Consider the following 55,489-nt stretch of genomic DNA (forward strand, 5'->3'; position numbering starts at 1 on the left):
GCGACCGACTGCTCGGCGGACGCGGTTTGTCCGTCGGTGTCCGGCTGTTTTGGGCCGCGCCATCATCGCGCGAGGGATGACTGAGCGACCGGAGGGAGCGAAGGAATCGGCTGGGGAGGCGTGTGGCCCGCGGTCGCGGTGCGGTCTCCTAGGTACCGGGAGTAGCTAGCCGCTCGCGTCGGGTCACCTCTGTCGCTCGCGTCGGGTCACCTCTGTCGCTCGCGTCCGGTCACCTCTCGCCCAGTTCCACCGACTCCGGAAACGCAGGACTCGATTTCACCACCGACCGAGTACAGACCCGACTGCACAACCGAACCCGATTTAACTTCGCAGGAGAACACCACGTACATGAGCAGGTTCGGCGAGGTAGACGACCAGTACGACCCCGACGCGGTCGAGGAGCGCGTCTTCTCGTACTGGGACGACGTGAACGCCTACGAGAAGGCGAAGGAGCATCGAGCCGACGGCGAGGACTTCTTCTTCGTGGACGGGCCGCCGTACACCTCCGGGGCGGCCCACATGGGGACGACGTGGAACAAGACGCTCAAGGACGCCTACATCCGCTATCTGCGGATGTCCGGCTACGACGTGACCGACCGGCCGGGCTACGACATGCACGGCCTGCCCATCGAGACCCGGGTCGAGGAGAAACTCGGTTTCGAGAACAAGAAGGACATCGAGGAGTTCGGCGAGGAGAACTTCATCGACGAGTGCAAGGCCTACGCCGAGGAGCAACTGGAGGGCCTCCAGTCGGACTTCCAGTCGTTCGGCGTCTGGATGGACTGGGAGAACCCCTACAAGACGCTCAATCCCGAGTACATGGAGGCGGCGTGGTGGGGCTTCGAGCAGGCCCACGAGAAGGGGCTGGTCGAGCAGGGCCAGCGCTCCATCTCCCAGTGCCCGCGGTGTGAGACCGCCATCGCCAACAACGAGGTCGAGTACGAGGACGTCGAGGACCCCTCCATCTACGTGAAGTTCCCCCTGCGCGACCGCGAGGGCTACCTCGTCATCTGGACCACGACGCCGTGGACCATCCCCGCGAACACCTTCGTCGCGGTCGACGAGGACCTCACGTATCAGGCCGTCCGCGCCGAGAATGACGGCGACGAGGAGGTCCTCTACGTCGCCGAGGAGTGCGTCGAGGGCGTCCTGAAGGCGGGCCGGTACGACGACTACGAGGTCGAAGACGAACTGACGGGCGAGGAGATGGTCGGCTGGGAGTACGACCACCCCCTCGCCGAGGAGGTGCCCGACCACCCCAGCGGCGAGGGCGCGTTGCAGGTCTACGACGCCGACTACGTCGAAGCCGACCGCACCGGCCTCGTCCACTCCGCGCCCGGCCACGGCGAGGAGGACTTCGAGCGCGGGACCGAACTCGGTCTCGACGTGTTCTGTCCCGTGGGCGGCGACGGCGTCTATGGCGACTCGGCCGGGAAGTACGCCGGGCAGTTCGTCAAGGACGCCGACGACGAGATAATCGCCGACCTCGAATCGAAGGGGCTGATGCTCCGGTCGGACACCGTCACACACAGCTACGGCCACTGCTGGCGGTGTGACACCGGCATCCTCCAGATCGTCACCGACCAGTGGTTCATCACGGTCACCGACGTCAAAGACGAACTGCTCGACAACATCGAGGACAGCGAGTGGCACCCCCAGTGGGCCCGCGACAACCGCTTCCGGGACTTCGTCGAGGACGCGCCCGACTGGAACGTCTCGCGCCAGCGCTACTGGGGCATCCCCATCCCCATCTGGACGCCCGATAGCGAGGCGACAGCATCGAACGGAGGCGGCGAAGCCGCCGAAGACTGGTCCGGCGAGATGGACGACGTAATCGTCGTCGGCACTCGCGAGGAGCTCGCCGAGCGGGTCGACCAGGAGGTCGACCCCGAGGCGGTCGACCTCCACAAGGGGACGGTCGACGAGCTGACCATCACGGAAGACGGCACGACCTACACCCGCGTCCCGGACGTGTTCGACGTGTGGCTCGACTCGTCGGTCGCGTCGTGGGGCACGCTGGACTACCCCGAGGAGGAGGCGGCCTTCGAGGAGCTGTGGCCCGCCGACCTCATCATGGAGGCCCACGACCAGACCCGCGGGTGGTTCTGGTCCCAGCTCGGGATGGCGACCGCCGCGATGGGCGAGATTCCCTACGAGGAGGTGCTGATGCACGGCTACGCCAACATGCCCGACGGCCGCGGCATGTCCAAGTCCAAGGGCATCCTCGTCGACCCCCACGAGGTCATCGAGGAGTACGGCACCGACCCGATGCGGATGTTCCTGCTCTCGACGAATCCGCAGGGCGAGGACATGCGGTTCTCGTACGACGAGACCGAGGAGATGCAGCGGGACCTCAACATCCTCTGGAACGTGTTCCGGTTCCCGCTACCGTACATGCGACTCGACGACTTCGAGCCCGGCGTTCGGCCGGAGGCGGAACGAGACGGAGGCGGCGAAGCCGCCGGAGTGACCCTCGACGACGTAGACGAGGACCTCGAACTCGTCGACGAGTGGGTTCTCGCGCGCCTCCAGACGGTCGTCGCCGAGATGACCGACCACTGGGAGGAGTTCCGCCAGGACAGGGCGCTCCACGCGTTGCTGAACTTCGTGGTCGAGGACGTCTCGCGGTTCTACATTCAGGTCGTCCGCGAGCGCATGTGGGACGAGGCAGACAGCGCCTCCAAGCGGGCGGCCTACGCCACGTTCTACGAGGTGCTGACGACGGTCGTCGCCCTGCTCGCGCCCTACGCGCCGTTCGTCGCCGAGGAGATATACGGCACGCTCACGGGCGACGAGGGGTACGACACCGTCCACATGTGCGACTGGCCCGAGGTCGACGAGTACTGGCGCGACGAGCAGCTGGAGACCGACGTGGCGCTGCTCCGCGAGATCGAGGAGGCCGGGTCGAACGCCCGCCAGCAGGCCGAGCGCAAGCTCCGGTGGCCCGTCACGCGGGTCGTCGTGAATGCGGACGACGAGCGCGTGGTCGAGGCGGTCGAGCGCCACCGCGACCTGCTGGCCGACCGGCTCAACGCCCGCGAAATCCAGCTCGTCGCGCCCGGCGACGACTGGGGCGAACTCGCCTACAGCGCCGAGGCCGACATGAGCGTCCTCGGGCCCGCGTTCGGCGACGACTCGGGCAGGGTCATGCAGGCGCTCAACGACGCCCGCGTCGAGGAACCGAGCCTCGACGCGCTCGAAGCCGCGGTCGGCGAGGCGACCGGAATCGACGCCGACCTCACCGACGAGATGGTCGAGTTCGTCACCCAGACGCCCGATGGCGTCACCGGCGTCGGCTTCGACACCGACGGCGACCGCAGAGGCGTCGTCTACGTCGACACCGAACTCACCGACGACATCGAGAGCGAGGGCTACGCCCGCGAGGTCATCCGCCGGGTCCAGGAGATGCGCAAGGAGATGGACCTCGACATCGAACAGCGCGTGCGCCTCGAACTCGACGTGGCCGACGAGCGCGTGGCAGACCTCGTCGACGAGCGCATGGACCTCGTGACGGCGGAGGTCCGCGCCGACGAGGTCGGCGACGTGGAGGACGGCCACCGAAAGACGTGGGATGTCGAGGGCGTCGAGATGGAGATAGCTGTGGTTCCGCTGGCGGAAGCCGAGGCGTAGGCAACGAGTATCACTCGGTTCCCGACTCGGATTTTTCTCTACCTCGACTCTATAGGTATTTATACTGTGACGTAACGAAATATGGGTGAATGGTCGGACGAATCAGTCTCAGTGTCGTCGCTCTCATTTTCCTCTTGATACCCGGTCTCTTCGGGATGAAGGCGTTCCTTCGAGCGTACATCAAGTTGGACGACCTCTCTCGATTCGACAAGCTAGCGGTGATTATGACTATCGGCATCTTCGCGCTTGCAATCCCGCCACTCGCCCTGAACTGGGACTGCTGGACGGGTCATCTGACGTCGTTTCTTTTCCAATGGCAGGTTCCTGGCCCGACCGAATTGACAGACTCGGCGACGTGGTGTTCTGATACCGTGATAACGTTCGGAAATATGATGATGACCGAACAACTATCTGACGTTCCACTGGTCATCATCATCTCCTTCCTCGGAGTTCAGACGGCGTTCGTCACCAGTCTCTCCTACGTAATCGGCCGAATCCTCAACAGATGGGGAGACGGTCCGCCGCGAGAACCGAAGTTCATAGAGCAACCGTGGGAGTACGCGTCGAAGAAGACCGCACGCGAGTCGGATAACGCTACGGTCATCACGACACAAGGCAAGGAGATTCGCGGAACTGTGCATCGAATTGGGTCCCCGTCGGAGGATTACGACATACTGCTCAAAGACCCCGAGAAGATCGTTCGAGACGACCGTACTGACGTGGAAGTCGACACGCGTGACCTCGGAGCGTATACCTATCACCATTACCGGGACATCTCCCGGATTCGGTTCCCGAATCTCGATACGTACGAGGAATACGAAATCGACCTCGCAGACGCGAGTAGACGTTTCGAGGAGGAAGTCGGTTCACGAGCGGACCAAGTCCCAGGAGAAGACGAGTCGTCCGACGTTGGACTCCCGCCGAGAACTGGATAAGCCGCGCGCCGAACTCAACTGAGTACGCTGTTTTCCGCGTAGTCGGGGTACTCGTTGTACACGTAATCGAGTAGCTTCGAGATACTCATTTTGTTGAAGCCGCCGATGACTTCACTCGATGTCGCTCGAATCTGCTCGATCTCCTCGGCGTCCGGACTCTCTCGCAGGTTTCTCTCGAAGTTTTGCTTTCCCTCCCCCGTCAACTGATAGATGTACTTCTCTGACCCGTCCCACGTTCGCTCGATCCGACGGTCGATGAGTCCCTCCTCGTCGTACTCTTCGAGGGCGTCAAGCAGATCCTTGGAAAACGGACCGTAATCGTAGGCGATGTACCGATACGGCCGAAGCCCCTCATCGTTTAGCCGCTTCTGTGCGAGGAAGACGAGCTTTTGCATTCTGGTTCGACCCTGCACCTGATGGTTGTCGGCTTCGTAGAGCAGGGACAGTGGCAACAGCCGTTTGACGTTCATGATTGGGCTCGGTCTATCGTGACGGATACCGTTATCTGGTCCGCCCTCGCGTTTCACCCGAATATTCGGGCTCCGCATTTATCACGGTTTTCATTATGCCCATATTATTATAAAAATCATTGCCTGAATTTAGCGCGCTTCCGGAGTCGCGTCTCGGTTTCCGTTTGTTATCGTAGCGCACCCGAAATCTCGGGCGCGACGGAAACCTTACTAACGGCCCGCTCTATCGTGTCGGTCCCGTAAATCGCCTCGACGCCAGCCCGCGAGAGCTTCGTCACCGCGTTCGACGCCAGCATCGGATGGACGCACGTCACGAACACCCCGCTCGCGCCCTTCTCGCCCAGTATCTCGACCGCGCCCGCCATCGTCGACCCGGTGGCGATGATGTCGTCGGTGACGACCACGTCCCGGCCCGCCACGTCGGTGTCGCTGGGGGTCAACTCGACCTCGGTGCCCGAGTGTCGGACCTTCTCGAAGTAGTCGACCTCGCCCGCGCCGTAGGCGTCACGCGCCGATTCGGCGATGTCGAGCGCGCCGTCGTCGGGCGAGAGGAACACGGGGTCGTTCAGGTTCGCGGGCAGGGGGTCGGCGAGTCGCCCCGCGGCGTCGACCGACTCGGCGGGCACGTCGAAGAAGTCGCAGACCGCCTCCTCGTGGGGGTTGACAGTCAGCACGCGGTCGGTCCCCGACGAGACGGCGCGGGCGACCGCCCGGGCCGAGACGGGATGGCCCGCCTCGAAGGCCTTGTCCTGCCGGGAATATCCCATGTACGGAACCACGGTCACGACCTCCTCGGCACCCCACTCGCGGGCGGCGTCCTGCAACTGAAGGAGTTCGAGGTGGGCGTCCGACGAGACCGTCGACGCGACGACGACGGCTCGGTCGGCGTCTGCCTCGGCGACGCCCGGCGCGCTCGCCAGCACTTCGCCGTCCGGGAATCGCTCGTACTCGACGCTCGCGAGCGGTTCGTCCAACTCGGCCGCGAGTTCGGCCGCCAGCACCTGCGAGGCGGACCCGCTGACAATCATGTGCGAGGGGTGGATGCGGGCGGATAAATCGGTTTTCACTCGCTTCGAAGATGGTACGAAGTCGTCGATAGGAGATTCCCTGTCGGTGAGCCGTCCTACTGAATCGAGAACAGCCAGAAAGCCCCCGCCCGCTCGCTATGAACCGTCAGTTCCGGAATCGAGAACAGCCAGAAAGCCCCCGCCCGCTCGCTATGAACCGTCAGTTCCGGAATCGAGAACAGCCAGAAAGCCCCCGCCCGCTCGCTATGAACCGTCAGTTCCGGAATCGAGAACAGCCAGAAAGCCCCCGCCCGCTCGCTATGAACCGTCAGTTCCGGAATCGAGAACAGCCAGAAAGCCCCCGCCCGCTCGCTATGAACCGTCAGTTCCGGAATCGAGAACAGCCAGAAAGCCCCCGCCCGCTCGCTATGAACCGTCAGTTCCGGAATCGAGAACAGCCAGAAAGCCCCGCCCGCTCGCGTCGTCTCGGCGACATATCGGCGCGCTCTCAACACCGCCCGCGCGCCGATAGTGGTCGCCGAGACGACCACAGGCCTGCGGCCCGCGAGCGGGCGGCCCCTTTCAGTCCACCCCTCACCACCGGACCGCGGCCGCAGGCCACGCCCTCCCCAACCGACTGCGGTCCTCACGCCTCACTTCGTTCGGCGTTGCGGTCCTCATCCCTCGCGCGAACGATGGTCCGGCGCAAACCGCGCGCCGGACCAGCGCGCGCCGGACGAGAAAATCGAGAGAGTCGAAACTATCCGAAAACTCGATTACGGCGCGGCGACAGCGCGAACTCCGCGAAGCCCGAGGACCTGCGAGCGCCAGCCGTCGCCGACCGACAGCAGGAAGGTGCCGTCCTCGGTGACCGCGTAGACGCCCTCACCGTGGTCGAGCGCGACGACCGCTTCGTCGGTGGGCACCTCGGCTTCGCGCCACGCGCCGTCTTCGCGGGTGAACAGCCCCGACTCGCCAGCGGCGTGCGCCCAGTTCGACCCTCCCGCGCTGACCGCGCGGAACTCCCCGTCGAGTTCCCTCATCCAGCCGTTTCCGAGTTTGTAGAGCCCGTCGGCCGTCGCGGCCAGCGGGACGCCTTCGGCGGCCACGTCCCGCGCGTCGTCCAGTCCCGCGTGTTCGAGGCCGTCGGTCGCCCGGTAGACGCCCGACTCGGCGGCAACGAACTCGCCGTCGATGGCGCGCACGCCGTCGAGTTCGCCGAGTTCGGTCCAGTCGTCGCCGTCGCCGCGCAAAATCGCGCCGTCCTCGCGGGCGACCAGCAGGTCGCGGTCGGCGAACCCGACCGCGGTCGCGGGCCCCGAACCGAGCGCGTCGAACGCCTCGCCGTCGCCGACCAGCACGTCCTCGTCGGTGGCGACCGCGAGTCGGCCGTCTGCGCCCGCAGCGTCGCGGGCGGTGCATCGGCGTTCGAGACCGAACTCGCCCACGAGGTCGTCGGAGGTCCGCACGACCGCGACCCCGAACTCACCGACGACGTACACCGGGACGTCCTCGCCGTCCCCGTCGTACACCCGCTTCTCGTCGATGCTGATGTCCATGCGCGAACGTCGAACTTCCGGGGGATTAGGCGTTCGGGTTCGGCGGGCGCGGGTCTGACGCCGAGCCGACACGACCCGCGCGTCTCCGGAATGCCTTTTGCGCCCCGGTCCACACCCTCGGACATGAAGGTATTCGGGTCCAGCGGAACCCGAGGGGTCGCGAACGAGACGCTGACCCCCCAGTTCGTACTGAAGGTCGCCAAGGCCGCGGGGACCGTCTGGCGGTCCGACCGGGTGGCGGTCGCCCGCGACACGCGGGCGACCGGCCGGATGCTCGCCGACGCCGCCGCGAGCGGACTCGCGAGCGTCGGGGCCGATATCGACCGACTCGGCGTCGTCCCCACGCCCGGCGCGCAGGCGTACGCCGAGCGCGAGTCGGTGCCGGTCGTGATGATAACCGCCTCGCACAACCCCCCGGAGTACAACGGCGTGAAGCTCGTGGGCGACGACGGCGTCGAACTCGCGGTCGAGGACTTAGAACGCATCGAGCAGAAGTTCCTCACCGAGCAGTTCGACTCGGTCCGGTGGAGCGAGACGGGCGTCAGCCGGTCAATCGAGGGGGCTCGCCGGGAGTACGTCGAGGGCCTGCTCGCGGCGGTCGACCGCGAGACGATAGCCGACGCCGACCTCACGGTCGCGCTCGACCCCGGCCACGGCGCGGGGTCGCTCACCAGCCCCGAGTTCTTCCGGAAACTGGGCTGTCGGGTCGTCACCGCCAACAGCCAGCCCGACGGCCACTTCCCCGGCCGGGACCCCGAACCGGTCCCCGAGAACCTCGGGGACCTCGGTCGCCTCGTCGAGGCGACCGACGCCGACGTGGGCATCGCCCACGACGGCGACGCCGACCGGGCCATCTTCTACGACGAGAACGGCGAGTACGTCGAGGGCGACGCCACGCTCGCGGCGCTCGCGGCCGCCGAACTCGACCCCGGCGACTCGGTCGTCTCGGCGGTCAACGTCTCCCAGCGCCTCGTCGACGTTGCCGACGACCGGGAGGCCTACCTCGAACTCACGCCCATCGGCTCGACCAACCTCATCACCCGCATCGAGGAGCTCCAGACGCAGGGCAAGTCGGTCCCGGTCGCCGGGGAGGGCAACGGCGGCATCTTCTTCCCCGACTACCTCCTCGCGCGCGACGGGGCCTACACCGCCGCGAAGTTCCTCGAACTCCTGACCGACCGGCCGGTCAGCGAGGTGGTCGCGCCCTACGACGGTTATCACAACGTCCGAATCAACATCGGATACGACGACGACCCCGAGCGCGAGGCACTGCTCGAAGCCGCCGAGCGCGAGGCCCACGACGCCGACGCCGAGGTCACGACCCTCGACGGCTACCGCCTCGACTACGGCGACGCGTGGGTGCTGGCCCGACCCAGCGGCACCGAGCCGATGGTCCGGATCTACGCCGAGGCCCGCGACATCGAGCGGGCCGAGGAACTCGCCGAGGCGATGGAGTCGGCCCTGCTGGACGCGAAGGCCGAGGTCTAACGCTCCGGATACTCCGCCAGCGCCGCGTCCAGTTTCTCCTTCCGCTCGCGCAACTCCGCCAGCTCCTCCTCGACAGCGCCGCTCTCGACCTTCCGGCGCTCGGCGTCCGACAACTGCTCGTCGGCCTCTGCGGCGGTCCGCAGGCGCTCGAAGCGCTCCTCGTCGCGGACGACCGACTGCACGTCCCGGAGGTCGGCGACGACCTCCTCGGGCGCGAACCGGGCGACGACCGACACCAGTTCCTTGACGCGCCACCGGAGGTCGGCCGCGGGTCGGGGCGGCCACTCGATACGCAGGGGGTCGGCGTCGAGGCGTTCGAGGTACGTCTCGTTGGTCGCGACCGCGCGCTTGAGCGCCGCGGGGTCGTCGACGTAGTGGTCGAGCTTCGAGTTCGAGTACCGGGCGTACTTCAGCAGGTCGGGTATCGGCTCGGTCCCGGCCTCGCGGTCGCCGACGTACCGCCGGAGGTTCTCGGGCGGGCGCTCGAACGCCACGAGCGGGTAGTCGTGGGTCGTCTCCACGAAGTCGAGGAGGTCGCGGGCGCTCGCCTCCCGGCGGAAGTCGTCGAACGCGTCGCTCACGGCGTCGTTGTACGACTCGATGGGGTCCCGGACCTCCTCGACCGGCGCGTCGAGGTCGGCGTCGCCGAGTTCGAGCAGGCGCTCGCGGTCGGCGATCTCGTTCTCGACCGCCGAGACCGCCCGCTCGACGTCGCGCCGGAGACCCCGATACTGCGAGAGCGCCTCCCGGCGGTCCTCTAGCAGGCCCGCGACCTCGGCGGCGGGTTCGAGGTCCTCGCGGGCCCCCTCGAAGTCGCGCTCGTTGAGCCGGTTCTTGTCGAACCGGTCGCCCGCCGCGTCGAAGGCGTCGTACGCGGGGAGGTCCTCGGGGAGGTCCTCGACTAACGAGGCGAACTTGCCCTTGAACTCCACGAACTTCCGGAAGTTCTCCCGGCCGGTACCGGTCGCGCGCTCCTCGTAGCGCGCCATCAGATCGGTCGCGCGGCCGTGGGCGTCGGCGACCTCCTCGACGGTCTCCTCGCCGTACTCCCCGATTCGCTCGTCTATCTCGCGGTACTCGGCGTCGGCGTCGGCGAGGTCGGCGATTACGTCGGGGGTCGACCGGGTGGCTTGCTCGCTCATCTCACTCGTACACGTCGTCGGGGTCGAACGCGCGGTCGGCGACCTCCTCGCCGTCGAGGGTCCGGTAGAAGCAGGTCTCGTAGCCGGTGTGACACGCCCCGCCCTCCTGATCGACGAGGTAGAGCAGGGAGTCGCCGTCGCAGTCGACCCGTACCTCCCGGACGCGCTGGACGTGGCCGCTCGTCGCGCCCTTCTGCCAGAGTTCCTGCCTGCTCCGGGAGTAGTAGTGGGCGAGCCCGGTCTCTCTGGTCTGCTCGACGGCTTCGGGCGTGACGTAGGCCAGCATCAGCACTTCGCCGGTGTCGGCGTCCTGTGCGACTGCGGGGATGCGGCCGGACTCGCCGAAGTCGAGGTCGACCGCGATGTCGGTGGCGTCGGCGGTCGCACCCGCCTCGGCGCTGGGGGCGTCGCTCATGGAACGTGGGTTCGGCTTTCCCGGCGATATGTCTTGTGTGTGCGAGCGTCCGGCAGGCGGGTCGCGTCGGTCCCCCGCGTTCACTCGCCGATTTCGGCCCGCACGTTCACTCGCCGATTTCGGCCCGCCCGCTGGTCGCGCTCCGGACGCGGTCGCGGAGGCCCTCGGCCTCCGCGACCGGAACCCGGACCTCGAAGGCGACGCGCTCGGCGTAGTCGGCGTCGAACTCGACCTCGGCGCTCTCCAGAATCCCACGGACCGTCCCCGAGTCGTCGTACTCGACCGCGATTCGGATGCGCTCGTGGGGTCGCTCCTCGACGAGTCCGGCGTCCTCGACCGCCTCCTTGACGGCCCGCGAGTACGAGCGCGCCAGTCCCCCCACGCCGAGGTTGGTCCCGCCGTAGTACCGGGTCACGACCGCGACGACGTTCTCGACGCCCTCCTGCTGGAGGACGTTGAGCGCGGGCTTGCCCGCCGACCCGGAGGGCTCGCCGTCGTCGTCGCCGTACTCCCGGAGGAAGTCCCCGCCCTCCGCGCGGACCCGGTAGGCGGGGACGTTGTGGGTCGCGTCGGCGTACTCCTCGCGGACCTCCGCGACGAACGCCTCGGCCGCCTCGCGGCCGTCTGCGGGACCGGCGTGGCCGATGAACTCCGACCCCCGGACCTCGAAGGCCGCCCGTCCCCGTCCGGCGACCGTCAGGTAGGGCTCCGTGTCGTCGGTCATTGCCGGGGATTCGCGGGCGACCCACGAGAGCGTTGCGTCTCCGGCGCAGCGATGCTCGGGGTTCCGGCGGCGAATCGCGGTCCTTTTTCCGCGCTCGCCCCACGATTCGCTCGAATGCCTGACCTCCGCCTGCGGCGGTACGAACCCCGCGACGGCGACCGCGTGCTGGAACTGGAGCGCGAGGCGCTGGAGTCGGTCGACGCCCGCCCGGACGACGACGATTGGACCGACGACCTCCGGGCGATTCGGGAGACGTACCTCGATTCGGCCGGGGAGTTCCTGGTTGGCGAGGTCGGCGTGGGAGACGCCGAGACCGAGGCCGAACTCGTCGCGATGGGCGGGCTCAAGCGCGTGGACGCCTCGACCGCCGAGGTGACTCGGATGCGGGTCGACCCCGGCCACCACCGCCGGGGGTTCGGCGAGGCGGTCCTGCTGGAACTGGAGGAGCGGGCCACGGACCTCGGATACGAGGTGCTCGAACTGGAGACGACCGCGCGCCAGCGCGCGGCCCAGTCCCTCTACGAGAAGCACGGCTACGAGCGAGTCGGTCGGCGGTCTCAGGGCCGGTTCGAGGTGCTGGCCTACCGCAAGCGACTCGGATAGCTACTTCAGCTCTATCTTCCGGACGAAGTCGAGGTTCTTGAGGTCGTTCAGCACGTCGCCCGGCACGTCGGCGTCGGTCACGAGGTAGAGGCGCGGTTCGTCGGTGAACTCGGGGTCCTCGCTTATCGTCTGGCGGATGGAGATGTCGTTGTCGGCGAGCAGGCCGGTCACGGTCGCGACGATGCCGGGTTCGTCGGCGTCGTTGACCTCGACGGTGAGGACGGTCAAATCGAGGACGGGCGCGAGGTCCATCAGGCTCGGGATCGACGAGATGTTCTGGAAGATTCGCCGGAGCTCCTCGTCTGCGAGGATGGCGTCGGTCGTGGAATCGACGACCCGGCGGTCCACGTCTATCTCGCGGGCGATCTGGGTGTTCGGAATCTCGATTGACCCCGAGACCACCCGCCCCCCGTCGTTGACCGAGAAGCCGCGTTCGAGGAGGAGCCGGATGACCGCCTGCTGGGAGGGGCTCCCCTCGAACTTCCGCATTATCTCGTCGAACATCTCTTGGGTGGTATTGTGCGAGGTGGGGCTTAGTGGTGTTGTTGTGGCGCTCGGAGCTCGATTCGATAGCCGTCCTCCCACAGACGAACGTTTAAAACGTAGAACGAAGGAGCGACGACCACGAGGTGTAATCGAATGAACGGGTACCTACTGAGTTCGAGTTCGGATTACGACCGTCGAAAAGCTTCACGATTTCAGATATGACCGAAAATCGGGCGAACGACTCCCCACGAGACAACTCGGCTTGGAACCGAGACCGATTTTCGGCGTGGGATTCCGACGAACGTGCGCTTCGTGCGGCCCGAACCGAAGCCCGGGAATCACTGGAGGAGACCATCGATTCCATCCATCGAATCGACGAATCCGCGATGACGGCTCTTCGAATCGACTTGTTGATTGCCGGTCTCTCTTTGACCGCCGCTTCCTCGTTCCAATATACGTGGCAGCTCATCAACGAACTCACCGTGCTCGGTTTCGTCGGAGTGTCCCTCTCTGCGGTGGTTGCCGTCGTGACGACTCTCGGGTCCAAGTACCCGACGGGTGTGAGCGCGGAATACATCGACGAGTTTCAACGTTCCTCGTGGTCGGAACGCGAGTGGAACGAGTGGATGGTACGCGAATATTGCCTCTGGCTATCGGAAGCGAACGAGATGGTCGAAGGTGAGGCGCGAGGGCTATTCTACACCCAGACCTTGCTCGGGGCTGGGCTACTGCTGTTGATCGGAGGAATCGTCTTTGGGACCGCGGGCGTCGTCGAACCGATACCGATGCTCGAACCCATCCCGGATACGTAGCTTTCCCGGACTGGTTTTAAATACGAAGCCGAACATACGGTACCTATGGGGAAATCACCGAAGACCGGTCGAGAGGTGGAACCACAGCGTGCCCGTAAGGGACCGAAGATTTTCGCTCGCATCGTCCGGTCGTTCGCGAAAGACGACGATTGACCGTCGGTGCCGCCACTACGCCGTCCGTTCGCCTCGTATCTGGGCTGTTTCCCCCGTTCCGCGAGCAATCCCGTTCGGAATCCGGCGACTCCGCTCGCGGTTCTAGAGTTGACCCTTCGTGCTCGCCACGTCGCTCCGACGCTCGTCGATCCGAGTAGCGTCGTCGAGCGCCCGCGCGACCCCCTTGAACAGCGCCTCTATCTCGTGGTGGGCGTTCTCGCCCTCGACCGCGAGGTGGAGGGTCAGGCCCGCGTTCGTCGCCAGCGACCGGAAGAAGTGCTTCGCCATGTGGCTGGTCATCTCCCCGACTGAATCCTGCGAGAACTCCCCCTCGAACGCGAAGAGGGGGCGGCCGCTCACGTCGACGACGACGCTCGCGACCGCCTCGTCGAGCGGCACTCGCCGGTCGGCGAAGCGCTCGATACCCCGCTTTTCGCCCAGCGCGTCCTCGAACGCCCGGCCGAGCGCGATGGCGACGTCCTCGACGGTGTGGTGGTCGTCGATCTCGAGGTCGCCGTCACACCGCACCGTGAGGTCGAACAGCCCGTGCTTGGCGAAGCTTTCGAGCATGTGGTCGAAGAAGCCCACGCCCGTCTCGACGGTCGAATCGCCGTCGCCGTCCACGTCGAGGGTCACCTCGATGTCGGTTTCGGCCGTCTCGCGGGTCACCGCGGCGGTTCGGTCGCTCATGTCCGAGAGTTCGTCCGGAGGTACAAGGTCGTTGTCCTCCGCCCCGACGTTGATGACGAGCGTCTGACACAGGTTTTTGTATCCCCCGTTCGTAGCTTCTAGCGAGAGCATGAGAAAGAGTGATGTGCTGGGTGCGTCCGCGGTGCTGACGGGAGGACTGCTCGCGCTACCGGGAGAGAGCGTCGTCGCCGCGCCGCTGGTGGCGGCCGCGGCCGTCTGGATGCGGCCGGAGACGCGACCGGACCGCGAGACCGTGACCGAGCGGTTCGGCGCGCTCCGGCGTCTCCGGGCGCGCGGTCGGTGAACCGCCTCAGATCGACTTCGCTTCTTCGAGCGTGAACTCTCCCTCGTAGAGCGCGGTCCCGACGACGACCGCGGCCGCGCCCGCCTCGCGGAGCGCGCGCACGTCGTCCAGCGTCGCGACCCCGCCCGAGGCGACGACCGGGATGTCGACCGCCTCGACCACCGCGCTGACGCGGTCGGTCTGGACGCCAGCGAGTCGACCCTCCACGTCCACGTCGGTGAACAGTATCGCGCCCGCGCCCAACTCCTCGTAGCGCGCCGCGGCCTCGGCGGGGTCGAGGCCGGTCCCCTCGGTCCACCCAGAGACGACGACCTCGCCGCCCTTGGCGTCGAGGCTGACCGTCACCGACCCCGGATACTCCGCGCTGATTTCGGCCACGATGTCGGGGTTCTCGACCGCGGCGGTCCCGAGGATGACGCGGTCGACCCCGCGCGAGAGGAGGCCGACGGCGTCGTCGGCGGTCCGGATGCCCCCGCCCAACTGCACGTCCACGTCGACCGCCGTCAGAATCGCTTCGACTGCGTCGGCGTTCGCGCGCTCGCCCTCGAACGCGCCGTCTAAGTCCACGAGGTGGAGCGTCTCCGCACCCGCCTCGACCCACTCCTCGGCGGCTGAGACGGGGTCGCCGTAGGTCTTCTCGGTGCCGCGCTCGCCCTGGACGAGCTGGACGACCTCGCCGTCCTGCATGTCGACCGCGGGAATCACCTCGAACTCGGGGAAGGGTGCCATGGGAGTCGGTAGGTGGAGTGGCGGTCTAAATCCCTCGGGTTCGCGGTCGCGTTCGTCGGACTCGTTTCGTTCGCTTTCGAGGGCGACGAGCGTCTACTCGTCGGAGTACCGGTCGGGAAGACTCGCACGAATCGACTCGAAGAGCGCCGTCTCTAATCCGGTGTCGCGGTAACCCGCCGCGAGATTGACGTCTACCGCCCAGAACCGGTCCTCGTGGTCTCTGATGAAGTCGACCCCAACGCCCCGGAGGTCGAGCCGTTCGACGAGGCGGCGCAGACGGGACGCAAGCGCCGGTCTGGTCCGCGCCCGGCCGAGGAAGCGTTTGGGTCCGTAGAGTTTCGAAGTGACGCGCCTGCCCGCCGTCCACGTCCGTTCGCCGTCGCTGACGGCGTAGTACTTGTAATCGACTGGCTCCGTCGGAATCAGCTCCTGGTAGAAGTCCCCCTCACCGTTCAGTTCGGGCGCTCCGTCCCAGACGTGCCAATCCTTCGCCACGTACTCGCCGTCGGGCTTCTCGAAGGTCACCGGGGGAGTGCGAAATCCCACCGCTTCGAGCGCGTTCAGTCCGACCAGCCGCGAACTCAGTGCGACCGTCGCGGTGACGTTGTTCCACACGGCGGTTTCCGTTCGCCGAGCGTATCTGAGGGCGGGGAGCGTGACCGGGAACACTTGCTTGTTGACGATCAGCGAGAGGTCGTCGACGCGGCTCGACGGGAGTTCGGATCGAGGATCGAGGAACCGAACCCTATTGCCCGCGTTCCGAAGGCGCTCGGCGACGGTCGAGAATACCGGCTGCTCGTCATCGACGAGGATACCGATGCAGTCGTACCCGTTCGTACTCATCTGATGCGTACTAGTCAGGAAGGCGCGGGATAAGCGCTTGGCCGCCTGCATCGAAGGACTCGACGGAGTTCACGGTCACTCGTCACGTTCGACTCCGAGGCCGTCCCGGGCACGTTGGGCCATCGTTCAGCTACGTCGGTGTCGAGTCGCTCACGTTCGCCCAATCTGCGCCTTCCGGTCGTTTCAAGCCCCCGGCCCTCGAATCTCCGGCCATGACGCTGGTCGCGTTCGACTTCGACGGCACGCTCTCGGACTCGGAGATGACGGTCCTGCTCGGCGAGCGGATGGGGGTCGCCGACGAGATGGCCGACATAACGGCGCGAGCGATGAACGACGAGATCAGCTACGCGCGGAGCCTCCGCGACCGCGCTGGCCTGCTGGAGGGCCTCCCGGTCGAAGACGCCGAGGCCGCCTTCGACGAGGTGGTCCTCCGACCCGACGCGGCGACGGTCATCCGGGAGCTGAACGAGGCGGGCGTGACCACCGCGATTCTGACCGGCGGGTTCGAGCGCGGGGTCGAGCGCGCGCTGGAGAAGGAGGGCGTCTCGGTCGACGCGGTCGTCGCCAACCGCCTCCCGGTCGCCGACGGCGAACTGACCGGCGAGGTCGAGGGGCCGCTAATCGAGGGGACCAAGGACGATGCGCTCGAACGCCTCGCGGCCGAGTACGAGATACCCATCAGTCGGACCGTCGCGGTCGGCGACGGCGCGAACGACCTCCCGATGCTCGAAGTCGCGGGTCTCTCGGTCGGGTTCGTCCCCAAGCCCGCGGTCCGCCCGGCCTGCGACGTGGTGGTCGCCACGATGGAGCGCCTCCGCGAGGTGCTCGACGACGAGGGGCTGTTCGACTGACCCGGAGTCCGGACGCCGCGACCGGGTGCGAGGACCGACCGTCGGCTCGCCGACGGTCGGTCCTCGATAGTGTTGCGACACTCGCCACGAGAGTTCAGACGCAGGTACTCCCCCGTTTCGGGTCGAACGCCGGTCGATTCGGGGAGTCGCCCCGTCAGTCCCCGAACAGGCTGGCGTGGACCGGCGCGAACTCCCGGTCCTCGTCGGAGTCGCTCACCGCCCGGCCCTCGACGCCCGCCGCGAGGAAGTCCCGGACGGGCGGCCCCACCTTCTCGGGTTCGACGAGGAAGGCGTCGTGGCCGTGGTCGCTCTCGACGACGTGGTTCGCCACGTCGGCGCCCGCGGCCTCGAACGCGGCCGCAAGGCGGTCGGCCTGCTCGACCGTGAAGTGCCAGTCGCCGGTGAAGCTGACCACGAGCGCCTCGCCCGAAAAGCCAGCGAGCGCGTCGGCGTCCGAGTCGTAGCCCGACGCGAGGTCGTAGTCGTCCATCGCCCGACTCAGGTAGAGGTAGCTGTTGGCGTCGAAGCGCTCGACGAAGCGCTCGGCCTGATAGTCGAGGTACGACTCGACCTCCCGGTAGGGGAAGTACTCGCCTGCGGGGTCGGCGGGAGCGAAGCCCTCCGAGGCGACCCGGCCCGCCGACCGCCTGCCGAACTTCCGGCCCATCGAGTCCTTCGAGAGGTACGAGACGTGGCCGAGCTGTCGGGCGATTGCGAGCCCCTGCTCGGGGTCGGGGCCCTCCCCGTAGTAGTCCCCTCCGTTCCAATTCGGGTCGCTCGTGATGGCCCGGCGCGCGACCGCCCGCATCGCGAGCATCTGGGGGTCGAGGCGGGCCGCGGTCGCGACCGCCAGCACCCGAGCGACGCGCTCGGGGTAGCGCTTGGCCCAGTCGAGGGCGTTCATCCCGCCGACGCTCCCGCCCACGACGGCCCGGAGCGGGCCGACTCCGAGGTGGTCGAGCAGGCGGGCCTGTGCCCGGGTCCAGTCGGCCACGGTCACGGGCGGGAAGTCCGGGCCGTAGGGGTCGCCGGTCTCCGGATTCTCGCTCGCCGGGCCGGTCGTGCCGTAGCACGACCCCGGAACGTTCGCGCAGACCACGAAGTACTCGCGGGTGTCGATGGCCTTGCCCGGGCCGACCACGTCGCTCCACCACGCCGCCGACTGGCCGTCGGTTCCGGCCGCGTCCTCGCTGCCGGTGTCGCTCGCGCTCCGCCCGGTTCCGGCGACGTGCTGACTGCCGGTGAGCGCGTGACACACCAGCACCGCGTTGTCCCCGCGGTACTCGCCGTAGGTCTCGTAGGCGACGTCGAGGGGGACGGTCCGCCCGCACTCGAACTCGAAGTCACCGAGGTCGGCGGTGTCGCGGGTGCGGTTCATGGCTCGTTCCCCGCCGCCTCGATGGCGCGCTCGAAGTCGGCGAGCAGGTCGGCCGGGTCCTCGATTCCCACCGAGAGGCGCACGAGGTCGGGCGAGACGCCCGCGGCGCGCTGTTCGTCGGGCGACAGTTGGGCGTGGGTCGTGCTCGCGGGGTGGATGACGAGGGTCTTCGCGTCGCCGATGTTGGCGAGGAAACTGGCGAGTTCGACGCGCTCGCAGAACCGCTTGCCCGCCTCGAATCCTCCTTCCAGTCCGAAGGCGACCATCCCGCCGTACCCGCCCGCCAGATACTCGCTGGCGTTCTCGTGGGTCCGGTGGCTCTCCAGTCCGGGGTAGGCGACCCACGCCACGTCGTCGCGGTCGGCGAGGTACTCCGCGACGATGGCGGCGTTCTCGCAGTGGCGCTCCATCCGGAGGGGGAACGACTCCAGACCCTGCAGGGTCTGCCACGCGTCGAAGGGCGACTGCTGATTGCCGAGGCTCCGGAGCGCGCGGAACCGGGCCGCGGTCGCGAGGGGGGCGTCGGGGAAGTCCCGCGAGAAGTCGGTGTCGTGGTAGGCGGGGTTGTCGCCCGCGAGTTCGGGGTAGTCGTCCTCGCGGGCCTCCCAGTCGAAGCTCCCGCCGTCGACGAGGACGCCCCCGACCGTGGTGCCGCTCCCGTGGAGCCACTTGGTCGTGGAGTGCCAGACCGCGTCGGCACCGTGGTCGAGGGGAGTACAGAGGTACGGCGTCGCGAAGGTGTTGTCGACCACGAGGGGCGCGCCCGCGTCGTGGGCGATTCCCGCGACGCGCTCGAAGTCGGGCGTGACGAGCGAGGGGTTCCCGACGGTCTCGACGTGGACGTAGGCGGTGTCCGAATCGACGGCCTCCTCGTAGGCGTCGTAGTCGAGCGTCTCCACGAACCGGGCCTCGATTCCGCGCTTGCTGGCGGTGTGGCGGAGGTACGCCGTCGTCCCGCCGTAGGTGTCGGTCGAGCAGACCACGTTGTCGCCCGACTCGGCGAGCACGAGCGTCAGCGAGTCGAGCGCGGCCATCCCGCTCGCGGTGGCAACCGCGCCCGTCCCGCCTTCGAGGCTGGCGAGTCGGTCTTCGAGCGCGCGGGTCGTCGGGTTCGAGATGCGCGAGTAGACGTCGCCCTCGGCGTCGAGCGCGTAGAGGTCGGCGGCGCGGTCGGCGTCCTCGAACTCGTAGGAGGTGGTCTGGTAGATGGGCGGCGCGCGCGCCCCCGTCGCCGGGTCGGCCCCGTGGCCCGCGTGGAGGCTCCGGGTGTCGAACTCGCGCTCGGCGTCGCGAGAACGCGACGCCGAGCGCGGCTGGTCGTCCTCTGCGGTCATGTGCTATACGCATATTCTCGAAGGAAGTTATAACCGGGAGTTACGGCAAGGGTTGCTGAGCGTGCGAGTTTGTCACACGCTATCGCCGAGCAGGAGACCGACGACCGACCGGCCCCAGAGGAGCCAGAATCCAGCGATAGCGACGATGAGAAGCCCGAGTCCGAACGCCGAGAAACTCACGTCGAACAGCTCCAGCAGTTCGACGCCGAGGAGGGCGGCCAGCAGGATGGTGATGCGGTCGAGGCGGGCGAGGAGGTCGGGGTCGGCCATGCGCGAGACGTTCGAAGCCGGGAGCTTTCAGTCCTTGCGATTTTCCGACACACCACCGAAACCCATACGGAGGCCGACACGCAACTCCGACCATGAGCGAGTTCGTCGTCCCGCCCGCGCTCGACCCCGGCGACAGGGTCGCCGTGGTCGCGCCCGGTTCGAACCGAGCGACCCAGTATCCCCACGTCTACGAACTCGGCCTCGAACGCCTCCGGGAGGTGTTCGACCTCGAACCGGTCGAGTACCCGACCGCGACGAGGGACAGCGAGTACCTCTACGACCACCCCGCCGAGCGCGCACGGGACGTGATGGACGCGTTCGCCGACCCCGAGATTCGGGGCGTCGTCGCGGTCATCGGCGGGTTCGACCAGATTCGCATCCTCCGACACCTCGACCCCGAGGTGCTGGCCGAGAACCCCACCCGGTTCTACGGCATCAGCGACAACACCAACCTCGCGCTGTACCTCTGGAACCTCGGCGTCGTCTCGTTCTACGGCGGGACCCTGCTGACTGACCTCGCGATGCAGGGCGAGATGCACGACTACACCGTCGAGTCGCTCGAAACCGCGTTCTTCGCCGACGACCTCGACGCCTTCGGCGAACTCCGGCCCGCCGAGCGGTTCACCGACCACGACCTCGACTGGGCCGACCCCGACAATCTGGACGAGTACCGCGAGATGGAACCGAACCCGGGCCGGACGTGGCGCGGGGCCGACCGCCGCGTCTCGGGCCGGACGTGGGGCGGGTGTCTCTCCATCGTGGACCAGCAGCTCCGGACCGACCGCTACCTCCCCGCGCCCGAGGATTTGGACGGTCGCATCCTCCTGCTCGAAACCAGCGAGGAGCTCCCCGACGCGAGCTACGTCCGCCAGTTCCTCATCGGGATGGGCGAGCGCGGCCTGCTCGAACGCTTCGACGGCGTCCTCGTGGGTCGCGCGAAGGCGCGCAACCTCTTCGAGGACCCCGGCCCGGAGGCCCGCGCGGAGTTCCGCGAGCGCCAGCGCGAGGCCGTCGCGGAGGTCCTCGCGGAGTACAACCCCGACGCGCCGGTCGTCTTCGATCTGGAGTTCGGCCACACCGCGCCCGCCGCCGCGATTCCGGTCGGCGGCCGGGTCGAACTCGACCCCGCGAGCGAGACCGTGGCGTTCGGACGATAGGACGCCCTCGGATTCAGTAGTCGAGGTAGTCGTTCAGTTCGGCGAACTCCTCGGGTGAGAGGACGACCTCGGTCGAAACCCCGTCGATGCGTCGGAAGTCGTCGTCGAGAGTGAGTATCGTCTCGACGCCCTCCTCGACCGCGACCCGAGCGTAGTAGCCGTCCCACCCCTCGACGTTCTCCCTCCCGGCACACTCGAACCCCGCGCGAACGGTGGACTCGTCGATCTCGTCGTACCAGTGGACTCGGTTCGCGTCCATGAACCGCCGCATGAGTCCCGACGCCTCCGCGTTCGAGAAGCCGTAGACACCGGTGAGGACGTGATGTGCGCCGACGAGAGAGGCGTACGGGACCACGGCGTCGATTTCGCCGGAAATCGCGCGTCTGACGTACGAGAGGGGGGTGTCGCTCACGGGCGTCCCGGCGTGTGCCAGCGCAGTGACCCCGACGTCGAAGAGATAGGGTCCGTCACTCATCGGTGGCGTCGCCGCGGTCGTTGCGCGCGTCGCTTGCCCCGCGCCGGATGGTCTCGACGTGATTGCGCGCGTCGGGGTCGAGTTCGTCGCCGGGCGTCGGCTCTCGCTCCGCCGTCGCGTCCTCGATTCGCCGTTCGAGGTCCTCGATGATGTCCTCGGGACGTTCCTCGGGTTCGACGACCGCGCGACCGTCCTCCTCGCGAACGTCTACCGCCGTTCCGGCGTCGAGACCGAGCCGTTCTCGAACGTCCTGTGGCAGGACGATACGTCCCTTCGAATCCACCACGACCATATTCCCACTACCGGTGGGAATCATTTAAGTGTTTCGCGGGCACTGCCTCCGCGAGCGAGACCGTGGCGTTCCGGTAGGACCGGGGATTCGACCGCCAGCGTCGACCGGAGGGGTCAAGTGCGAGCGATTCGACCCTCGAAACCACGCGAGGTCCGAACCAACATGCCCGAGACCAGCGGTTCCGAACCGGCGGCGTCGGACACCGACGCCGCCGGAGAGTTCTCGATGACCGAGGGATTTCACCCCTTCCGCGGTCGGAGTCGACGCTCGCAGGCCGCGGTCCTCCTCGGCGGATTCCTCGTCTGGTTCGTCGCGTACGCGGCGTCGGTGACGACCCTCGGCGGGGCGGCCGCCGCGACCGCGGCGGCCGCCGACGCCGTGGTCGCCCGGCGGAACGCGGCGGCGCTCGCGAGCGCCGCGACCGGCCTGTACTTCGGCGCGCTCTGGACGCGGGCGCACGGCGGCCCCCTGCTCAACGTCGTCTACGTCCTCGGCGTGCAGGTGTTCGTCCCGGGCCGGGCGTACGCCCTCGGCGGGACGCCGCCCGAACACGTCCTCTCGGCGGCCGACTCGTCGTTCGTCCTGCTCCTCGCCGACCCGGCGTGGATTCTGCATCGCGCGGTGACGATACTCCCCGGATTCGCGGTCTTCGCCCTCGTGCTGGCGGTCTGGGGGGCGACGCTGAGCCCGGACGAGCAGGACGCCTTCGTGGAGTCCCACCTCCCGGAGGCGTGGCTCGACCTCCGGGAGACCGAGTAGTCCGACGCCGAGGCGGGCGCGACCGTCGACTCCGAAACAGGACCTATAACATCGAGCGGGCCCAACCGCCGCATCCGTGAGTCCCACTCGACGCGACCGGTCGGTGCTCGCCAGCGTGGTGTTCGCCGTCCTGCTCGCGCAGGTCCTGCTGTACCCCGGCGTCCCGGACCTCGTCGCGGCGGTCGGCGCGACCACGGCGCTCGACGCGAGCATGTGGTTCCTCGTCGCGGAGTTCGCGGCGTTCGTGGTCTGCGCGGGCCTCTGGGGCGCGGCCAGCGACACCGCCGGGCGGCGCGTTCCCTTCATCGTCGCGGGCGCGCTCGGCGGTGCCGTCGGCTACTTCGCGCTGGCGGTCCTCCCCGCCGCGCTGTCGCTGTCGTTCGCCGAGGTCCTCGTGGTCCGGGCCCTCCAAGGCGCGACCACCATCGGCGCGTTCTCGCTCGCGATGACGATGCTGATGGACCTCGGCGGCGGCCACGGCAGGAACATGGGCGCGGCGGGCATCGCCATCGGTCTCGGCACCGCCATCGGCGCGCCGTTGGGCGGCCAGCTCTACGGGTTCGGCCCGTTCGTCCCCCTCTACGCGGCGGGCGTCCTGCTGGTCTGTGCCGGAGGACTCGCGCTGTTCATCCCCGACCGCGCGCCCGGAGAGCGACGGAGCGGTCGCCTCTCGCGGGCGCTCGCGACCCTCTCCGAGCGCCCCTCGCTCGGACTCCCCTACGTCTTCGGGTTCATCGACCGACTCACCGCGGGCTTCTTCGCTCTCGTCGGCACCGTCTACTTCCGGGAGGCGTTCGGCCTCGACGCCGCGGCGACCGGCGTGATGCTCGGCCTGTTCTTCGCGCCGTTCGCGCTCCTCCAGTACCCCTTCGGGGTCCTGTCGGACCGCGTCGGGCGCGCGGTCCCCATCGCGGTCGGGTCGGCGCTCTACGGCCTCGCGGTGGTCGGCGTCGGCCTCTCGCCCACCGTCGAAATCGCGGGCGTCGCGATGGTCGCCGTGGGCGTCATCGGCGCGCTGATGGCCCCCGCGACGATGGCGCTGGTCTCGGACCTCGCCGACGATTCGGCCCGCGGGACCGCGATGGCGGGGTTCAACGTCTTCGGGAGTCTGGGCTTCCTCGTCGGGATGCTCGTCGGCGGGACGGTCGCCGACGAATTCGGCTTCCTCGCGGCGTTCGTCGTCGCGGGTGCGCTGGAGACGGGACTGGCGCTGGTCTCGCTCCCGCTGTTCTTCCGGTTCGACTTCGAGGACAGGCGGGCGGTGTTCGGGCGGTAGGCGTTCGAAGGAGGCCGTGACAGCCGATTGTGAGATAAACCGTCACGGCTATTTATGTCTCGGAACACCGAGGTGTATGGCTATCGAGGCGTTCCGATACTACACCGACTGGCACGATTGGATGAACCGGAACCGATATGCCGAGCCCGCCGACCCCTGGAACCTGATTCACGTCGACCCCGATGCTCTCACCGAATACATGACCGTCTCGCTCAAGTGGGGTCTCGGGAGGGTCCGTGGCGGTCGCTGGGACCGGACTGGACGCGAGGTGCTCGCAGAGACGAAGTTGTATTCGGGTCTCGAAGATCGCTACGCCGACGGCGAGCCGTGGGAAGAGACGGCGTACTACGAGTGGGGACAGGAGAAACTCGACGGCGCGGAGTCGTTCCGCGGCTGTGCGGACATCGAGGAGTTCGTGGACCGACGCTGTGCCGCCCTCGACGAACTGGTGGCGGACCTGAGGACGGAGGGCTACCGCTCGAATTATGGACGCCTCTACGACTCGCCCTCCGAACTCGACTATATCACGCAGATGGAACCAATCGCGCTCGTCGACCGCAACGGCGACTTGTTACTCACGGAGGGGTATCACCGCGTCATCCTCGGCCAGTTGCTCGGCGTCGAGTCGATTCCCGTCCACGTCCTCCGCCGACACGAGCAGTGGCAGCGGGTCAGAGATGCAGTCCACGACGACGGCGTTGTCACGACCGACGGCGTGACTCGCTCCCATCCGGACCTGCAGGATGTCCATCCGTCGGCCGACGGAACGCCTCCGACACGGATCGACGCCTGAATCCTGTGCCGACACGCTCCCCACACGCCATCGATAGCTCACGGGAGTACTCACTTTCGGTTCGCACTACGTACGTCCCGAATCCGTCTTCGACGTAGCGATGGTTACCGCAGTTCCTCGCGGGCCGCCTCGATACCCGCCTCGCGGTCCACGTCGGCGCCGACCTCCTCGAAGGCCTCGCCGACCGTGCGAACGCCCCGGAGAATCTGCTCGGCCGAGAGGCCGCCCATGTTGCTGACCCGGAATATCTCGCCGCCGAGGTGGGCCTGCCCGCCCGAAATTGAGACGCCCCGGTCCTCGACCGCGTCGAAGAAGGCGTCGGACTCGCCGCGCACGTCGGTGGGGAGCGCCACCGCGGTCAAGGTGTTCGAGTACTCGGAGGCGTCGTTGCGCTCGGCGAACAGGTCGAGGCCCATCGCGGAAAAGCCCTCGCGGAACGCCCGCGACTGGCGGCGGTGGCGCTCGATGCGGGTGGGCATGCCCTCCTCGTGGATATCCTCGACTGCGACCGCGAGGCCCCGGAAGAGGGGGACCGCGCTCGTGAAGGGGGTCTGGTGGGACTCGGCCTTCCGGAGGTGCCAGTCCAAGTCCTCGTAGAAGGGCGCGGCGTCGCCGTCGAACTGCTCCTGAGCGCGCTCGGTGGCGTACATCGCGGAGGTGCCCGGCGGCGCGGCCAGACACTTCTGGGCGTCGGTGACCGCCACGTCGACGTTCCAGTCGTCGATGCGGAACTCGTCGCCGCCGATGGAGGTCACGCCGTCCACGACGAACGTGGCGTCGTGCTCTTCGGCTATCTCGCCGACTTCCTCGACCGGGTTCAGCAGGCCCGTGGAGGTCTCGTTGTGGACCATCGTCACCACGTCGGTGTCGTCGTCGACGGCCTCGGCGACCGCGTCGAGGTCGAGCGACTGGCCCCACTTGGCCTCTACGGCGTCGACCGAGGCGTAGCGGTCGGCGATTCGCTTGAATCGCCGACCGAACTTCCCGTTGACGAGCGCGACGACGTTCCCGCCGTCGCCCCGACCGCCGAGACACCCCACCAGGTTGGCGACCGCGGCCTCCATCGCCATCGTCGCGGTCCCGTTGAAGACGAGGCTGGTGCCGTCGCTTGCGGTCGAGGAGCCGTCGAGCGTGGATTGGGTGAACACGTAGTCGAGCGCGGTCTGGGCCCGCTCGTAGACCGATTCGAACTCCGCGGAGCGGTGCGAGACCATGGGTTCGCTCATCGCCTCGCGCACCTCTCGGGTCACGGGAACCGGGCCGGGGTTCAGGAGGAGGAAGTCCTCGCGCATGACTCTCACGACGACGGCCGTCGGCTTAAAGTCGGGGTTGGTCGCAAATGCCGCCTCCGCCGTCGAGACGTACTCGCGAACTGATAAACGGCCACAGCAGTCTTGGGCGTGACCGGCGTACGTCCAGTGCGATGACAGCCAACTTCACAGAGAACGACGAGGGCAAACCCGTCGTGATGGGGGACGAGAAAGTCGGCATGATCAAGCGCGTCGAACACGGCACCGCGCACGTCGACCCCGACCCGGGAATCACGGACAAGATCAAGTCCACGCTCGACTGGGGCGACCACGACGAGGACACCTACCCACTGGAGGAAGGGCGGGTCGAGACCATCACCGACGACGAGGTCCGACTGCAGAGTCGGATGTAGCAGTCTGGACACGGACGCCGGGATTGCCGGTATTTAAATCTTTTTAACGGAGCGGCATATCGCCGCCGTGCGGCGGCGAAACCCGATGATAATGCCGTTTTCATATTTGATATTTTCACTGATAAGTAAGAAAGCTATATGTCTCATCGATGAGGGAACGGTGACATGGTGCAGTTCGAAACGTTCGACGATGGCGTCGAGGCCAAGGGCCAGACGATCAAATCGATGTTGGCGGGTGCCGGTGACCTCTCTAGCGTCTTCGAGAAGCGGATGAACGAGATGCTCGCCGAGAACGGTATCGAGGACCTGCAGGCCGACGAGTGGTACTCGAATCAGGCGTATCTCGACTCGTTCGAAGCGGTCGCCGACTCGATTGGCGAACAGACGGTGGCGAACATCGGGAAGAAGATTCCCGAGAACGCCGAGTGGCCGCCGGGAATCGACTCGGTGAGCGCGGGCCTCGAATCCATCGACGACGCCTACCAGATGAACCACCGCGGCGGCGAAATCGGTTACTACGACTTCGAACTGACCGGCGACTCCGAGGGCGAGATCGCGTGCAAGAACCCGTATCCCTGTGCGATGGACGAGGGACTCGTCACCGCGGTCGCCGAGAAGTTCAGCGCCGAGGGCGCGCTGGTGGAGGTCGAGGAAGTTGGCGACTCCTGTCGGGCGTCGGGCGGCGAAGAGTGCGTCTACCGAGTCTCGTGGTAATGTCCGGTCACTCGGAACCACACGACGAGGCCGAGTTCGCTGGCGAGTTCGTCTCTGCCGAAGTCGAACCGCCCTCGACGCTCCTGTCGGTCTCTGACCGCGACGCCGACCGACTCCGAGGCGTGGACTTCGCGAGCGCCAGCGACGACGCGGTCGAAGCCCTGTACGAGGACATCGACGGCCCCGAAGTCGCCCCCGACGACTCGTACACGGTCGAAGAACTCAAGCGCGCACAGAAGGCGCAGTTGGCGTCTCTCGGGCGAGACGACGGCGACGAGGAGGCGGTGCTCCGCGACCGGATTCGTGGCGGTCAGCTCCACGCGATGGCCGACGTGCCGCTGGCCGACCACGTCGGCCTGTACGCGAAGCTTCACGACGCCATCGTCCCCGAACTCGTCTCACAGGTGGTCGGCGAGTACGACGATGAGAACGTCGCGAGCGCGGTCGAGGAGGTCGCAGACCTCATCGGGGCCGTGACTCGGGCGAGCATCCGCGACGTGCAACTCGCGGTCGACGCCTACGAGGCGACCGACGACGGGGGCGAGAGCGACGAAATCGCGGTCGAGGCGGCGTCGCTCCGCGAGACGCTCGAATCGGATGTCAGGCCCGCGGTCGAGGAACTCGGGATGGCGACCGGCGATATCGCGGAGAACGCCGACGAGATAAACGCGCTGACGGCCTCCCAGTCGCGGAAGATTCGCAAACTTAGCAACGAGACCGCCGACCTGAGCGCGACGACCGAGGAGATCGCGGCCAGCACCGAGCAGGTCAACACGGTCAGCGACCGCGCGGAGGCCCTCGCCGAAGACGGACTCGACCACTCCCGCGAGGCTATCGAGGAGATGCACCGGGTCGAGGACGCGCGGACGAGCGTCGAGTCGGACTTCGACGCCCTCCGCGAGAACGTCGAGCGGATCGACGACGTGGTCGCGGTCATCAACGACATCGCCGACCAGACCAACGTGCTGGCGCTCAACGCATCCATCGAGGCGGCCCGCGCTGGCGAGGCCGGGTCGGGGTTCGCCGTGGTCGCCGAGGAGGTCAAGGAACTCGCCGAGGAGACCCAGAGCCACGCCGACGACATCGAGACGATGATCGCCGAGGTCCAGCAGTACACCGACGACACGATGGAGAGCCTCGACGAGACCGGCGAGCGCGTCGAGCGCGGGGCCGAACGGGTCGAGAGCGCGATGGAGACGCTTCAGGAGGTCGGAGAGTCCATCGCGGAGGTGTCCCACGGCATCGACGAGGTCGCCGACGCGACCGACCAGCAGGCCGCGAGCGCCGAGGAGGTCGCAACGATGATAGACGAGGCCGCCTCGGAGATGTCGGACGTGTCGAGCGGCATGGAGACCATCACCGCCTCGAACGAGGAACTGTCGGCGCTGGTCAACGGGGTTCAGGTGGCGGTCGATTCGGAACTCGACGAGTAGTCTCCGCTTCGGCGTTCGATTCGCTTCGCTTCAGCGCTCGATTCGCTCGGCGACGGCGTCGAGGTGGTCGAGTCCGACGATAGCGACCGCGTCGCCCGCCGCGCGTAGCGACCGCAGGTTCTCGGCCATGCACTCCTCGCGGGTCTCGTCGCGGAGCCGGACGGAGGTCGGCGGGTCGAACGCCCGCGCGAACGACCGCGAGCGTTCGGCCTGCTCGCGCTCGTCGCGGGCCTGCTCGTTCGGCGGGTCGGCGCGCGTGCAGTCGTGCTCGACGGGCGCGTCGACCTCGACGCGGAGCGAGGTCCGGGCCGCAACCGTGGCCGCGATTCGACAGATCGCGGCGTGGCGGGTCACCGAGGCGAGTCCCGACGCCAGTCGCCGGACGGTCTCTACGTCGGCGCGTTCGTCCCAGCAGTTCCGGGCGAGTCGGGCGCAGAACTCGGGGGTCGGGGCGTCGATACCGACGAGGTCGGCGTCGCGCTCGCGCGCCGCGAGCGCGGCGGCGCTCATCTCGCCGCCGAACGACGGGGGAGAGCGAGCGCCTCGGGCGTACTCCCGGTAGAGCGCGAGCGCCAGCGGCGGCACTTCGAGCGCGACCGTCTCGGGGTCGCGCTCGCGCACGACGGCCCGCGCGCGGTACGCGCTCGCGGGGTGGTCGTGGACCACCCCGACGAGCGTCACGTCGCCCTCGGGGTGAGAGACCGTCCGGATGTACTCGCCGTTCATCCGGGGGTCGTCGGGAGCGTCGGACGGTTCGGAAGGGGTGTCTTCGAGGGCGTCGGTCGGTTCGGAGAGGTCGGGCGATGCGGTCGATTCGAGAGACGACGATTCGGGGGAGTCGGAGGGCGCAGACATCGACGTGAGCGCTGGTATCACGCACCCCTCATAGGCCTTCGGATTCGGGTGCGGCGAGTCGTTGATAACGGGTGTCGTACCGAGGCGATGTTCTCTGCTATCAGAACGAAGAACGCCGCGAAAGCCCCCGCTCGCTCGCGGTCGCTCAGCGGCATATCCGGCGCTCTCCGCACCGCCCGCGCCGAATATGTCGCTTAGACGACTGAAGTGAACGCGAGCGAGCGACCCCTTTCAGTCCCACCCCGAGGTCTCCGTCACCGAGCTACGCCCCTAAAAGCCGAGTTCGTCGTGACTGGGTTTTTACCGCGGAACGGACAAGACCCACCCAATGCCAGCGGCGACCCCGGACGAGAATCCCTACGTCGAGGACCCGCCGACGGAGTTCGAACCAATAGAGCGACTGTCGGAGGCCGAGGCCGACGAACAGGCCGAACTGCTCCGTGAGGCCATCCGGTACCACGACCACCGCTACTACGTCGAGAGCGACCCGGTAATCGCCGACCGGACCTACGACGCCCTCTTTACCCGGCTGCGGGACCTCGAAGACGCCTTCGACGTGGAGACGCCCGACAGTCCGACGCGACGGGTCGGCGGCGAACCCCTCGACGAACTCGGGACGGTCGAACACGTCGCGCCGATGCTCTCCATCGATTCGAGCGGCGACGCCGACGACGCCCGGGAGTTCGCCCGGCGGATGGAGCGAGAAGTGGGTGAGCACGTCGAGTACGTCTGCGAACCCAAGTTCGACGGCCTCTCGGTCGAAGTGGTCTACGAGGACGGCGAGTACGTCCGGGCCGCCACGCGCGGGGACGGCCACACGGGCGAGGACGTGACCGAGAACGTCCGGACCATCGGGAGCGTCCCCCACCGACTCCGGGGCGAGTACCCCGACTTCCTCGCGGTCCGGGGCGAGGTGTACATGCCCGAGGAGGCCTTCCGCGAGCACAACAGCGAGCGCGTCGAGCGCGGCGAGGACCCCTTCGCGAATCCCCGGAACGCGGCCGCGGGGAGCCTCCGCCAACTGGACCCCGGCGTGACCGCCGAGCGGCCGCTCGACGTGTTCTTCTTCGACGTGCTCGAAGTCCGTCGAACCGCAGGCGAGTCGTCGGACGAGTCCGACGACTCGCTCGCCCCAGCGCGGGAGTTCGACACCCACTGGGAGCAACACGAGACTCTGCCCGAGTGGGGCCTGAAGGTCAACGACCGGTCGGAGCGCACCGACGACATCGAGGACGCCATCGCGTACCGGGACCGCCTGATGGACGAGCGGGCCGACCTCGACTACGAGATAGACGGCGTCGTCATCAAGGTGAACGACCTCGACGCCTGCGAGCGACTCGGGACCACAGAGCGCGCCTACCGGTGGGCGTTCGCCTACAAATTCCCCGCTCGCGCCGAGGTCACGACCATCACGGACATCGTGGTGCAGGTGGGCCGGACCGGCCGCCTGACGCCGGTCGCCCTGCTCGAACCCGTGGACGTGGGCGGGGTCACCGTCTCGCGCGCCAGCCTCCACAACCCCGAGGAGATCGCCGAGATGGACGTGAACGTCGGCGACGAGGTCCGGGTCGAGCGCGCGGGCGATGTCATCCCCTACGTCGCGGAGGTCGTCGAGAAGCACGCCGAGGGCCACTACGAGTTCCCCGACCGGTGTCCGGTCTGTGACAGTCCGGTCGAGTTCGACGGCCCCATCGCCTACTGCACCGGGGGGCTGGCCTGCGACGCCCAGCTCCGGCGCGCCGTCGAGTACTACGCCAGCGACGACGGCCTCGACATCGAGGGCCTGGGCGGCGAGCGCGTCGACCAGCTTATCGAGGCCGGACTCGTCACCGACAGCCTCGCCGACCTCTACGACCTCCCGGGGAGGGAAGACGAACTCGCCGACCTCGACGGGTGGGGCGAGACCAGTGCGCAGAACCTCCTCAACGAACTGGAGGCGTCCAAGCGCCCCCGGCTCCGGGAGTTCCTCTCGGCCATCGGCATCCCGAAGGTCGGCCCCGCCACCGCCGCCGACCTCGCTCGCGAGTTCGGGAGCGTCGATGCGATTCGGACCGCCGACCGCGAGCAACTGGAGGCCGTCGAGGGCGTCGGCCCGAAAGTCGCCGCCCAGATCGCGGAGTTCTTCGACTCCGAGCAGAACGAGCAGGTCATCGACGACCTGCTCGACGCGGTCGGGCCCCTCGAAACCCCCGAGGAGGACGAGACGGGCGACGAACTGGCGGGGCTGACCTTCGTGTTCACCGGCGCACTCGACGGCTACACCCGCGACGAGGCCCAAGAGCTGGTCGAGCGCCACGGGGGCAACGCCACGAGTAGCGTCTCGGGCAACACCGACTACCTCGTGGTCGGCGAGGGCGCGGGGCAGACGAAGTTGGACGACGCCGAGGAACACGGCGTCGAGACGCTGGACGAGAAGGCGTTCGAGGCGCTTCTGGCCGAGTGAGGCATTCGCTGACGGCCGCCGCGCCGTCGCGGCGCGGCGGCCGTCGGCGGTCGGCGAAACCGGGAACCCGCGACTTCAGAGGTCGGCGAAATCGGGGAGCCGCGACTTCAGAGGTCGGCGTTCTCGAAGACCCAGTAGCCGACCGCGACCGGGACCAGTAGCCAGAGCAGGAGGTACGAGACGACGAACCCGTTCGATAGGTACACCGGGAGCGAGTCGCCGAACGCCTGAGCCGCGGCCTGCTGGCGCATGAAGCCGAACGTCATGACCCGCGACTGGACCGCAGATTCCAGCAGGAACGAGTCGATGAGCGTCTTGTACGCCTGCGTCGGATTCAGTAGCTTGAGCAACAGCACCAGTTCCATCTGGGTCTGTCCCGCCAGGTCCAGATACCTGTTGAGCAGGTTCACGGTCTGGTTCGCGAAGGAGTTCCAGAGGATGACGAACCAGAAGAAGAAGCCGATGACCGCGACCATCGCGCGCCGACCGGTGCTCGCGGCCGCCGAGATGCCGACCGACAGGCCGACGAACACGACGCCGAGAAGCACCGTCAGCACCGCGAACAGCGCGAAGTTAGCGAACTGGAAATCGAGCGACGTGAGCAGGATGACCACCGCCGCGACCGCGAAGCCGATGGCGATGGGCAGCGACAGCACGCCCGCCCGTCCGAGCACCTTGCCGAACACCACGTCCTCGCGGGAGTGGGGAAGCGAGAGCAGGAGCTTCAGCGACCCGGACTCGCGTTCCTGCGTGATGGAGGCGTAGGCGACCACGATGGCGATGAGCGGGATGAGGACCGAGGTCCCCTGCTTCATCAGGTAGACGAACGCGTCGGAGGTGCCGGATTCGCCCTGCGGCGGGGTCGCGCCCATCTCCAGGTAGAACACGAGGATGGGCGGGAGGGTGAACACCCCGACGAACAGCAGCGACAGCGCCCAGAGCCACTTCGAGCGCACCGCGTCCCGGAAGTCCTTCCGGGCGACGGCCTGCCACGTCATGCTTCCACCTCCTGTTCCTCGGCGGTGTACGCCATGAACAGGTCTTCGAGCGACGACTCCTCCATCTCGAAGTCCTCGACCTCCGCGCCCGCGGATTCGAGCGTCGTGATGACGGTCGCCTTCACGCCGCTGTCGCAGGTCACGCGGAGGCGGTGGTCCTCGCGCGAGACCTCGGTGACGCCGTCGATCTCCCGGAGGTCGGCGAGCGCGCCCTCGGGGACCGAATCGACCCGGACCTTCAGCACCGAGTCGCTTCCGGCGGCCTCCCGAAGCCCCTCGATGGAGTCCTCGGCGACCAGTTCGCCGCCGCGGAGGATGCCCACGCGGTCGCAGACCGCCTCGACCTGTCCGAGGATGTGGCTGGAGAAGAAGACGGTCGCACCGCGGTCGGCCTCCCGGCGCACGATGTCGCGCATCTGCTTCGCGCCGTTGGGGTCGAGTCCCGTGGAGGGTTCGTCGAGGATGAGGAGGTCGGGGTCGCCCACCAGCGCCATCCCGAGGACGAGTCGCTGGGCCATCCCCTTCGAGTAGCCTCCCGCCTTGCGGTCGCGGTCGGCCGGGTCGAGACCCACTCGGTCGAGGAGGGCGTCGGGGTCGGCGTCGACGCCCTTCGACTCGATGGCGAATTCGAGGTGCTGGCGTCCGGTCAGTCGGTCGTACACCGAGAACCCCTCGGGGAGGACGCCGAGGCGCTCGCGAACCGCGACGCTGTCGTCGTGGGCGTCGAGGCCCAGCACTCGTATCTCGCCCTCGGTCGGGCGAACGAAGTCCAGTAGCATGTTGATGGTCGTGGACTTGCCCGCGCCGTTCGGGCCGAGGAAGCCGAACACCTCGCCCTCCTCGACTTCGAGAGAGAGGTCCCGGACGGCGACCACGTCGCCGTACCGTTTCGTCACGTCGTCCAGTTCGATGGCGGCCATAGTTCCGCGTTTTGCCCCATCGTACGTAAACCCTTGTCTTGTCGCGTTGCGCGACGAACCACGTCTCGGGCTGTCCGATTCCCGACTACACCGCGTCGTCGGGGTCGTGTTCCTCGGCCATCCGGGCAACCTCCTCGGCGTACCGCCGACGGGTCTCGTCGTCGTCCACGGGTTCGAGGCTCTCGGGGTCGGCGGTGACGGCGGCGGTCACGCCGTCGGACTGGCGTAGCGCGTTCATCGACCGCTGTCGGTGGAGCGAGCGCTCGCCGTCGGGGGTGGCGTACACCAGCGAGACGAGTCCCTTGTCGGTGTAGGTGCGCTCGACCAGCCAGAGTCGCGTCTCGTCCATACCTCCACCAAGGGCGGGCCGGGGGTTGAATCCTCCGGGTCGTCGCCCGCCGGTCGTTTCTCTTCGCTGACACCGCCAGTAGTGTTAAGACGCAAAGCGGCGTACCGACTGACGAATGACTGAGTACGGGTGGCAGGCGCACGTGCAGTCTGGGGTACGGAGTATCAGTCGCGACCAGTTCACCGTCCGTCCGGCCACGAGGTGACCATGAGCCAGTCCCCGCTGTCTCAGGCAACGGACGACCGCCTGTCCAGCATGCTCTTCCAGGGCGAGGAGGTACGAGAGGAGCTCTCGGTCGACGGCGCGCGCGTCGCGGTCACGACCCATCGCGTGCTGGTGTTCACGCCCGACGGCGACGGACGCCGGTTCGACCACGCAGACCGGCCGAACGTGGTCGACGCGAGCGTCGAGACCACCGGCCGGGACTCGTACGTCTCGTGGGGGACCCGTATCGGCGTCTACGGCGCGGTGCTGCTCGGTGGCGGCGTCCTCCTGAAGGCCAGCGGCATCCTCGACCGGTTGGGCGGCGCGACCCCGCCGGAGAACGGCCCGGGCGCGAGCATCGCCGGGACGGTCGATTTCCTCCCGACCGTCCTCGGCGCGCTCACCGACGGCTTCCTGCTCGTCGGCGGACTGCTGTTGCTGGCCGCGGCGTCGCTGACCGCGCTCTATCTCGGCTCGCGCTCCCAGGAGCTCGTCATCGAGCGCGCGGGCCGCGAGCCGATGCGGGTTCCGCTCCACGGCGACGACGGCGAGGAGGTGGCCCGACGGCTCCGCTCCGCGATAGGAACAGGTTCAAAGCCGCAGAGCGACTAGTTCGCCCCGATGGATGGGGACGCGGTCCGGGAACGCGCGAACGAGCTACCGCGCGAGCCCGGAGTGTACCAGTTCGAGGACGGCGGGACCGTCGTCTACGTCGGGAAGGCGGTCGACATCCGGGACCGCGTGCGGTCGTACGCCGACCCGCGCGGGCGGCGCATCCGCCGGATGGTCGAGCGCGCCGACGCCATCGACTACTCGGTCACCGACACCGAGACCCAGGCGCTCCTGCTCGAAGCCAACCTCATCAAGCGGTTCCAGCCCCGGTACAACGTCCGGCTGAAGGACGACAAGTCCTACCCGCTCGTCCAGCTCACCGACCACGAGTACCCCCGCATCGAGATAACGCGGGACCCCGACCCCGAGGCGACCGCCAGACGCGGGGCGGGTCGCGGGTCGGGCGGCCGTCGCCGCGGGCCGCCCCGCGGCGACGGCGGTGCGGCCCGCGGCAACGGTGGTGCGGTCGCCGACTCCCCGAACACCCGCGGACCGCGGGTGTTCGGCCCCTTCACGAACAAGACGCGGGTCGAAATCGTGGTGAAGGCCCTCAGAGAGACCTACGGCGTGCGGGGGTGTTCGGACCACAAGTTCGCGAATCGCGACCGGCCCTGCCTCGACTACGACATCGGCCTCTGCACCGCGCCCTGCACGGGCGAGATCGACCGCGGGTCGTACGTCGCCGACGTTGAGTCCGTGGTCCGGTTCTTCGAGGGCGAGACCGGGGTGCTTGCCGACCCGCTCCGCCGGGAGATGGAGCGGGCCGCCAGCCAGCGGGAGTTCGAGCGCGCCGCCAATCTCCGCGACAGGCTCGACGCCGTCGAGGGCTTCCACGGCGGCGCTGGCGAGGCCGTCTCCAGCCGGGGGGACGAGCGCGCGGTGGACGTGCTGGGGGTCGCGCTCGAAGGCGACTCGGCGACGGTGGCGCGCCTCCACAGCGAGTCGGGCCAATTGGTCGAGCGCGAGCGCCACGCCGTGAGCGTGCCGGAGGGCGGCGACACCAATATCGACACCCGAACTGGCGCGGTCCTCTCGGCGTTCGTCCCGCAGTACTACGCCGAGCGCGACCTGCCCGACGCGCTCCTGTTCTCCGAACGCCCCGACGAGGAGGTCCTCGACTGGCTCGACGCCGAGGGGGTCTCGGCGCGGGTCCCCGGCGCGGGCCGGGAGGCGACCCTCGTCGACCTCGCGCTGAAGAACGCCCGGTGGGGCGCGAGCGAACCCGACGCGCTCGCGGCGCTCCGCGACGCCCTCGACCTCGACGCGGTTCCCCGGCGCATCGAGGGGTTCGACGTGAGCCACGCGCAGGGCTCGGCGGTCGTCGGGAGCGACGTCTCCTTCGAGGACGGGTCGGCCGACAAGTCGGGCTACCGGCGAAAGAAGCTCGACGACCGCAACGACGACTACGCCAACATGTACGACCTCGTTCGGTGGCGGGCCGACCGCGCCGTCGAGGGCAGGGACGACCGGCCGGACCCCGACCTGCTTCTCATCGACGGCGGCGCGGGCCAGCTCTCGGCCGCCCGCGAGGCGCTCGCCGACGCCGGGTGGGACGTGCCCGCGGTCGCGCTCGCCAAGGACGAGGAGCTCGTCGTCACGCCCCGGGGAACGTACGACTGGCCGAGCGACGCCGCCCACCTCCACGTCCTCCAGCGCGTCCGCGACGAGGCCCACCGGTTCGCGGTCCGGTATCACCAGACGGTCCGGGACGACGTCTCGACCGAACTCGACAACGTGCCCGGAATCGGACCCGAGACGCGCCGGAGGCTCCTCCGGCGCTTCGGGAGCGTCGAGGGAGTTCGGGAGGCGTCGGTGGCGGAGTTGCGCGAGGTCGAGGGGGTCGGCGAGAAGACCGCCGAGACCCTGCAATCGCGGCTCTAATCGACCTCCAGTCGCTCGCGCGTTCGCCCCGACCACCCCACCACCAGCGCGACGGCCAGCAGGACCGCGAGTCCGAGCAGGAACGGCGACTGCAACAGCGCCAGCACGACCATCCCGACCGTCGCCGCCAGCGACGCCCGATAGCGCTCCGTCCAGATGCCGACGGCGCCTCCCGTCGCGAGGGCGAGCGCGAGCAGGTACGCGAGCAGTCCCTCCCCACCGAACCCGCCTCGGACGAGGACGTACCCGCCGACCAGCAGGAGGACGAGGACCACTGCGACCGCGAAGCCGCGGGCGAGGGCCGAGCGCACGTTCGCCATATTCCCTCGTCGCTTCCCAGTGACATAAACGTCAACCGTTAAGCCCGTGGGGCGTCGTGTAACTGATATGAACGGCCCCTTCTACGAACTGGGGCGGCTCACCTCGGGGGTGGACCGCTCGACGGTCGCGGTCGTCGGAGCGGTCGTGGTCGGCCTCCTCGTCGCTCTCCCGTACCTCGACGCCGTGACGGCGGTCGGCCTGCTCGTACTGGGGCTCGCGGCCGCGCTCCTCTCCAGCGCCGTGGAGATCGTCGGGGCCTACGAGAAGCGGGCGCTCACCGTGTTCGGCGAGTACCGGGGCCTGCTCCAACCGGGACTCAACGTCGTCCCGCCGCTGGTCAGCGCGACCCACACCTTCGACATGCGGACCCAGACGCTCGACGTTCCCCCGCAGGAGGCCATCACGCGGGACAACTCGCCCGTGACCGCCGACGCGGTCATCTTCGTCCGGGTGATGGACGCCGAGAAGGCGTATCTGGAGGTCGAGGACTACCGCGACGCGGTGGCGAACCTCGCCCAGACCACCCTCCGGGCCGTGGTCGGCGACATGGACCTCGACGACACCCTGCGCCAGCGGGCCGAGATAAACGCCCGCATCCACGAGGAGCTCGACCCCCAGACCGACCAGTGGGGCGTCCGGGTCGAGGCCGTCGAGGTCCAGTCGGTGATGCCCACGCCGACCGTCGTGAGTGCGATGGAACAGCAGACCGCGGCCGAGCGCCGCCGCCGCGCGATGATTCTCGAAGCGCAGGGCGAGCGCCGCAGCGCCATCGAGAGGGCTCAAGGCGACAAGCAGTCGGACATCATCCGCGCGCAGGGCGAGAAGCGGAGTCAGGTGCTGGAGGCCCAAGGCGACGCGGTCTCGACGGTTCTGCGGGCGCGCTCGGCCGAGTCGATGGGCGAGCGCGCGGTCCTCGACAAGGGCATGGAGACGCTGGACGCCATCGGGCAGGGCGACTCGACGACGTTCGTCCTCCCGCAGGAACTCTCGTCGCTGGTGGGCCGATACGGCAAGCACCTGACCGGGAGCGACGTGAAGGTCGACGGCGAGGTGCTGGAGAGCAGGGAGTTCGACGCCGAGACCGAGGAGTGGCTGGGGCTGGACGACGTGGACGAGATGCTGGCGGAGTTGGACGACGTGGACGATGAGACCGCGATAACCAAACAGTCGCAAACCGAATGATATCCCGTCCTGGTTTCGTCGTCATACTGGGATTTAAAATAGTTCCGTTCGTCGGATGAGCCAGGATGACCGAGGATGAAGACGAGGTCGACATTGAAGCCCGTTATGACCCGTCCTATTCTTATCCTACTGTCGAGGAGATCATCGATATTCACGGCGACATCATCGAAGACGATCCCAACGCCGAACCCGGTCTGAAAAACCGCGGTGACTTAGAGTACGCCATCGACCACATCGAACACGGCCACTTCGGAGAAGGTCCCGAAACCCTCCACGAGAAGGCCTATCAGCTTATGCGGCTCATCGCCGCCAATCATCCGTTTGTAGACGGAAACAAGCGCACAGCCCTCGCTACTACTGTCTATTTCTACTTCTGGAACGGATACGAACTGGAGTATCAAGCGGAACTGGAAGCGATGCTTATTCTCATCTCGATTCGCGAAGACTTCATCAATCCCGAAACCGCGGTGGAGTACCTCGAGGGCATCGCCGAAGAGTTCGAAATCGGGCACGTTCTGAACCTCTTTGAAGGTCTGGATTTACTTACGGAGGTCGCCGAGAACATGGGGAACGAGTCTGAGGAAGAGGATGGCCGGTCCCCATAGTTTATGCCCGACAACCGAGTAGATAGGCTCACGATGAGTACCGATGACCTCGAAGTCTCGCCGGAGGGCCTCTCCCGCGAAGAACTACTGCACGCTCTCAAGACCGGCGAGATCACGATTCAGGAGGTCCGAGAGAACGAAGCGCTCCGCCAGCAGGTCCGCCAGCTTATCGTGAAACGGGACATGGAAAAGCACCGCGAAATCTACGACCGCCTTGCTGAGGTTTAGTAACGCGGTCAGTTTCTCCTCCGTTTCTCAGAACTCCCCTTTCGGCTCCGGCACCCCGTCGCCCTCCACGTCCACGTCCACCTCGAACTCCTCCCGGAGGTCCCGAATCCTGTCCCGGATGTCGGCCGCCAGCTCGAACTCCAGATTGCTCGCGGCCTCGTTCATGCGCTCCTCTAGCTCCTCGATGCGCCGGGCGGCCTCGTCGTCGGTCTCGGGTTCACCCGAGGTGACGCCGGAGGTGTCGGTCTTGCTCCCCGGGAGGTTGGCCTCCGAGACCTCCTTGTCGATGGTGGTCGCCTCGAAGCCGTGTTCGTCGTTGTACTCGCGCTGAATCTCGCGGCGGCGCTGGGTCTCCCCGATGGCGGCCGCCATCGCGTCGGTGGTCTCGTCGGCGTAGAGGACGACCTCGCCGTTGACGTTCCGGGCCGCGCGGCCCATCGTCTGAACGAGCGACGTTTCGGACCTGAGGAATCCCTGCTGGTCGGCGTCGAGGATGGCGACGAGGCTCACCTCCGGGATGTCGAGGCCCTCTCGGAGGAGATTGATGCCCACCAGCACGTCGAACTCGCCGAGGCGGAGGCCTCGGACGAGTTCGTGGCGTTCGAGGGTGTCGGTCTCGTCGTGCATGTACTCGACCGCGACGCCCGCCTCTTCGAGGTACTCGGTGAGGTCCTCGGCCATGCGCTTGGTGAGGGTGGTCACGAGCACGCGCTCGTCGCGGTCGGTCCGGGCGTCGATGCGGTCCATCAGGTCGTCTATCTGGCCCGAGGCGTCCGTGACCTCGACCTTCGGGTCCACGAGGTGGGTCGGCCGGACGATCTGCTCGACGATCTGGTCGCTGTGTTCGCGCTCGTAATCGGCCGGGGTCGCCGAGACGTAGAGGGTCCGGTCGGTCTTCTCCTCGAACTCCTCGAACGAGAGCGGGCGGTTGTCGTAGGCGGTCGGAAGCCGGAAGCCGTTGCCGACCAGCGACTCCTTGCGTGACTTGTCGCCCGCGAGCTGGCCCTTTATCTGGGGGACGGTCTGGTGGGACTCGTCGATGACCGTCAAGAAGTCGTCGGGGAAGTAATCGAGCAGGGTGTAAGGCGCGTCGCCCACCTCGCGGTCCGAGAGGTAGACCGAGTAGTTCTCGATGCCCGAGCAGTAGCCCGCCTCGCGCATCATTTCGAGGTCGAAGGTCGTGCGCTCCTCGATGCGCTGGGCCGCGACGAGGTCGTCGTTGCGCTCGAAGTACCGGATGCGGTCGTCGAGGTCGTCCTCGATCTCGGCGATGGCCTCCTCCATCGTCTGCTCGGGGATGGAGTAGTGTTCCCCGGGGTGGACGAGGACCGCCGACTCCCGGGACACCACTTCGCCTTCGAGGGGGTCTACCTTCATCATCCGGTCTATCTCGTCGCCCCACAGCTCGACCCGCACGGCGTACCGGCCGTACATCGGGAATATCTCGACGGTGTCCCCGCGCACCCGGAACGTGCCCTGCGTGAAGTCCACGTCGTTGCGCTCGTAGTTGAGGTCCACCAGCTTGGCGAGGAGTTCGTCGCGCCCGACCTCGTCGCCGACTTCGAGACGGAGGCTCATCTCCTCGTAGTTTCGCGGGTCGCCCAGACCGTAGATGGCCGAGACGGACGCCACGACGATTACGTCCTCGCGCGTGAGGAGCGACCGGGTCGCCGAGTGCCTGAGTCGGTCTATCTCCTCGTTGATGGAGGCGTCCTTCTCGATGTACTTGTCGGTCTGCTCGACGTAGGCCTCGGGCTGGTAGTAGTCGTAGTAGGAGACGAAGTACTCGACCGCGTTGTCGGGAAACAGATTTCGGAACTCCTCGTACAACTGGGCGGCCAGCGTCTTGTTGTGGGCGATGACGAGGGTCGGCATCTCGATTTCCTCGACGACCCACGAGACGGTGTTGGTCTTGCCCGACCCCGTCACCCCCAGCAGGGTCTGTTTGTCCATGCCCGAGTCGAACCCCGCCGCGAGCTGTTCGATGGCCTCGGGCTGGTCGCCCGCCGGGTCGAAGGGCGCATCGACCCGGAAGTCGCTCTCGGCCTCGGGTCTGTCGGGCGAAAGCGGCCCGGAGTCGGCGTCGCTCATTGTGGAGCGAGGTAGGGATTCGAGCTACTAAACGGTCTCGTCGCGGGCTCAGTCGTTGAGTGTATACGGAAGGCGCGGGGCCTCGGCTACGACTCACCAGTGAACGTCGGACGAGACGTAAAAAGGGTCAGTCAAATCGCTGTGAGACCCAACCGACGAGGCGGCGGCCGAGTCTCGGACTGTGTGCGAGCGTCTCACCCTCAAAGGTGAGGGTTTTCTCGTTATTCCCAGCGTTCGCGTACCGCTTTCTCGCCCGAGGCGTATTCGCGGCATCCGCTGGCTTTCGGCTCATACATACACATGTCGTGTGTATTGTATATAAATGGTGGGATTGCAATCGGCCACATCTTAGAAAACTTGGGAAAGAACAGCCACCGCGAGAAGGCCAAAGTAAGAGCCATATCGGATACTTTTCGGAAGTTCACCAACCAACGCAGAAGCAACACCGAGCGAGAGAAAGACGACGGCAGAAATCATCAGCAGAATAGTGAACGTGATGAGGACGGTGTTCCGGAAAATCGTCTTCCTATTGGATTTAATCCACCGTGCGTAACTGTCAATCATCGTATCGTGGACCGCTTTATCGGTCAAATCTTGATTTTTCGCAGTTCGTATATCGGTGCTCGAAACTCCCGCTTCGATACTGGAAGACGTGTACGTAACACCAGCGAGTGCGATTGACCCAACGAGACATCCGATTCCGAGAGCGATATGCGGCGTGTAGAACTCCGCGATTTCATCAACCAATTCATATTGTACGGCAAACGAGAGTGCAGGGACGATAAGACCGAGTAGTATAGTATTGAATCGTAACGTCTTGGTTGCTTTCTGGTCTATCTCTCGAATCCAGTCCACCTGTCCTTCAACAGTCCTGTGAGCCTCCTCCTGCATCGTACGGTTTCTGTACCACGAATCAGGATAGTGTGGAGGCCTTGTGCTGGTAGCACCAACTCGTTCGAGAAGTTCCGAACTCCATTCCCTACGGCGTGTAGACACGTCATCGATTCGAATGCCATCTCTCTCGGTGTCTCCGTTCTCGGACTCCTCCGTATCCCTACGACTCTCGCTCCCTGCCATGATAAAAACGTGTTTATTTTCTAAGAATATGCAACGGAAAGTATTAAAACACGTCGAAAGCGTCTTGAAGGCGTTATTTCTGACCCGCAAACGAGATGGCTCAACACACCGGCTTCGGATTCACCCCCATTCCCTCCAACGTTTCCGTGTACTCGTCGTACGCCGCCTGAATCGCTCCGCTCGCGACCTCCAGCGCGCGCTCGTAGTCCTCGTCGCTCTCGCAGACCTCCGCCAGTAGCTCCGTACCGCGCTCGATCTGGCCCTCCAAGTCCCCGCCTAAATCGCGGAACACCTGCGCGGTCTGGGGGTCGGCCTGCCCGACGAAGAAGCCGACCATCTGGGCCTTGGACTTCTCGCTGGCGAGCGTGCGCCCGAGGAACCCACCGACGCGACCCGCGTCGTCCTCGATGCCGCGCAGGTACTCGTGGATGGCCGGAGTGTCGCTCGGTTCGTGGTCCGAATCGAGCTTCCCGACGACCTGCTCGTAGTGGTCGCGCTCCTGTGCGGCGAACTCGGCGAAAGCCTCGCGGACCGCCTCCGCGGCGTCCCCGTCGTCGGCCCACTTCTGGAACGTCTCGCTCGCGGCGTGTTCGGCCTCAGCGGCCGCGCGGAACACGGCGTCGGGGTCCATCTCGCCCTCGGTCTCGGCGTACAGCGACTTCGAGGAGCCGAGACGCGAGAGCGCGGTCTCGTTGTCGTCGCGGACTGCGTCGAGGAACTCGTCCGGGTTCATGCGTGGGGGTACGTCGGGGGGCGGTTTGTAAGTAGCGACGGCGGCGAGAAAACAGCGGGACGTGTGCCGACGGAACCGCGTCCAGCATCGTCGCGAAGAATGGCTCGAAAGCCCCCGCTTGCTCGACTCCCGCGGCTCGCTGTGCGCTTCAGTCGCTCACGCCGTTCGCTCCTTCCAGTGCTTGCGTCGCCGGGGTTCGCCGAGCAAGCGGCCCCTTTCAGTCCCGCCCGCGGTGGCTGGTGTCACCGGCTGTTTCCCGGTGGCTGGTGTCGCCGGGTGTTTCCGGTGGCTGGTGTCACCGGCCACGTCCGGCGGCCGGTCGGGGCTCCATCTCGGGGGTCTCGGTGCGACGCGAAAAGAACGTTGGATGTGGTCTATTCGCCGCTTCCGGTCTCAATCGGGGCGTCCACGAGGTTGCCCCACTCGGTCCACGACCCGTCGTAGTTGACGGCGTCCTCGTAGCCCAGCAGTTCGTGGAGCGCGAACCACGCGACCGACGAGCGCTCGCCGATGCGGCAGTACGCGACCGTGGTTCCCTCGCCGTCGATGCCCTCCTCGGCGTAGAGCTCTTCGAGCTCGTCGCGGGTCTTGAAGGTGCCGTCGTCGTTCGTCACGGCGGCCCACGAGATGTTCTTCGCGCCCGGGATGTGGCCGCCGCGCTGGGCGGTCTCCTGAAGTCCCGGCGGGGCCAGCACCTCGCCGCTGTACTCCTCGGGCGAGCGGACGTCGACGAGCGGGACGCCGCGGTCGATGGCCTTCTCCACGTCGTCGCGGTACGCCCGGATGGACTCGCGGGGACCGCCCGCCTCGTAGCTCTGCTCGGAGAACTCCGGCACCTCGTCGGTGGTCGGGTAGTCGTTCTCGACCCAGTACTCGCGGCCGCCGTCGAGCAGGCGCACGTCGTCGTGGCCGTAGTACTTGAACTGCCAGTAGGCGTAGGCCGCGAACCAGTTGGAGTTGTCGCCGTACAGCACGACCGTCGAGTCCTCGGTGATGCCGTGGCTCCCCAGCAGGTCCTCGAAGTCGTCCTTTTCGAGGATGTCGCGCTGGGTCTGGTCCTGCAGTTGGGTCTCCCAGTTGAAGCCGATGGCACCCGGCGCGTGGGCCTCGTCGTAGGCCTCGGTGTCTACGTCCACTTCCACGAGTCGGTACTCGGGGTCGTCGCTCTGGAACTCGTCGAGGTGGTCTTCGGCCCAGTCGGCGGAGACGACCACGTCGTTGGCGTACTCTGTGTCGCTCATACGCCATACCCTACGGTCCCCACACGTTATATCCTTGGCACTCAGGAAGGTTCCGCCATGTGTCGCCCCTTCCGGAAAGGATTGCCGGTGTACGAGCGGGTTCGGGTCTCCCGGCCGAGTCGGCAAGGTCCTGTCGGCCGAGTTCCGGAAATAACTGCCGGTGTCTGCGAGACGCCGCGAAACCTCCCGGAACCGGACACCTATACTGCCAGCGCCCCTACGCCGAGGTGATGAACGAGAACGTCGTAGTGAGCGCCGAGTGGCTCGCCGAGCGCCTCGACGAGGTCCGCGTCGTCGACGTGCGCGAGGCGTGGGAGTACGACGGCATCGGCCACGTTCCGGGAGCGGTCAACATCCCCTTCGAGGAGTTCCGGAGCGCGAGCGACGAGGAGAGCGCGGAACCACGTTCCGCGGAAACGTCGAGCGGGCAGGTCCCGCGAGACGCTGGCATGCTCCCGGGCGAACAGCGGTGGGCCGACCTGCTCGGCGACGCGGGTATCTCGGCCGACGACACCGTGGTCGCCTACGACGACACCCACGGCGTGTTCGCCGCGCGCTTCCTCGTGACCGCCGAACTGTACGGCCACGAGGACCTCCGCCTGCTCGACGGCGACTACAGCTCGTGGATGCGCGAGCGCGAGACCTCGACCGAGGCCCCGACCGTCGAGCCGACGACCTACGAGACCCGAGAGCCGACCGACTCGCCCCTCGTGGACCGCGAGCGCGTCGAGAGCGCCGTCGACGACCCCGACGCCGTCCTCGTGGACACCCGCGAGGACTGGGAGTTCGCGGAGGGTCACATCCCCGGCGCGGTCAATCTCGACTGGCGCGAACTGGTGGACGACGAGACCCGCGGCCTGAAACCGCGCGCGGAACTGGAGTCGATTCTGGAGTCCCACGCCATCATACCCGACAAGCGAATCGTCCTCTACTGCAACACCGCCCGGCGAATCAGCCACACCTACGTCGTGCTCTCGTGGCTGGGCTATCCGAATCTGGAGTTCTACGAGGGGAGCCTGACCGAGTGGGAGGACGCGGGCGGGGCCATCGAGACCGGGGAGTGACGCCTATCGGCGCGTTTTCGACGGCTTCCCTTTCCCGGTAGTTTCGCCGTCCTCGCTCCCGGCGTCTCGCGCTTCGTGGTCTCCCCCGCTCCTTCCGCCGCCGTGGTCACCGCCGTTCGCGCCGTCGATTTCGCTTCCGTCTCCCTTCCCGTTACCGTTCACCTCGGCGGCCAGCATGTCGGCGGCCTCCACGAGCAGCGCCACCACCAGCGGTCCCGCGATGAACCCCACCGGCCCGAGGCTGAGCAGGCCGCCCGTGAAGCCGACGAAGTAGAGGCTCCCCGGTAGCCCCGCGGTCTGGCGGGCGAGGCGCGTCCGGATGACCGCGTCGGGTAGCCAGCCGACGAGGACCGCGCCCAGCACGCCCACGAGGACCGCGGCGGTCACGTCGCCCACGCTCACCTGATAGGCCGCCAGCGCGGCGACCAGCACCGACGGGCCGACGATGGGGAGGAACTGGAGGAACCCCGACAGCAACGCCAGCGTGACGAAGAGGTCGTAGCCCAGCAGCGAGAAGACCGGTAGCGCGACGAGGAAGGTGGCGAAGGCGGTCGCGGCCTGTAGCACGTAGATGGCGAACAGCGTCGCGCGGGTCCGCTCGTGGAACGCCGAGGCGACGGGCCGGTACTCGTGAGGGACCGGCGCGAGCAGGGCCTTGCGGGCCTGCTCGCGTCGCAACAGCAGTGCGAACACCACCAGCGCGAACAGCGTGACCTTGAGCGCGAGCACGGGTGCGGCGCGGGCGACCCGGAGCGCAACGTCCGTGAGGTTCTCGCGGAGGAACCCGGTCAGAATGCTCGCGTCGGCGCTGTAGACCATTCCGAGGACCTCGACCGTGACGCTGTCCGGGAAGTCCCGCAGAACCGCCAGCAGTTCGGTCTGGCGTCGGTAGATGAGGAAGACGAACGAGGCGAACAGCGCGACGACGCCGACGAACGCGACCCCGGTCGCGGCGGCGCTGGCCCACCACGGGGGGATGCCGCGGTCGACCAGTTCCTCGTGGAGCGGCGTGAGGACGTACGCGACCGTGATGGCGAAGAAGACGGTACCGAGCACGTCGAACAGCACCGCCGACGCGAGCAGACCCAGCGCCGCCAGTATCGCGGCCAACACCCGCTGTCGGTTCGCGGACATAGGCCGGGAATCGAACCCCGGGAGGAAAATCCTTCGGACATCCCGCGGGTCCGACGCGACGCTCGGGGCCCAGCGGTCAGACGTCGCGTGTCGGGCCGCCCCGGGGCGGCCCGACACGCGACTGGGAATCCCGCGAAGCGGTCGCTCGGGCAGGCCGCCGACGCCGACACCACGCCAATTAAGTATTACTGGATGCAACCACCGGGTAATGGACCGACGAACATTCCTCAAGAGCGGAGCGGCGGGGGGCCTGCTCGGCCTCGCTGGCTGTCTCGGCAGCGACGACGCGGGCCAGCAGGACACCACCGAGGAGACGGCCGAAACCGCGACCACCGAGGAGACGACGACGGAGGGGACCGAGACGACTGCGGAGGAGACCGACGAGGAGACGACCGAAGCCGACGAGGGCCTCAGCGGCACGCTGACGGTCGCCACCTACGGTTCGTTCGTGGACGCGCCGAGTTCCGCGCCCGGCCCGTGGCTCAAGGAGACCTTCGAGGAGCGCCATCCCGACGTGACCGTCGAGTGGGCGACGCCGGACAACGAGATGAACTACTACATCCAGCGCGCCCAGCAGGGCGTGGACATCGACGCCGACCTGTACGTGGGCATCAACGTCGACCACCTCATCCGCATCGACGAACAGCTCGGCGACGGGGGACTGTTCGCATCGAGCGTCGACGCGCTGGAGCACTACGACCACGTCGAGGACGACCTCAAGTTCGACCCCCAGCAACGCGCGGTTCCCTACGACACGGGCTACATCAGCCTCGTCTACGACGGCACCGAGGTCGAGGACCCCGAGACGTTCGACGCGCTGACGACCGACGAGTACGCGGGCGACCTCATCGTCCAGAACGCCCAGAGCGCCGCGACCGGACGGGCGTTCCTGCTGTGGACCATCCACAACCGCGGCGAGGAGAATTACCTCGACTACTGGGAGCAGTTGGTCGACAACGACGTGCGCATCCTCGGGTCGTGGGACGACGCCTACACCGCGTGGGACGAGGGCGAGGCCCCGATGGTGGTCTCGTACTCGACCGACCAGGTGTACGCCAACCGCGAGGGGGCGGACCTCGACGAGCACCAGGTCTCGTTCCTCGACGGGCAGGGGTACGCCAACCCCGAGGGGATGGCGCGGTTCGCAGACGCGCCGAACCCCGAACTCGCCGAGGCGTTCATGGACTTCGTGCTCTCGGCGGAGGCCCAGGGCGAGATCGCGATGCGGAACGTCCAGTTCCCCGCGACCGACTGGGCCGAACTCAGCGAGGAGTTCGAGGAGTACGCCAAGGTGCCCGACGACCCCGTGACGTTCACCTACGAGGAGCTACAGGGCAACGTCGACGAGTGGGTCGATACGTGGGCGCGCCAGATCGCGGGCAAGTGACCCGGCCGTGACCCGAGACGGGGCCCTCGCGCTCGGCGAGGCGGTCGGCGAGCGTCTCGAACGCCGCGCGTTGGCGGTCCTCGGGGTCGCGACCGCGCTCGTCCTCGCGGTCCTGTTCTACTACCCTGTCCTCACCGTCTTCGCCGACGCGCTCCGAACCGGCGGCGAGTGGACCCTCGGCGTGGTTCGGGCGGTGTTCACCGACCCCTTCTACTTCGGCGTGCTCGCGCCGCTGTTCGAGGGCGACCTCGCCGGGGTCGGCGAGGTCGCCGAGTCCACGCCGCTGGGACTGTTCGGGTTCACCGCGTATCAGGCCGCGCTCTCGACTGTCGCCAGCGTCCTGCTCGGCCTGCCCGGGGCCTACGTCCTCTCGCGCTACGAGTTCCCGGGCAGGCGGACGATTCGGTCGCTCACCATCGTCCCGTTCGTCCTCCCCTCCATCATGGTCGCCATCGGCTTCTACGCGTTCTTCGGGACGAACGGCCTGTTCAACGACCTGCTCGCCGTGCTGGGAATCGGCCGCGTCACCGTGCTGGGGACCCTCGAAGCCATCGTGGTCGCCCACGCCTTCTACAACGCACCCCTCGTCGCGCGCGTCACGACCGCGGCGTGGGAGAGCGTCGACGCCCGGACGGTCGAGACCGCCCGGAGCCTCGGCGCGAACCCCTACCGGGCGTTTGTGGACGTGCTCGCGCCCCAGCTCCTGCCCGCGGTCCTCACGGGCGCGCTCCTGACCTTCGTGTTCACGTTCATGTCGTTTCCCATCGTGCTCGCGCTCGGTGGCTTCGAGCTCGCCACCGTGGAGGTGTGGATATACGCGCTGGTCCAGCAGCTCGACTACGCCGAGGCCGCCACGCTCGCGGTCGTCGAGACCGCGATATCGCTCGGGCTGACCTACGCCTACCTCCGGTACGAGGCCCGGCAGGCGGGCGGCCGCGCGGCGAACCCCCCCGCCCGCAAGCGCCTGCTCCCCGACGACTTCTCCCCGTTCGCGGCCCTCGAACGAGCGGGCGTCGTCGCCTACGCGCTCGTGGTCGCGGTCGTCTTCCTCGGCCCCCTCCTCAGTATGGTCACCGAGAGCCTCACCGGCCCGCAGGGGTTCACGCTCCGGTACTACGAGTTCCTCGTCGAGCGACAGGCCACCGGCGCGGACTTCCAGACCAAACCCGGCGTGGCGGTCCGAAACTCCCTGCTGTTCGGCGCGGCCACCCTGCTCGTCGCGCTCCCGATGGGCGTCACCATCTCGGTGCTCACGACCCGGGGCCGCCGGGGGAGCAAGCTCGCCGACGCCGCGGCGATGGCCCCGCTCGCGGTCAGCGGCGTGGTCGTCGGTCTCGGGATGTTGCGAGGGCTGGTCTTCGGCGTCGAACTCTGGGGCCACCGAATTCAGGTCGCGGGCACCAGCGCCATCGTCGCGGCCCACGCGGTCGCGGCCTACCCCTTCGTCGTCCGGAACGTCTCGCCCCTGCTCGCGAGCGTCGACCGCTCGATGGTCGAGTCGGCGCGCGCGCTCGGCGCGACCCGGGTGCGCGCCCTGCTCGACGTGGAACTCCCGCTGGTCGCGTCGGGCGTGGCGGCGGGCGCGGCGTTCGCGTTCGCCATCAGCATCGGCGAGTTCGATTCGACGGTGATTTTGGCGACCGGAAGCTCTAGCTACACGATGCCGGTCGCCGTCGAGCGCTACATCGGAAATCGCACCCTCGGCCCGGCCACCGCGATGGGCACGGTCCTGCTCGCGGTGACCAGCCTCAGTTTCGTCGTCATCGACCGCCTCGGGGGGAGGTGGGAGGCGTGAGACGGTCGACCTGTTCGACCGTCGAAGGCCTCCGGAGAATGGGAGGCGTGAGACGGTCGACCTGTTCGACCGTCGAAGGCCTCCGGAGAATGGGAGGCCTCCGGGCCTCCCACCGGGAGCCCCGGAGGCCTCCAGAAAGAGGAGGCGTGAGGCGCTCGCCCTGCGAGCGCCTCACGCCCCCGAGGAGGTGGGAGGCGTGACCGACCTCCACCTCTCGGGGGTTTCGAAGTCCTTCGGCGGCGTCACCGCGCTCCGGGACGTGAGCCTCGACATCGAGGACGGCGAGTTCTTCACGCTGGTCGGTCCCTCGGGGTGTGGCAAGACCACGACCCTCCGGGCAATCGCGGGCTTCGAGACCCTCGACAGGGGGTCGGTCGGGTTCGGCGACCGCGAGATGTCGGGAGTCGCGCCCGAGGACCGCGACGTGGGCGTCGTGTTCCAGACCTACGCGCTGTTCCCGCACATGACCGTCGCGGAGAACGTCGCCTACGGCCTGCGGTTCCGCGACCCGCCCGAGGGGAAGACGCGAGACGAGCGCGTGGCCGAACTCCTCGAACTGGTCGACCTCGAAGGATTCGGCGAGCGCGACCCCGACGAACTCTCGGGCGGCCAGCGCCAGCGCGTCGCGCTGGCGCGGGCGCTCGCGCCGGGCCCGGCGGTCCTCCTGCTCGACGAACCCATGAGCGCGCTCGACGCCCGACTCCGCCAGCGCCTCCGGACGCAGGTCAAGGCCATCCAGTCGGAGTTGGACATCACCACCGTCTACGTCACCCACGACCAGGAGGAGGCGCTGGCGGTGAGCGACCGCGTGGCGGTGATGAACGACGGCCGAATCGAGCAGGTCGGCGCACCCGAGGCGGTGTACCGGCGGCCCGCGACCCGGTTCGTCGCGGAGTTCCTCGGCGACAACAACGTCTTCGAGGGCGAGGCCCGCGACGGCGGGGTGTGGGTCGCCGGGACCCGCTTCGACGTGGCGGGACTCGACGCGCCCGAGGGCGCGTCGGTCACGTTCTCGGTCCGGCCCGAGGACCTCCGTCGCGCAACCCCCCGCAACGCCGTCGAGGCGACCGTCGAGGCGGTCGAGTTCCTCGGCGAGTCGTTCCGCGTGCATCTGGACTGGGAGGGTCGCGAGGTGGCCCTCCGAATTCCGGAGCGTCCCGACGAGGACGTTCTCCGGGTGGGGTTCGACCCCGAGGACGCCCACGTCGTCGGCGTCGAGCGCGCCGAGCGCGCGCTCGACGCGTCCCGGTAGCGGCGGCTTGGCCCCTCGGCCCGGCGTTCTTCTCGGAACTCAGTCCCGGTCGCGCCAGAACCGCTCCAGACCGAGCGAGAGCATGTCGGGGCTGACGGGCTGGAACTCCTCGCGCTCGCTCTCGGGGAGGTATCCGCGGACGCTGTCCCACGACTCGCGGGCGTATCTCGAATCCACGAGGACGCGGACCCCGACCTCTTCGGGCCCGCGGATCACCCGCCCGAGGGCCTGTCTCGCCTTCCGGACCGCCGGGACGGTCAGCGCGTACTCGAACCCGTCTCCGAACGCGCGGTCGTAGGCGGTCCGAACCGCTTTCGTCCGGGGGCTCGCGGTGTTGATGATGGGGACGCCACACACCACCGCGGCACGGAGCCTGTCGCCCTCGTAGTCGACCCCCTCGGTGAGGGTGCCCCGGAGGCTGGTCACGAGGACCTTCGACCCGCCGCCGAAGAACTCGGCCTTGAGGTCCTCGGTGGCGTCGTCGGCGCTGCTCTCGTCCAACAGGACCGGCTTCTCCACCCGGGGGTTCTCCCGGAGGCGCTCGGCGGCCCACTCGGCCTCGGCGTAGTTGGGCATCCCCACGAGGACGTTGCCGGGCGTCTCGGTCGCTACCTCGCGTAGCGCGTCGGCGTACATCCGCCTCGTCTGTGACTCCTCGTCCGGCCCGCCCCGATTCTCGTAGGTGAATTTGGGCGCATCGACCGCGAAGCTCTCGCGGTTGTCCCCCGGGAAGTTCAGGCCGTAGGTCCGCTCGACCACGGGGCGTCCCTCCTCGCGTTCGAGGTGATTGAGACCCGTCACCTCCTCGAACACGTCCAGCGGTTCGAGGGTCGCGCTCATCAGTATCCCGCCGCCGAACTCCCCCAACTGCTCGCCGATGGCGTCGCTGGGCACGCAGTTCTGCATCGCGAACCGGGCGTTGTAGGCCCGCCGCCACGAGTCGCGGGGCTCTTTCTCGTTCCACGTCCGTTCGAGCACGATTTCGCGGAAGTAGCGTTCGTGGTCGTTGCGGTACCACTCGCCCAGCACGCGGCCCGCCGCGGGGGCCGCGCGCTCTTTCTCCTCGTCTTCGGCCTCGTTCAGGATGCGGGCGACGACCGCGCCCACGGCTTCGGCGCGCACCCAGACGCCGTCGTGGTACCCCCTGCCCGCCGCCCACTCGGATATCTCGTCCTCCTGGGGCTGGGTCGGCGGACGAAGGGGAATCTCGTCGTCGGGGAGGTCGGCGAGGGCCGACTTCCAGCCCCGGTGCTCGCGTTCGAGGTGGGCGGTGACCCGCCGGTCGAGTTCCTCTCGGAGGTCCCGGACGAACTCGCGGGTCTCTTCGAGTTCGGTGAGGCTCACGTCGCTGTCTCCGAGTTCCCCGCGAACGAGGTCGGCGTCGGCAGTGGTCTGGCCCTCCTTTCCCTCGAACTTCAGCGGCTGGATGACCTGACTGAGTTCCGACTCGGCGTCCCGAAGCGTCTTGTCGGCCACCGCGTCGCTCACGAGGTCCCGGACCCGCGGTTCGAGCATGTGGGCCTCGTCGCAGACCACGAACGTCGAGTCGTCGAGCAGGGCCCCCGTGAAGGTCCCGGCCGTCACGGGGTCGAACGCGTGATAATAATTTCCGACCACGACCTCGGCGTGACCCAGAATCGCGCCCATCATCGAGTGGGGGCAGGTGCCGTGCTGGACCGACAGCGCGACCAGTTGCTCGGGGTCGATGAGTCCCATCCCGTCGAAGTCGAACGGCACCGCCTCCACGGCGTCGCCGTCGTCGGGCACGTCTTCGAGGAACTGGGCGTAGAACGGGCAGTACTCCAGATTGTCGTACTCGGGCATCTCCGGCGGGTAGGGGGTCGGCTCGTCGGCGGTTTCGAGGAACCGCGCGGCGGCCCGGCCCTGCGAGCCGGAGTCGGCCAGCCCGGTCTGCTGGCTCCGGGCGCGCGAGACGAGGTTCTGGGCGGTCGTCGAACCGCCCTCGCCCGTAATCGCCCGGGTGTCCTCGCGGAGGGTCTCACACCGCTCGTAGACGTTGCCGTCGTCGATTCCGCCCGCGTTCTCGCGGTTGTAGGGACACACGTCGGCCTTCCCCACGAGGGTCAGGCCCGTGACGGGGGTCCAGTCGTCGGGGAGGGTCGCGTTGACGGTCCGGAGGTCCTGTTCGAACTGCCGGAGCTGTTGCTTGACGCTGGTGAGCACGACCACGCGCTCGAAGTCGCTGTCGGGGTCCCGGACGAGGTCGACGCCCGCGGTCAGCGCCAGCATGGTCTTGCCGGTGCCGCAGGCTCCCTCGACGACGGTGAAGCCGCCGTCGCGGGCGGTCTCGATGGCGGTCTCGATGCCGTCGACCTGCTCGTCGTAGGGGTCGTCGTGGCCGAAGATGTCGCGCCACGAATCGTCGGAGGTCACTGGCGCGGGGTTGGTCGGCTTCGGCTTTGAACGTTTGGATGCGATGAGAGGGTCGAATCGGACGCGAGCGCTCAGACGACCCGGTTCATCAACTCCTGGCCGTCTCGTATCGCGCCGACGTTCTCGCGCACCAAATCCGCGATGTCCCGGTAGTAGTCCCGCGTGGCCGCGGCGCGGTGGGGCGTCACCACGACCTCCTCGAAGTCCCACAGCGGCGAGTCGGCGGGGAGGGGTTCGGTCTCGAACACGTCGAGGCCCGCGCCCGCGAGTTCGCCCTCCCGGAGCGCGGCGACCAGTTCGTCCTCGACGACGACCGGCCCGCGGGCGACGTTGAGGAGGTAGGCGTCCTCGCGCATCGCGTCGAGTTCCGCCCTGCCGATCAGTCCCTCGGTCTCGTCGGTCAGCGGGACCGCGAGCGCGACGAACTTGGCCTCACCGACTGCCTCGCGGAGGCGGTCGGGGGTGTAGACCTCCTCGACGCCCGCGACCGGGTCGCCCGAGCGCCGGACGCCCGTGACCCGCATGCCGAGCGCGTCGGCGCGCTCGGCGATGCCCCTGCCGAGGGTGCCGAGGCCGACGACGCAGAGGCGCTCGCCGTCGAGGGTGAACGGTTCGTCCCACGCGGGGTGTTCCCACTCGCGGTCCTCCTGCGCTCGGACGTAGGTGTGGAGTCTGCGCGCGAACGACAGCATCAGGCCGACCGCGAACTCGCCGACGCTGGTGTCGTGGATGCCCGTGCTGTTGGTCAGCGCGATGTCGGCCCCCTCGAACTCCGAAAGCGGGAAGCGGTCGTATCCGGCCTGAATCGAGTGGACCCAGTCGAGGTCGGCGTCGAGGAAGGCGTCGGTGTGGGCGAAGGTGACGACGGCGTCGCAGTCGGCGACGCCGTCGTCGCCGACGACGCCGACGTCGACCCCGAGGTCCGAGAGCTCCTCGCCGAGTCGCTCCGGGGGGAAGACGGCGCTCACCGAGTCGTGAATGGCGAGTCGTTCGACGTGCATGGAGACGTATCTACCGCGTCGGAAGGTCAAAGTTCGGGTGAACGCCTTCGGCGGTCTCACCGCGTATGGTCGGTGGCTCGGTGGAAGGTCCTCGTCACAAGGGGCTCGGAGGGGGTAACTTTCTTCATCGCCACCGAGTGGGAGTTGCGCGCTCGGGGTGAAAAGCCTCACGCAGTGCGGGCCGTCAGGGGTACCGATGACGACCCCCGTCGACCGAAGGTCGTCCTGGCACCCTCGATTGGCCGACCCGAGCGTGTCGGTTCGTCCCGACCGTTCGCTCGCGTCGGCGGGAAAGCTTATGCCTTAGTAGTAGTAAAATGACATTATTACATGAAATTTAGCCGCCGGTCCCTGCTCGGCCTCTCCGCGACGACGCTGGTGCCGATAACCGCAGGATGCTCGGGTCTGCGGGCGGGGTCGAACGACGACGCGGAATCGAACGCGGCCGGAGGGCGGGGTGCCGCCGACGTCAACGTCCACAACCTCCACGACGAGACCATCGGCGTCTCGATTCGCGCCGAGCGCACCGAGTCCGACTCGGATTCGGACGAGACGGTTCCGATAGACCAGACTGTGGAACTCGACCCCGCGGAGACACACACGATTCACAACAAGGTACTGTACGGTTCGGAGTACGACATCTCGGTCGGCCTCGAAGAGGGGTACGACGAAGAAGCGACGTGGACCCCCGAGAGCGGGGGCGGACTCCACCTGCTCTACGACGGGTCGGACAACGTCGTGTTCGCCGACGAGTTCGCCTGAACCGTCGGTCCGCGAGCAGACCGACGGTTACTGGACCGTCACTTCCGTGACGCAGGCGTCCCCCCACGAGCCGTGAGTGACGAGGTCCGGGCTGGTGGCGTAGGTGTTGTAGACCTTGTAGTACATGTTGCTACAGAAGGTTCCGCACGACTCCTCCCGGTAACCGACGACGCAGACCGAATGTCCCTCGCCCTTGTCCGTGTAGGGTCCGTTCTCCATGTTGAGCATGCAGGGATCGTCGTTCGATATCGCGCTCTTGACGTTCCCTTTGAATCCGGAGTGAACGTTGTTGGCGTTGTAGGAGTTCGACCCGTGGGAGTAGTCCTCTATCCCCGGCGGAATGTCCTTCCAGTAGGTACAGATGTCACAGAGGTCGCCCTCTCCGGTACCCATCTGGATGTGCAGGCGGTCGATGAGCGCCTCCCGGTCCTCGTCGTCGGTGTCGTCCAAGCCCTCGTGGTACCCGAGGACGATGGAGGCCGCGACCGGGATGCAACCGTCCCACTCGTCCCAACTGTCGCGTCCGGTTCCGATGTCGGTCTCGTCGGCCCCGCCACCGTCCTGCTCGGTCCAGT

The 55,489-nt window shown here is 67.5% G+C and carries 55 protein-coding genes (1 of these 55 cut by a window edge); 25 read left to right on the forward strand and 30 right to left on the reverse strand.

Annotated elements, in window-relative coordinates; genetic code table 11:
* Positions 1–348 precede the first annotated feature (348 nt).
* Together ileS and NGM10_RS09720 are read left to right on the forward strand one after the other, a co-directional pair.
* Complete coding sequence (gene ileS / locus NGM10_RS09715) at positions 349–3,630, forward strand: isoleucine--tRNA ligase (RefSeq protein ID WP_253477908.1); 3,282 nt, start codon at positions 349–351, stop codon at positions 3,628–3,630.
* An 89-nt stretch (positions 3,631–3,719) separates the two neighbouring features.
* Positions 3,720–4,565, forward strand: coding sequence for a hypothetical protein (locus tag NGM10_RS09720; RefSeq protein ID WP_253477911.1), 846 nt, complete (start codon positions 3,720–3,722; stop codon positions 4,563–4,565).
* A gap of 14 nt (positions 4,566–4,579) precedes the next feature.
* On the opposite strand, the gene NGM10_RS09725 is transcribed toward NGM10_RS09720, so the two are convergent.
* From NGM10_RS09725 to NGM10_RS09740, 4 genes are all read right to left on the reverse strand, one after another.
* Entirely contained in the window at positions 4,580–5,035 is a 456-nt protein-coding gene (locus tag NGM10_RS09725; protein ID WP_253477914.1) for a Panacea domain-containing protein, read from the reverse strand.
* 167 nt (positions 5,036–5,202) lie between these two features.
* Entirely contained in the window at positions 5,203–6,063 is an 861-nt protein-coding gene (locus NGM10_RS09730; protein WP_253477917.1) for a ribose-phosphate diphosphokinase, read from the reverse strand.
* Positions 6,064–6,158: 95 nt separating this feature from the next.
* On the reverse strand, positions 6,159–6,593 hold the full coding sequence (locus NGM10_RS09735) for a hypothetical protein (protein ID WP_253477919.1): 435 nt from the start codon (positions 6,591–6,593) through the stop codon (positions 6,159–6,161).
* A 225-nt stretch (positions 6,594–6,818) separates the two neighbouring features.
* Positions 6,819–7,601, reverse strand: coding sequence for an HVO_0234 family beta-propeller protein (locus NGM10_RS09740; protein WP_253477922.1), 783 nt, complete (start codon positions 7,599–7,601; stop codon positions 6,819–6,821).
* A 123-nt stretch (positions 7,602–7,724) separates the two neighbouring features.
* Here NGM10_RS09740 and glmM point away from each other — a divergent pair, with 123 nt between their 5' ends.
* Positions 7,725–9,089, forward strand: coding sequence for a phosphoglucosamine mutase (gene glmM / locus NGM10_RS09745; RefSeq protein WP_253477925.1), 1,365 nt, complete (start codon positions 7,725–7,727; stop codon positions 9,087–9,089).
* On the opposite strand, the gene NGM10_RS09750 is transcribed toward glmM, so the two are convergent.
* The 3 genes from NGM10_RS09750 to NGM10_RS09760 all read right to left on the reverse strand — a co-directional run bounded on the left by NGM10_RS09750 (position 9,086) and on the right by NGM10_RS09760 (position 11,370).
* Positions 9,086–10,231 carry a DUF7118 family protein gene (locus tag NGM10_RS09750; RefSeq protein WP_253477928.1) on the reverse strand — a complete coding sequence of 382 codons (1,146 nt, stop codon included), beginning with the start codon at positions 10,229–10,231 and terminating at the stop codon, positions 9,086–9,088. The two genes, glmM and NGM10_RS09750, sit on opposite strands and share 4 nt — an antisense overlap.
* Before the next feature lies 1 nt (position 10,232).
* Positions 10,233–10,646 carry a phosphoribosyl-AMP cyclohydrolase gene (gene hisI / locus NGM10_RS09755; RefSeq protein WP_253477931.1) on the reverse strand — a complete coding sequence of 138 codons (414 nt, stop codon included), beginning with the start codon at positions 10,644–10,646 and terminating at the stop codon, positions 10,233–10,235.
* 106 nt (positions 10,647–10,752) lie between these two features.
* Positions 10,753–11,370, reverse strand: a complete 618-nt coding sequence (locus tag NGM10_RS09760; protein WP_253477934.1) for an IMPACT family protein — start codon at positions 11,368–11,370, stop codon at positions 10,753–10,755.
* A 114-nt stretch (positions 11,371–11,484) separates the two neighbouring features.
* Here NGM10_RS09760 and NGM10_RS09765 point away from each other — a divergent pair, with 114 nt between their 5' ends.
* On the forward strand, positions 11,485–11,973 hold the full coding sequence (locus tag NGM10_RS09765; protein ID WP_253477936.1) for a GNAT family N-acetyltransferase: 489 nt from the start codon (positions 11,485–11,487) through the stop codon (positions 11,971–11,973).
* Here the strand turns inward: NGM10_RS09765 and trpY are convergent, their stop codons facing one another.
* A complete protein-coding gene (gene trpY, locus NGM10_RS09770; RefSeq protein WP_253477939.1) occupies positions 11,974–12,477 on the reverse strand; it encodes a TrpY family transcription regulator in 504 nt (167 codons plus the stop codon). It lies immediately after the preceding gene.
* 200 nt (positions 12,478–12,677) lie between these two features.
* Here trpY and NGM10_RS09775 point away from each other — a divergent pair, with 200 nt between their 5' ends.
* Complete coding sequence (locus NGM10_RS09775; RefSeq protein WP_253477942.1) at positions 12,678–13,271, forward strand: hypothetical protein; 594 nt, start codon at positions 12,678–12,680, stop codon at positions 13,269–13,271.
* A 255-nt stretch (positions 13,272–13,526) separates the two neighbouring features.
* Here the strand turns inward: NGM10_RS09775 and hisB are convergent, their stop codons facing one another.
* The gene (gene hisB / locus NGM10_RS09780) at positions 13,527–14,114 is read right to left on the reverse strand and encodes an imidazoleglycerol-phosphate dehydratase HisB (RefSeq protein WP_253477945.1); all 588 of its coding nucleotides are present in this window, start codon (positions 14,112–14,114) and stop codon (positions 13,527–13,529) included.
* 109 nt (positions 14,115–14,223) lie between these two features.
* Here hisB and NGM10_RS09785 point away from each other — a divergent pair, with 109 nt between their 5' ends.
* Positions 14,224–14,418 carry a hypothetical protein gene (locus NGM10_RS09785; RefSeq protein ID WP_253477948.1) on the forward strand — a complete coding sequence of 65 codons (195 nt, stop codon included), beginning with the start codon at positions 14,224–14,226 and terminating at the stop codon, positions 14,416–14,418.
* A 6-nt stretch (positions 14,419–14,424) separates the two neighbouring features.
* On the opposite strand, the gene hisA is transcribed toward NGM10_RS09785, so the two are convergent.
* Both hisA and NGM10_RS09795 read right to left on the reverse strand, forming a co-directional pair.
* Entirely contained in the window at positions 14,425–15,147 is a 723-nt protein-coding gene (hisA, locus tag NGM10_RS09790) for a 1-(5-phosphoribosyl)-5-[(5-phosphoribosylamino)methylideneamino]imidazole-4-carboxamide isomerase (protein ID WP_253477951.1), read from the reverse strand.
* Positions 15,148–15,240: 93 nt separating this feature from the next.
* Positions 15,241–16,041 carry a hypothetical protein gene (locus NGM10_RS09795; protein WP_253477956.1) on the reverse strand — a complete coding sequence of 267 codons (801 nt, stop codon included), beginning with the start codon at positions 16,039–16,041 and terminating at the stop codon, positions 15,241–15,243.
* A gap of 161 nt (positions 16,042–16,202) precedes the next feature.
* On the opposite strand from NGM10_RS09795, the gene serB reads away from it, so the two are divergent.
* Positions 16,203–16,841, forward strand: a complete 639-nt coding sequence (serB, locus tag NGM10_RS09800) for a phosphoserine phosphatase SerB (protein ID WP_253477960.1) — start codon at positions 16,203–16,205, stop codon at positions 16,839–16,841.
* Between the two features lie 154 nt (positions 16,842–16,995).
* Here serB and metX read toward each other — a convergent pair whose 3' ends face one another.
* The 3 genes from metX to NGM10_RS09815 form a co-directional block, all read right to left on the reverse strand.
* The gene (gene metX, locus NGM10_RS09805) at positions 16,996–18,219 is read right to left on the reverse strand and encodes a homoserine O-acetyltransferase MetX (RefSeq protein WP_253477962.1); all 1,224 of its coding nucleotides are present in this window, start codon (positions 18,217–18,219) and stop codon (positions 16,996–16,998) included.
* Positions 18,216–19,553 (reverse strand): O-acetylhomoserine aminocarboxypropyltransferase/cysteine synthase family protein, encoded by a 1,338-nt coding sequence (locus NGM10_RS09810; protein ID WP_253477964.1) that lies wholly within the window; start codon positions 19,551–19,553, stop codon positions 18,216–18,218. Before NGM10_RS09810 ends, metX begins: the two co-directional genes overlap by 4 nt.
* 72 nt (positions 19,554–19,625) lie before the next feature.
* Entirely contained in the window at positions 19,626–19,823 is a 198-nt protein-coding gene (locus tag NGM10_RS09815) for a hypothetical protein (protein WP_253477966.1), read from the reverse strand.
* Positions 19,824–19,915: 92 nt separating this feature from the next.
* On the opposite strand from NGM10_RS09815, the gene NGM10_RS09820 reads away from it, so the two are divergent.
* Complete coding sequence (locus NGM10_RS09820) at positions 19,916–20,980, forward strand: S66 family peptidase (protein ID WP_253477968.1); 1,065 nt, start codon at positions 19,916–19,918, stop codon at positions 20,978–20,980.
* Between the two features lie 13 nt (positions 20,981–20,993).
* Here NGM10_RS09820 and NGM10_RS09825 read toward each other — a convergent pair whose 3' ends face one another.
* The gene (locus NGM10_RS09825; protein WP_253477970.1) at positions 20,994–21,455 is read right to left on the reverse strand and encodes a type II toxin-antitoxin system VapC family toxin; all 462 of its coding nucleotides are present in this window, start codon (positions 21,453–21,455) and stop codon (positions 20,994–20,996) included.
* The gene (locus NGM10_RS09830) at positions 21,448–21,747 is read right to left on the reverse strand and encodes an AbrB/MazE/SpoVT family DNA-binding domain-containing protein (RefSeq protein WP_253477972.1); all 300 of its coding nucleotides are present in this window, start codon (positions 21,745–21,747) and stop codon (positions 21,448–21,450) included. The genes NGM10_RS09825 and NGM10_RS09830 overlap by 8 nt, the downstream gene beginning before the upstream one ends.
* A 162-nt stretch (positions 21,748–21,909) precedes the next feature.
* Here NGM10_RS09830 and NGM10_RS09835 point away from each other — a divergent pair, with 162 nt between their 5' ends.
* The 3 genes from NGM10_RS09835 to NGM10_RS09845 all read left to right on the forward strand — a co-directional run bounded on the left by NGM10_RS09835 (position 21,910) and on the right by NGM10_RS09845 (position 24,575).
* On the forward strand, positions 21,910–22,506 hold the full coding sequence (locus NGM10_RS09835; protein WP_253477974.1) for a hypothetical protein: 597 nt from the start codon (positions 21,910–21,912) through the stop codon (positions 22,504–22,506).
* A gap of 76 nt (positions 22,507–22,582) precedes the next feature.
* On the forward strand, positions 22,583–23,782 hold the full coding sequence (locus NGM10_RS09840; protein ID WP_253477977.1) for an MFS transporter: 1,200 nt from the start codon (positions 22,583–22,585) through the stop codon (positions 23,780–23,782).
* A 76-nt stretch (positions 23,783–23,858) separates the two neighbouring features.
* A complete protein-coding gene (locus NGM10_RS09845; protein WP_253477980.1) occupies positions 23,859–24,575 on the forward strand; it encodes a hypothetical protein in 717 nt (238 codons plus the stop codon).
* Positions 24,576–24,679: 104 nt separating this feature from the next.
* On the opposite strand, the gene NGM10_RS09850 is transcribed toward NGM10_RS09845, so the two are convergent.
* Entirely contained in the window at positions 24,680–25,867 is a 1,188-nt protein-coding gene (locus NGM10_RS09850; RefSeq protein ID WP_253477983.1) for a pyridoxal-phosphate-dependent aminotransferase family protein, read from the reverse strand.
* Positions 25,868–25,998: 131 nt separating this feature from the next.
* Here NGM10_RS09850 and NGM10_RS09855 point away from each other — a divergent pair, with 131 nt between their 5' ends.
* The 3 genes from NGM10_RS09855 to NGM10_RS09865 all read left to right on the forward strand — a co-directional run bounded on the left by NGM10_RS09855 (position 25,999) and on the right by NGM10_RS09865 (position 28,385).
* Positions 25,999–26,238, forward strand: coding sequence for a DUF8593 domain-containing protein (locus NGM10_RS09855; protein WP_253477986.1), 240 nt, complete (start codon positions 25,999–26,001; stop codon positions 26,236–26,238).
* Positions 26,239–26,403: 165 nt separating this feature from the next.
* Positions 26,404–26,952 carry a hypothetical protein gene (locus NGM10_RS09860; RefSeq protein WP_253477989.1) on the forward strand — a complete coding sequence of 183 codons (549 nt, stop codon included), beginning with the start codon at positions 26,404–26,406 and terminating at the stop codon, positions 26,950–26,952.
* On the forward strand, positions 26,952–28,385 hold the full coding sequence (locus tag NGM10_RS09865) for a globin-coupled sensor protein (RefSeq protein ID WP_253477992.1): 1,434 nt from the start codon (positions 26,952–26,954) through the stop codon (positions 28,383–28,385). The genes NGM10_RS09860 and NGM10_RS09865 overlap by 1 nt, the downstream gene beginning before the upstream one ends.
* 30 nt (positions 28,386–28,415) lie before the next feature.
* Here the strand turns inward: NGM10_RS09865 and NGM10_RS09870 are convergent, their stop codons facing one another.
* Complete coding sequence (locus NGM10_RS09870) at positions 28,416–29,240, reverse strand: TraB/GumN family protein (RefSeq protein ID WP_253477995.1); 825 nt, start codon at positions 29,238–29,240, stop codon at positions 28,416–28,418.
* A gap of 328 nt (positions 29,241–29,568) precedes the next feature.
* Between NGM10_RS09870 and ligA the strand changes: the two genes are divergently transcribed.
* Entirely contained in the window at positions 29,569–31,683 is a 2,115-nt protein-coding gene (gene ligA, locus NGM10_RS09875) for an NAD-dependent DNA ligase LigA (protein ID WP_253477997.1), read from the forward strand.
* A gap of 107 nt (positions 31,684–31,790) precedes the next feature.
* On the opposite strand, the gene NGM10_RS09880 is transcribed toward ligA, so the two are convergent.
* From NGM10_RS09880 to NGM10_RS09890, 3 genes are all read right to left on the reverse strand, one after another.
* Positions 31,791–32,681, reverse strand: a complete 891-nt coding sequence (locus NGM10_RS09880) for an ABC transporter permease subunit (protein ID WP_253478000.1) — start codon at positions 32,679–32,681, stop codon at positions 31,791–31,793.
* Positions 32,678–33,601: an ABC transporter ATP-binding protein gene (locus NGM10_RS09885; RefSeq protein WP_253478004.1), complete on the reverse strand. Its 924-nt coding sequence runs from the start codon at positions 33,599–33,601 to the stop codon at positions 32,678–32,680. Before NGM10_RS09885 ends, NGM10_RS09880 begins: the two co-directional genes overlap by 4 nt.
* A gap of 85 nt (positions 33,602–33,686) precedes the next feature.
* Entirely contained in the window at positions 33,687–33,950 is a 264-nt protein-coding gene (locus tag NGM10_RS09890; RefSeq protein ID WP_253478008.1) for a DUF7967 family protein, read from the reverse strand.
* 207 nt (positions 33,951–34,157) lie between these two features.
* Here NGM10_RS09890 and NGM10_RS09895 point away from each other — a divergent pair, with 207 nt between their 5' ends.
* A complete protein-coding gene (locus NGM10_RS09895) occupies positions 34,158–34,766 on the forward strand; it encodes a hypothetical protein (RefSeq protein ID WP_253478010.1) in 609 nt (202 codons plus the stop codon).
* A 9-nt stretch (positions 34,767–34,775) separates the two neighbouring features.
* Positions 34,776–36,647, forward strand: coding sequence for an excinuclease ABC subunit C (locus NGM10_RS09900; RefSeq protein ID WP_253478012.1), 1,872 nt, complete (start codon positions 34,776–34,778; stop codon positions 36,645–36,647).
* Here the strand turns inward: NGM10_RS09900 and NGM10_RS09905 are convergent.
* Positions 36,644–36,967 (reverse strand): hypothetical protein, encoded by a 324-nt coding sequence (locus tag NGM10_RS09905; RefSeq protein WP_253478014.1) that lies wholly within the window; start codon positions 36,965–36,967, stop codon positions 36,644–36,646. The genes NGM10_RS09900 and NGM10_RS09905 overlap by 4 nt on opposite strands.
* A 67-nt stretch (positions 36,968–37,034) precedes the next feature.
* Between NGM10_RS09905 and NGM10_RS09910 the strand changes: the two genes are divergently transcribed.
* The 3 genes from NGM10_RS09910 to NGM10_RS09920 all read left to right on the forward strand — a co-directional run bounded on the left by NGM10_RS09910 (position 37,035) and on the right by NGM10_RS09920 (position 38,983).
* Positions 37,035–38,150, forward strand: a complete 1,116-nt coding sequence (locus NGM10_RS09910; RefSeq protein WP_253478016.1) for an SPFH domain-containing protein — start codon at positions 37,035–37,037, stop codon at positions 38,148–38,150.
* Positions 38,151–38,215: 65 nt separating this feature from the next.
* Complete coding sequence (locus NGM10_RS09915) at positions 38,216–38,755, forward strand: type II toxin-antitoxin system death-on-curing family toxin (RefSeq protein WP_253478019.1); 540 nt, start codon at positions 38,216–38,218, stop codon at positions 38,753–38,755.
* Positions 38,756–38,788: 33 nt separating this feature from the next.
* Positions 38,789–38,983, forward strand: coding sequence for a hypothetical protein (locus NGM10_RS09920; protein ID WP_253478021.1), 195 nt, complete (start codon positions 38,789–38,791; stop codon positions 38,981–38,983).
* A gap of 27 nt (positions 38,984–39,010) precedes the next feature.
* Here the strand turns inward: NGM10_RS09920 and uvrB are convergent, their stop codons facing one another.
* The 4 genes from uvrB to NGM10_RS09940 form a co-directional block, all read right to left on the reverse strand.
* A complete protein-coding gene (gene uvrB / locus NGM10_RS09925) occupies positions 39,011–41,074 on the reverse strand; it encodes an excinuclease ABC subunit UvrB (protein ID WP_253478024.1) in 2,064 nt (687 codons plus the stop codon).
* 348 nt (positions 41,075–41,422) lie between these two features.
* Positions 41,423–42,151 (reverse strand): hypothetical protein, encoded by a 729-nt coding sequence (locus NGM10_RS09930; RefSeq protein ID WP_253478027.1) that lies wholly within the window; start codon positions 42,149–42,151, stop codon positions 41,423–41,425.
* Between the two features lie 100 nt (positions 42,152–42,251).
* A complete protein-coding gene (locus NGM10_RS09935) occupies positions 42,252–42,884 on the reverse strand; it encodes a rubrerythrin family protein (RefSeq protein WP_253478030.1) in 633 nt (210 codons plus the stop codon).
* A 374-nt stretch (positions 42,885–43,258) separates the two neighbouring features.
* A complete protein-coding gene (locus NGM10_RS09940) occupies positions 43,259–44,125 on the reverse strand; it encodes a sulfurtransferase (protein WP_253478033.1) in 867 nt (288 codons plus the stop codon).
* Positions 44,126–44,355: 230 nt separating this feature from the next.
* Here NGM10_RS09940 and NGM10_RS09945 point away from each other — a divergent pair, with 230 nt between their 5' ends.
* Positions 44,356–45,189, forward strand: coding sequence for a sulfurtransferase (locus NGM10_RS09945; protein WP_253478036.1), 834 nt, complete (start codon positions 44,356–44,358; stop codon positions 45,187–45,189).
* A 3-nt stretch (positions 45,190–45,192) separates the two neighbouring features.
* Here NGM10_RS09945 and NGM10_RS09950 read toward each other — a convergent pair whose 3' ends face one another.
* On the reverse strand, positions 45,193–46,323 hold the full coding sequence (locus tag NGM10_RS09950) for an AI-2E family transporter (protein WP_253478039.1): 1,131 nt from the start codon (positions 46,321–46,323) through the stop codon (positions 45,193–45,195).
* A gap of 208 nt (positions 46,324–46,531) precedes the next feature.
* Here NGM10_RS09950 and NGM10_RS09955 point away from each other — a divergent pair, with 208 nt between their 5' ends.
* The 3 genes from NGM10_RS09955 to NGM10_RS09965 all read left to right on the forward strand — a co-directional run bounded on the left by NGM10_RS09955 (position 46,532) and on the right by NGM10_RS09965 (position 50,757).
* Positions 46,532–47,710, forward strand: a complete 1,179-nt coding sequence (locus NGM10_RS09955) for a thiamine ABC transporter substrate-binding protein (RefSeq protein ID WP_253478042.1) — start codon at positions 46,532–46,534, stop codon at positions 47,708–47,710.
* A 7-nt stretch (positions 47,711–47,717) separates the two neighbouring features.
* The gene (locus NGM10_RS09960; protein WP_253478045.1) at positions 47,718–49,505 is read left to right on the forward strand and encodes an ABC transporter permease; all 1,788 of its coding nucleotides are present in this window, start codon (positions 47,718–47,720) and stop codon (positions 49,503–49,505) included.
* Positions 49,506–49,701: 196 nt separating this feature from the next.
* Positions 49,702–50,757, forward strand: coding sequence for an ABC transporter ATP-binding protein (locus tag NGM10_RS09965; protein WP_253478048.1), 1,056 nt, complete (start codon positions 49,702–49,704; stop codon positions 50,755–50,757).
* 39 nt (positions 50,758–50,796) lie between these two features.
* On the opposite strand, the gene NGM10_RS09970 is transcribed toward NGM10_RS09965, so the two are convergent.
* Together NGM10_RS09970 and ddh are read right to left on the reverse strand one after the other, a co-directional pair.
* Positions 50,797–53,151, reverse strand: a complete 2,355-nt coding sequence (locus NGM10_RS09970) for an ATP-dependent DNA helicase (RefSeq protein ID WP_253478051.1) — start codon at positions 53,149–53,151, stop codon at positions 50,797–50,799.
* Between the two features lie 71 nt (positions 53,152–53,222).
* On the reverse strand, positions 53,223–54,152 hold the full coding sequence (gene ddh / locus NGM10_RS09975; protein ID WP_253478054.1) for a D-2-hydroxyacid dehydrogenase: 930 nt from the start codon (positions 54,150–54,152) through the stop codon (positions 53,223–53,225).
* A 330-nt stretch (positions 54,153–54,482) separates the two neighbouring features.
* Here ddh and NGM10_RS09980 point away from each other — a divergent pair, with 330 nt between their 5' ends.
* A complete protein-coding gene (locus NGM10_RS09980; RefSeq protein WP_253478057.1) occupies positions 54,483–54,914 on the forward strand; it encodes a hypothetical protein in 432 nt (143 codons plus the stop codon).
* Between the two features lie 27 nt (positions 54,915–54,941).
* On the opposite strand, the gene NGM10_RS09985 is transcribed toward NGM10_RS09980, so the two are convergent.
* Positions 54,942–55,489 carry the 3' portion of a C39 family peptidase gene (locus NGM10_RS09985; RefSeq protein ID WP_253478060.1) on the reverse strand. Its footprint extends 538 nt past the window's final position, so the window shows 548 of its 1,086 coding nt (coding positions 539–1,086); its start codon lies beyond the right edge, outside the window; the stop codon is at positions 54,942–54,944.

Source organism: Halorussus salilacus (assembly GCF_024138125.1).
In the GTDB taxonomy this organism is placed as follows: domain Archaea; phylum Halobacteriota; class Halobacteria; order Halobacteriales; family Haladaptataceae; genus Halorussus; species Halorussus salilacus.

Coding starts and splice junctions, on each gene's coding strand:
- ileS (WP_253477908.1), top strand. CDS start 349: ATGAGCAGGTTCGGCGAGGTAGACGACCAGTACGACCCCGACGCGGTC.
- NGM10_RS09720 (WP_253477911.1), top strand. CDS start 3,720: ATGGTCGGACGAATCAGTCTCAGTGTCGTCGCTCTCATTTTCCTCTTG.
- NGM10_RS09725 (WP_253477914.1), bottom strand. CDS start 5,035: ATGAACGTCAAACGGCTGTTGCCACTGTCCCTGCTCTACGAAGCCGAC.
- NGM10_RS09730 (WP_253477917.1), bottom strand. CDS start 6,063: ATGATTGTCAGCGGGTCCGCCTCGCAGGTGCTGGCGGCCGAACTCGCG.
- NGM10_RS09740 (WP_253477922.1), bottom strand. CDS start 7,601: ATGGACATCAGCATCGACGAGAAGCGGGTGTACGACGGGGACGGCGAG.
- glmM (WP_253477925.1), top strand. CDS start 7,725: ATGAAGGTATTCGGGTCCAGCGGAACCCGAGGGGTCGCGAACGAGACG.
- NGM10_RS09750 (WP_253477928.1), bottom strand. CDS start 10,231: ATGAGCGAGCAAGCCACCCGGTCGACCCCCGACGTAATCGCCGACCTC.
- hisI (WP_253477931.1), bottom strand. CDS start 10,646: ATGAGCGACGCCCCCAGCGCCGAGGCGGGTGCGACCGCCGACGCCACC.
- NGM10_RS09760 (WP_253477934.1), bottom strand. CDS start 11,370: ATGACCGACGACACGGAGCCCTACCTGACGGTCGCCGGACGGGGACGG.
- NGM10_RS09765 (WP_253477936.1), top strand. CDS start 11,485: ATGCCTGACCTCCGCCTGCGGCGGTACGAACCCCGCGACGGCGACCGC.
- trpY (WP_253477939.1), bottom strand. CDS start 12,477: ATGTTCGACGAGATAATGCGGAAGTTCGAGGGGAGCCCCTCCCAGCAG.
- NGM10_RS09775 (WP_253477942.1), top strand. CDS start 12,678: ATGACCGAAAATCGGGCGAACGACTCCCCACGAGACAACTCGGCTTGG.
- hisB (WP_253477945.1), bottom strand. CDS start 14,114: ATGAGCGACCGAACCGCCGCGGTGACCCGCGAGACGGCCGAAACCGAC.
- NGM10_RS09785 (WP_253477948.1), top strand. CDS start 14,224: ATGAGAAAGAGTGATGTGCTGGGTGCGTCCGCGGTGCTGACGGGAGGA.
- hisA (WP_253477951.1), bottom strand. CDS start 15,147: ATGGCACCCTTCCCCGAGTTCGAGGTGATTCCCGCGGTCGACATGCAG.
- NGM10_RS09795 (WP_253477956.1), bottom strand. CDS start 16,041: ATGCAGGCGGCCAAGCGCTTATCCCGCGCCTTCCTGACTAGTACGCAT.
- serB (WP_253477960.1), top strand. CDS start 16,203: ATGACGCTGGTCGCGTTCGACTTCGACGGCACGCTCTCGGACTCGGAG.
- metX (WP_253477962.1), bottom strand. CDS start 18,219: ATGAACCGCACCCGCGACACCGCCGACCTCGGTGACTTCGAGTTCGAG.
- NGM10_RS09810 (WP_253477964.1), bottom strand. CDS start 19,553: ATGACCGCAGAGGACGACCAGCCGCGCTCGGCGTCGCGTTCTCGCGAC.
- NGM10_RS09815 (WP_253477966.1), bottom strand. CDS start 19,823: ATGGCCGACCCCGACCTCCTCGCCCGCCTCGACCGCATCACCATCCTG.
- NGM10_RS09820 (WP_253477968.1), top strand. CDS start 19,916: ATGAGCGAGTTCGTCGTCCCGCCCGCGCTCGACCCCGGCGACAGGGTC.
- NGM10_RS09825 (WP_253477970.1), bottom strand. CDS start 21,455: ATGAGTGACGGACCCTATCTCTTCGACGTCGGGGTCACTGCGCTGGCA.
- NGM10_RS09830 (WP_253477972.1), bottom strand. CDS start 21,747: ATGGTCGTGGTGGATTCGAAGGGACGTATCGTCCTGCCACAGGACGTT.
- NGM10_RS09835 (WP_253477974.1), top strand. CDS start 21,910: ATGCCCGAGACCAGCGGTTCCGAACCGGCGGCGTCGGACACCGACGCC.
- NGM10_RS09845 (WP_253477980.1), top strand. CDS start 23,859: ATGGCTATCGAGGCGTTCCGATACTACACCGACTGGCACGATTGGATG.
- NGM10_RS09850 (WP_253477983.1), bottom strand. CDS start 25,867: ATGCGCGAGGACTTCCTCCTCCTGAACCCCGGCCCGGTTCCCGTGACC.
- NGM10_RS09855 (WP_253477986.1), top strand. CDS start 25,999: ATGACAGCCAACTTCACAGAGAACGACGAGGGCAAACCCGTCGTGATG.
- NGM10_RS09860 (WP_253477989.1), top strand. CDS start 26,404: ATGGTGCAGTTCGAAACGTTCGACGATGGCGTCGAGGCCAAGGGCCAG.
- NGM10_RS09865 (WP_253477992.1), top strand. CDS start 26,952: ATGTCCGGTCACTCGGAACCACACGACGAGGCCGAGTTCGCTGGCGAG.
- NGM10_RS09870 (WP_253477995.1), bottom strand. CDS start 29,240: ATGTCTGCGCCCTCCGACTCCCCCGAATCGTCGTCTCTCGAATCGACC.
- ligA (WP_253477997.1), top strand. CDS start 29,569: ATGCCAGCGGCGACCCCGGACGAGAATCCCTACGTCGAGGACCCGCCG.
- NGM10_RS09880 (WP_253478000.1), bottom strand. CDS start 32,681: ATGACGTGGCAGGCCGTCGCCCGGAAGGACTTCCGGGACGCGGTGCGC.
- NGM10_RS09885 (WP_253478004.1), bottom strand. CDS start 33,601: ATGGCCGCCATCGAACTGGACGACGTGACGAAACGGTACGGCGACGTG.
- NGM10_RS09890 (WP_253478008.1), bottom strand. CDS start 33,950: ATGGACGAGACGCGACTCTGGCTGGTCGAGCGCACCTACACCGACAAG.
- NGM10_RS09895 (WP_253478010.1), top strand. CDS start 34,158: ATGAGCCAGTCCCCGCTGTCTCAGGCAACGGACGACCGCCTGTCCAGC.
- NGM10_RS09900 (WP_253478012.1), top strand. CDS start 34,776: ATGGATGGGGACGCGGTCCGGGAACGCGCGAACGAGCTACCGCGCGAG.
- NGM10_RS09905 (WP_253478014.1), bottom strand. CDS start 36,967: ATGGCGAACGTGCGCTCGGCCCTCGCCCGCGGCTTCGCGGTCGCAGTG.
- NGM10_RS09910 (WP_253478016.1), top strand. CDS start 37,035: ATGAACGGCCCCTTCTACGAACTGGGGCGGCTCACCTCGGGGGTGGAC.
- NGM10_RS09915 (WP_253478019.1), top strand. CDS start 38,216: ATGACCGAGGATGAAGACGAGGTCGACATTGAAGCCCGTTATGACCCG.
- NGM10_RS09920 (WP_253478021.1), top strand. CDS start 38,789: ATGAGTACCGATGACCTCGAAGTCTCGCCGGAGGGCCTCTCCCGCGAA.
- uvrB (WP_253478024.1), bottom strand. CDS start 41,074: ATGAGCGACGCCGACTCCGGGCCGCTTTCGCCCGACAGACCCGAGGCC.
- NGM10_RS09930 (WP_253478027.1), bottom strand. CDS start 42,151: ATGGCAGGGAGCGAGAGTCGTAGGGATACGGAGGAGTCCGAGAACGGA.
- NGM10_RS09935 (WP_253478030.1), bottom strand. CDS start 42,884: ATGAACCCGGACGAGTTCCTCGACGCAGTCCGCGACGACAACGAGACC.
- NGM10_RS09940 (WP_253478033.1), bottom strand. CDS start 44,125: ATGAGCGACACAGAGTACGCCAACGACGTGGTCGTCTCCGCCGACTGG.
- NGM10_RS09945 (WP_253478036.1), top strand. CDS start 44,356: ATGAACGAGAACGTCGTAGTGAGCGCCGAGTGGCTCGCCGAGCGCCTC.
- NGM10_RS09950 (WP_253478039.1), bottom strand. CDS start 46,323: ATGTCCGCGAACCGACAGCGGGTGTTGGCCGCGATACTGGCGGCGCTG.
- NGM10_RS09955 (WP_253478042.1), top strand. CDS start 46,532: ATGGACCGACGAACATTCCTCAAGAGCGGAGCGGCGGGGGGCCTGCTC.
- ddh (WP_253478054.1), bottom strand. CDS start 54,152: ATGCACGTCGAACGACTCGCCATTCACGACTCGGTGAGCGCCGTCTTC.
- NGM10_RS09980 (WP_253478057.1), top strand. CDS start 54,483: ATGAAATTTAGCCGCCGGTCCCTGCTCGGCCTCTCCGCGACGACGCTG.